The organism is Phytobacter sp. SCO41, assembly GCF_003073275.1.
Taxonomy (GTDB): domain Bacteria; phylum Pseudomonadota; class Gammaproteobacteria; order Enterobacterales; family Enterobacteriaceae; genus Phytobacter; species Phytobacter diazotrophicus.
Genome location: NZ_CP027225.1, coordinates 3,966,209 through 4,023,879, shown reverse-complemented (window position 1 = coordinate 4,023,879; position 57,671 = coordinate 3,966,209). Strand labels below are relative to the sequence as shown.

At 53.5% G+C, this 57,671-nt stretch carries 52 protein-coding genes and 7 tRNA genes (3 of these 59 only partly in view); 21 read left to right on the top strand and 38 right to left on the bottom strand.

From position 1 onward, the window contains the following. Positions 1–19, top strand: partial view of a threonine-phosphate decarboxylase CobD gene (cobD, locus tag C5523_RS19695; protein WP_108701807.1) — the 3' portion only. 1,073 nt of this gene lie to the left of the window's left edge; 19 of the gene's 1,092 nt are visible here — the last part of the coding sequence; the start codon falls outside the window, past its left edge; the stop codon is at positions 17–19. Here cobD and nadD read toward each other — a convergent pair. The 4 genes in view from nadD to leuS are tightly spaced (at most 14 nt apart) and all read right to left on the bottom strand, a layout consistent with a single transcriptional unit that may run on beyond the window. Then, on the bottom strand, positions 1–635 hold the 5' portion of the coding sequence (gene nadD / locus C5523_RS19690; protein ID WP_108702361.1) for a nicotinate-nucleotide adenylyltransferase. It extends 7 nt beyond the left edge of the window; the window shows 635 of its 642 coding nt (coding positions 1–635); the start codon lies at positions 633–635; its stop codon lies off the left edge, out of view. The two genes, cobD and nadD, sit on opposite strands and share 26 nt — an antisense overlap. 1 nt (position 636) lies before the next feature. Next, entirely contained in the window at positions 637–1,668 is a 1,032-nt protein-coding gene (gene holA, locus C5523_RS19685; RefSeq protein ID WP_041852131.1) for a DNA polymerase III subunit delta, read from the bottom strand. Further along, positions 1,668–2,216: an LPS assembly lipoprotein LptE gene (lptE, locus tag C5523_RS19680; RefSeq protein ID WP_108701806.1), complete on the bottom strand. Its 549-nt coding sequence runs from the start codon at positions 2,214–2,216 to the stop codon at positions 1,668–1,670. The genes holA and lptE overlap by 1 nt, the downstream gene beginning before the upstream one ends. Before the next feature lie 14 nt (positions 2,217–2,230). Further along, entirely contained in the window at positions 2,231–4,813 is a 2,583-nt protein-coding gene (gene leuS / locus C5523_RS19675) for a leucine--tRNA ligase (RefSeq protein WP_103245816.1), read from the bottom strand. Positions 4,814–5,041: 228 nt separating this feature from the next. On the opposite strand from leuS, the gene C5523_RS19670 reads away from it, so the two are divergent. Continuing rightward, the gene (locus C5523_RS19670) at positions 5,042–5,524 is read left to right on the top strand and encodes a zinc ribbon-containing protein (protein ID WP_041852128.1); all 483 of its coding nucleotides are present in this window, start codon (positions 5,042–5,044) and stop codon (positions 5,522–5,524) included. 63 nt (positions 5,525–5,587) lie between these two features. Here C5523_RS19670 and rihA read toward each other — a convergent pair whose 3' ends face one another. From rihA to miaB, 10 genes are all read right to left on the bottom strand, one after another. Continuing rightward, entirely contained in the window at positions 5,588–6,529 is a 942-nt protein-coding gene (gene rihA, locus C5523_RS19665; RefSeq protein WP_108701805.1) for a pyrimidine-specific ribonucleoside hydrolase RihA, read from the bottom strand. Positions 6,530–6,647: 118 nt separating this feature from the next. Beyond that, the gene (locus C5523_RS19660) at positions 6,648–7,373 is read right to left on the bottom strand and encodes an amino acid ABC transporter ATP-binding protein (RefSeq protein WP_041852126.1); all 726 of its coding nucleotides are present in this window, start codon (positions 7,371–7,373) and stop codon (positions 6,648–6,650) included. Then, complete coding sequence (gene gltK, locus C5523_RS19655; protein WP_041852125.1) at positions 7,373–8,047, bottom strand: glutamate/aspartate ABC transporter permease GltK; 675 nt, start codon at positions 8,045–8,047, stop codon at positions 7,373–7,375. Before gltK ends, C5523_RS19660 begins: the two co-directional genes overlap by 1 nt. After that, complete coding sequence (locus C5523_RS19650) at positions 8,047–8,787, bottom strand: amino acid ABC transporter permease (RefSeq protein WP_041852124.1); 741 nt, start codon at positions 8,785–8,787, stop codon at positions 8,047–8,049. The genes gltK and C5523_RS19650 overlap by 1 nt, the downstream gene beginning before the upstream one ends. 284 nt (positions 8,788–9,071) lie before the next feature. Next, on the bottom strand, positions 9,072–10,010 hold the full coding sequence (locus C5523_RS19645; RefSeq protein ID WP_108701804.1) for an amino acid ABC transporter substrate-binding protein: 939 nt from the start codon (positions 10,008–10,010) through the stop codon (positions 9,072–9,074). A 365-nt stretch (positions 10,011–10,375) separates the two neighbouring features. After that, positions 10,376–11,914 (bottom strand): apolipoprotein N-acyltransferase, encoded by a 1,539-nt coding sequence (gene lnt / locus C5523_RS19640; protein WP_041852122.1) that lies wholly within the window; start codon positions 11,912–11,914, stop codon positions 10,376–10,378. Positions 11,915–11,919: 5 nt separating this feature from the next. Beyond that, complete coding sequence (gene corC, locus C5523_RS19635; RefSeq protein WP_041852121.1) at positions 11,920–12,795, bottom strand: CNNM family magnesium/cobalt transport protein CorC; 876 nt, start codon at positions 12,793–12,795, stop codon at positions 11,920–11,922. 102 nt (positions 12,796–12,897) lie between these two features. Further along, entirely contained in the window at positions 12,898–13,365 is a 468-nt protein-coding gene (gene ybeY, locus C5523_RS19630) for an rRNA maturation RNase YbeY (RefSeq protein WP_041852120.1), read from the bottom strand. Beyond that, positions 13,362–14,408 carry a PhoH family protein gene (locus C5523_RS19625; RefSeq protein ID WP_041852119.1) on the bottom strand — a complete coding sequence of 349 codons (1,047 nt, stop codon included), beginning with the start codon at positions 14,406–14,408 and terminating at the stop codon, positions 13,362–13,364. Before C5523_RS19625 ends, ybeY begins: the two co-directional genes overlap by 4 nt. A gap of 267 nt (positions 14,409–14,675) precedes the next feature. After that, the gene (gene miaB / locus C5523_RS19620) at positions 14,676–16,100 is read right to left on the bottom strand and encodes a tRNA (N6-isopentenyl adenosine(37)-C2)-methylthiotransferase MiaB (RefSeq protein ID WP_041852118.1); all 1,425 of its coding nucleotides are present in this window, start codon (positions 16,098–16,100) and stop codon (positions 14,676–14,678) included. A 146-nt stretch (positions 16,101–16,246) separates the two neighbouring features. Here miaB and ubiF point away from each other — a divergent pair, with 146 nt between their 5' ends. Further along, positions 16,247–17,422: a 3-demethoxyubiquinol 3-hydroxylase gene (ubiF, locus tag C5523_RS19615; RefSeq protein WP_108701803.1), complete on the top strand. Its 1,176-nt coding sequence runs from the start codon at positions 16,247–16,249 to the stop codon at positions 17,420–17,422. A 5-nt stretch (positions 17,423–17,427) separates the two neighbouring features. Here the strand turns inward: ubiF and C5523_RS19610 are convergent, their stop codons facing one another. The 13 genes from C5523_RS19610 to nagB all read right to left on the bottom strand — a co-directional run bounded on the left by C5523_RS19610 (position 17,428) and on the right by nagB (position 25,245). Then, the gene (locus tag C5523_RS19610; RefSeq protein WP_108701802.1) at positions 17,428–18,003 is read right to left on the bottom strand and encodes a hypothetical protein; all 576 of its coding nucleotides are present in this window, start codon (positions 18,001–18,003) and stop codon (positions 17,428–17,430) included. A 148-nt stretch (positions 18,004–18,151) separates the two neighbouring features. After that, positions 18,152–18,225: transfer RNA gene (locus C5523_RS19605), tRNA-Gln, on the bottom strand. 77 nt (positions 18,226–18,302) lie between these two features. Further along, positions 18,303–18,377 (bottom strand) — tRNA-Gln (locus tag C5523_RS19600). 49 nt (positions 18,378–18,426) lie between these two features. Further along, positions 18,427–18,503 (bottom strand) — tRNA-Met (locus tag C5523_RS19595). Between the two features lie 27 nt (positions 18,504–18,530). After that, positions 18,531–18,605 (bottom strand) — tRNA-Gln (locus C5523_RS19590). A gap of 34 nt (positions 18,606–18,639) precedes the next feature. Continuing rightward, positions 18,640–18,714 (bottom strand) — tRNA-Gln (locus C5523_RS19585). A gap of 23 nt (positions 18,715–18,737) precedes the next feature. Continuing rightward, positions 18,738–18,822: transfer RNA gene (locus tag C5523_RS19580), tRNA-Leu, on the bottom strand. 9 nt (positions 18,823–18,831) lie between these two features. Continuing rightward, positions 18,832–18,908: transfer RNA gene (locus C5523_RS19575), tRNA-Met, on the bottom strand. 228 nt (positions 18,909–19,136) lie between these two features. Further along, a complete protein-coding gene (asnB, locus tag C5523_RS19570; protein WP_108701801.1) occupies positions 19,137–20,801 on the bottom strand; it encodes an asparagine synthase B in 1,665 nt (554 codons plus the stop codon). Positions 20,802–21,086: 285 nt separating this feature from the next. Next, the gene (locus C5523_RS19565; RefSeq protein WP_071193860.1) at positions 21,087–21,839 is read right to left on the bottom strand and encodes an HAD-IIA family hydrolase; all 753 of its coding nucleotides are present in this window, start codon (positions 21,837–21,839) and stop codon (positions 21,087–21,089) included. A gap of 168 nt (positions 21,840–22,007) precedes the next feature. Further along, positions 22,008–23,228, bottom strand: a complete 1,221-nt coding sequence (locus C5523_RS19555) for an N-acetylglucosamine repressor (RefSeq protein ID WP_041852110.1) — start codon at positions 23,226–23,228, stop codon at positions 22,008–22,010. A 9-nt stretch (positions 23,229–23,237) separates the two neighbouring features. After that, positions 23,238–24,386: an N-acetylglucosamine-6-phosphate deacetylase gene (gene nagA / locus C5523_RS19550; RefSeq protein ID WP_079498373.1), complete on the bottom strand. Its 1,149-nt coding sequence runs from the start codon at positions 24,384–24,386 to the stop codon at positions 23,238–23,240. Between the two features lie 58 nt (positions 24,387–24,444). Further along, positions 24,445–25,245: a glucosamine-6-phosphate deaminase gene (nagB, locus tag C5523_RS19545; RefSeq protein WP_108701800.1), complete on the bottom strand. Its 801-nt coding sequence runs from the start codon at positions 25,243–25,245 to the stop codon at positions 24,445–24,447. 318 nt (positions 25,246–25,563) lie between these two features. Between nagB and nagE the strand changes: the two genes are divergently transcribed. From nagE to chiQ, 4 genes are all read left to right on the top strand, one after another. Beyond that, the gene (gene nagE, locus C5523_RS19540) at positions 25,564–27,582 is read left to right on the top strand and encodes an N-acetylglucosamine-specific PTS transporter subunit IIBC (RefSeq protein ID WP_079498372.1); all 2,019 of its coding nucleotides are present in this window, start codon (positions 25,564–25,566) and stop codon (positions 27,580–27,582) included. A gap of 177 nt (positions 27,583–27,759) precedes the next feature. Then, positions 27,760–29,427, top strand: coding sequence for a glutamine--tRNA ligase (glnS, locus tag C5523_RS19535; protein ID WP_108701799.1), 1,668 nt, complete (start codon positions 27,760–27,762; stop codon positions 29,425–29,427). Between the two features lie 393 nt (positions 29,428–29,820). Beyond that, positions 29,821–31,221 carry an OprD family outer membrane porin gene (locus tag C5523_RS19530; protein ID WP_071193857.1) on the top strand — a complete coding sequence of 467 codons (1,401 nt, stop codon included), beginning with the start codon at positions 29,821–29,823 and terminating at the stop codon, positions 31,219–31,221. Positions 31,222–31,238: 17 nt separating this feature from the next. After that, positions 31,239–31,574: a ChiQ/YbfN family lipoprotein gene (gene chiQ / locus C5523_RS19525; RefSeq protein WP_071193988.1), complete on the top strand. Its 336-nt coding sequence runs from the start codon at positions 31,239–31,241 to the stop codon at positions 31,572–31,574. Between the two features lie 97 nt (positions 31,575–31,671). Here chiQ and fur read toward each other — a convergent pair whose 3' ends face one another. The 4 genes from fur to ybfF form a co-directional block, all read right to left on the bottom strand. Then, positions 31,672–32,124: a ferric iron uptake transcriptional regulator gene (gene fur, locus C5523_RS19520; protein WP_041852104.1), complete on the bottom strand. Its 453-nt coding sequence runs from the start codon at positions 32,122–32,124 to the stop codon at positions 31,672–31,674. Between the two features lie 289 nt (positions 32,125–32,413). Continuing rightward, positions 32,414–32,944, bottom strand: a complete 531-nt coding sequence (gene fldA / locus C5523_RS19510) for a flavodoxin FldA (protein ID WP_071193856.1) — start codon at positions 32,942–32,944, stop codon at positions 32,414–32,416. 149 nt (positions 32,945–33,093) lie between these two features. Next, positions 33,094–33,387, bottom strand: a complete 294-nt coding sequence (ybfE, locus tag C5523_RS19505) for a LexA regulated protein (RefSeq protein WP_041852102.1) — start codon at positions 33,385–33,387, stop codon at positions 33,094–33,096. A 131-nt stretch (positions 33,388–33,518) separates the two neighbouring features. Beyond that, positions 33,519–34,292: an esterase gene (gene ybfF, locus C5523_RS19500; protein ID WP_071193855.1), complete on the bottom strand. Its 774-nt coding sequence runs from the start codon at positions 34,290–34,292 to the stop codon at positions 33,519–33,521. Between the two features lie 182 nt (positions 34,293–34,474). On the opposite strand from ybfF, the gene seqA reads away from it, so the two are divergent. Continuing rightward, positions 34,475–35,023, top strand: a complete 549-nt coding sequence (gene seqA / locus C5523_RS19495) for a replication initiation negative regulator SeqA (RefSeq protein WP_071193854.1) — start codon at positions 34,475–34,477, stop codon at positions 35,021–35,023. Between the two features lie 24 nt (positions 35,024–35,047). Then, a complete protein-coding gene (gene pgm, locus C5523_RS19490; protein ID WP_041852099.1) occupies positions 35,048–36,688 on the top strand; it encodes a phosphoglucomutase (alpha-D-glucose-1,6-bisphosphate-dependent) in 1,641 nt (546 codons plus the stop codon). Positions 36,689–36,723: 35 nt separating this feature from the next. Here the strand turns inward: pgm and kdpE are convergent, their stop codons facing one another. The 6 genes from kdpE to kdpF are packed head-to-tail and all read right to left on the bottom strand — an operon-like array spanning position 36,724 to position 44,515. Beyond that, positions 36,724–37,401, bottom strand: a complete 678-nt coding sequence (gene kdpE / locus C5523_RS19485) for a two-component system response regulator KdpE (RefSeq protein ID WP_108701798.1) — start codon at positions 37,399–37,401, stop codon at positions 36,724–36,726. Next, on the bottom strand, positions 37,398–40,085 hold the full coding sequence (gene kdpD, locus C5523_RS19480; RefSeq protein ID WP_108701797.1) for a two-component system sensor histidine kinase KdpD: 2,688 nt from the start codon (positions 40,083–40,085) through the stop codon (positions 37,398–37,400). The genes kdpE and kdpD overlap by 4 nt, the downstream gene beginning before the upstream one ends. Positions 40,086–40,088: 3 nt before the next feature. Next, the gene (kdpC, locus tag C5523_RS19475) at positions 40,089–40,667 is read right to left on the bottom strand and encodes a potassium-transporting ATPase subunit KdpC (protein ID WP_108701796.1); all 579 of its coding nucleotides are present in this window, start codon (positions 40,665–40,667) and stop codon (positions 40,089–40,091) included. Positions 40,668–40,680: 13 nt separating this feature from the next. Further along, complete coding sequence (gene kdpB, locus C5523_RS19470; protein ID WP_108701795.1) at positions 40,681–42,729, bottom strand: potassium-transporting ATPase subunit KdpB; 2,049 nt, start codon at positions 42,727–42,729, stop codon at positions 40,681–40,683. A gap of 17 nt (positions 42,730–42,746) precedes the next feature. Next, on the bottom strand, positions 42,747–44,426 hold the full coding sequence (gene kdpA, locus C5523_RS19465) for a potassium-transporting ATPase subunit KdpA (protein WP_108701794.1): 1,680 nt from the start codon (positions 44,424–44,426) through the stop codon (positions 42,747–42,749). Beyond that, on the bottom strand, positions 44,426–44,515 hold the full coding sequence (gene kdpF, locus C5523_RS19460) for a K(+)-transporting ATPase subunit F (protein ID WP_041852093.1): 90 nt from the start codon (positions 44,513–44,515) through the stop codon (positions 44,426–44,428). Before kdpF ends, kdpA begins: the two co-directional genes overlap by 1 nt. 344 nt (positions 44,516–44,859) lie before the next feature. On the opposite strand from kdpF, the gene C5523_RS19455 reads away from it, so the two are divergent. From C5523_RS19455 to nei, 7 genes are all read left to right on the top strand, one after another. Further along, complete coding sequence (locus C5523_RS19455) at positions 44,860–45,066, top strand: YbfA family protein (RefSeq protein WP_041852092.1); 207 nt, start codon at positions 44,860–44,862, stop codon at positions 45,064–45,066. Positions 45,067–45,348: 282 nt separating this feature from the next. Next, positions 45,349–46,767 (top strand): deoxyribodipyrimidine photo-lyase, encoded by a 1,419-nt coding sequence (gene phrB, locus C5523_RS19450; protein ID WP_103245810.1) that lies wholly within the window; start codon positions 45,349–45,351, stop codon positions 46,765–46,767. An 11-nt stretch (positions 46,768–46,778) separates the two neighbouring features. Further along, positions 46,779–47,528 carry a type 2 GTP cyclohydrolase I gene (locus tag C5523_RS19445; protein WP_071193848.1) on the top strand — a complete coding sequence of 250 codons (750 nt, stop codon included), beginning with the start codon at positions 46,779–46,781 and terminating at the stop codon, positions 47,526–47,528. 11 nt (positions 47,529–47,539) lie between these two features. Next, positions 47,540–48,196: a 5-oxoprolinase subunit PxpB gene (gene pxpB / locus C5523_RS19440; protein WP_108701793.1), complete on the top strand. Its 657-nt coding sequence runs from the start codon at positions 47,540–47,542 to the stop codon at positions 48,194–48,196. Continuing rightward, a complete protein-coding gene (pxpC, locus tag C5523_RS19435) occupies positions 48,190–49,122 on the top strand; it encodes a 5-oxoprolinase subunit PxpC (protein ID WP_108701792.1) in 933 nt (310 codons plus the stop codon). The genes pxpB and pxpC overlap by 7 nt, the downstream gene beginning before the upstream one ends. Beyond that, entirely contained in the window at positions 49,112–49,852 is a 741-nt protein-coding gene (gene pxpA, locus C5523_RS19430; RefSeq protein ID WP_108701791.1) for a 5-oxoprolinase subunit PxpA, read from the top strand. Before pxpC ends, pxpA begins: the two co-directional genes overlap by 11 nt. A gap of 12 nt (positions 49,853–49,864) precedes the next feature. Next, positions 49,865–50,656, top strand: a complete 792-nt coding sequence (nei, locus tag C5523_RS19425) for an endonuclease VIII (protein ID WP_108701790.1) — start codon at positions 49,865–49,867, stop codon at positions 50,654–50,656. Positions 50,657–50,754: 98 nt separating this feature from the next. On the opposite strand, the gene C5523_RS19420 is transcribed toward nei, so the two are convergent. Continuing rightward, on the bottom strand, positions 50,755–52,041 hold the full coding sequence (locus C5523_RS19420) for a citrate synthase (RefSeq protein WP_041852084.1): 1,287 nt from the start codon (positions 52,039–52,041) through the stop codon (positions 50,755–50,757). 637 nt (positions 52,042–52,678) lie between these two features. Here C5523_RS19420 and sdhC point away from each other — a divergent pair. The 5 genes from sdhC to sucA form a co-directional block, all read left to right on the top strand. Next, positions 52,679–53,083, top strand: a complete 405-nt coding sequence (sdhC, locus tag C5523_RS19410; RefSeq protein ID WP_047371241.1) for a succinate dehydrogenase cytochrome b556 subunit — start codon at positions 52,679–52,681, stop codon at positions 53,081–53,083. Then, positions 53,077–53,424, top strand: coding sequence for a succinate dehydrogenase membrane anchor subunit (sdhD, locus tag C5523_RS19405; RefSeq protein ID WP_041852082.1), 348 nt, complete (start codon positions 53,077–53,079; stop codon positions 53,422–53,424). Before sdhC ends, sdhD begins: the two co-directional genes overlap by 7 nt. After that, positions 53,424–55,190 carry a succinate dehydrogenase flavoprotein subunit gene (sdhA, locus tag C5523_RS19400; protein WP_041852081.1) on the top strand — a complete coding sequence of 589 codons (1,767 nt, stop codon included), beginning with the start codon at positions 53,424–53,426 and terminating at the stop codon, positions 55,188–55,190. Before sdhD ends, sdhA begins: the two co-directional genes overlap by 1 nt. A 15-nt stretch (positions 55,191–55,205) precedes the next feature. Then, positions 55,206–55,922, top strand: coding sequence for a succinate dehydrogenase iron-sulfur subunit SdhB (sdhB, locus tag C5523_RS19395; protein WP_041852080.1), 717 nt, complete (start codon positions 55,206–55,208; stop codon positions 55,920–55,922). Positions 55,923–56,195: 273 nt separating this feature from the next. After that, a protein-coding gene (gene sucA, locus C5523_RS19390; protein WP_041852079.1) for a 2-oxoglutarate dehydrogenase E1 component crosses the window boundary here: on the top strand, positions 56,196–57,671 show its 5' portion. The gene runs 1,332 nt beyond the window's last position; the window shows 1,476 of its 2,808 coding nt (coding positions 1–1,476); its start codon is at positions 56,196–56,198; its stop codon lies beyond the right edge, outside the window.

Here is a 57,671-nt window from a genome sequence, read left to right as displayed (position 1 = left end):
TAGAGGCCATGCTGATTGATATAATTGAGTACCGTGGCGGGAAGCAGGTCATCGCAATTCTCGCCTCTTTCCAGCCTTTCGCGGATGAGTGTGGCGGAAATGTTGAACCATGGCGTTTCCGCTAAATAGATTTTCCCGGCAGGCAGGGTATGCAAATCATCCGCGTTATGTGTCAGATGGTCTTCCAGCCACTGCTGATCGGCCTCATTCTCCATGGCTAACGGGTAACCGGGGCGGCGGCAGACAATCAAATGGCTGTTGTTCAGAATAGTTTCATAGTGATGCCATGTCGGAAACGTTAACAGCGAGTCCTGACCAATAATGAAGGCCAGTGAGCGCTTTGGCCCCTGTTCTTCTCGCCACGCCTGCAAAGTTTGCGCCGTGTACGAGGGGCTCTCCCGCCGCAGTTCGCGCTCATCAAGGGCAAAAAGCGGTTTGTCGCTGATAGCCAGTTCCACCATTGCTTTACGCTGTACGCTTGTCGCCTCAGGCTGTGGGCGATGGGGAGGGACGTTATTGGGCATGATAATGACGCGTGACAGCCCAATCTGGTTTGCCAGTGCTTCGACCGGTTTCAGGTGCCCGTAGTGAATAGGATCAAATGTACCGCCAAAAAGTGCCTGCAACTGATTCATATCAACCATCAATAAAAACGTCTGCCAGTGCCTTATGACAGAGTAGCAGAGAAAGTCCTTCCAGCTCTGCCCATACCGACTGACCAAAATCCTGTTTCACAATCAATTCAATACGCGTAAGCAGATGAACAGCCTGGCGCAGTTGCTCATTGCTCAGACGTTGTAGCGCTTCACCGATAAGGCCGCGCCGATTTTGCCAGACCCGGTGTTTATCAAACAGCGAACGCAGCGGCGTATGGGCAGACTGCCGTTTTAGCGTCACCAGTAACGTCAGCTCACGCTGGATAGTACGCAGCAGGATAATCGGTTCGCTGGCTTCGAGTTTAAGCTGATGCAGTATATGAAGCGCACGTTTGCTTTTCCCTGCCAGCAGGGCGTCTACCCAGTGAAATGGCGTAAAGTGAGCGGCATCGTTAACGGCCTGTTCCACGCGCGGTAGCGTCAGCTTACCGTCCGGGAAGAGCAGCGCCAGCCTTTCTAGCGCCTGCGCGGCGGCCAATAGATTCCCTTCGTAGCAATAGCAAAGCAACTGATTGGCGGCGTCGTCCAGTTGCAGGTTGTTCTGCTTCGCACGTGCGGCAACCCAACGGGGTAGATTGGCCTGCTCCGGGGTCTGACAACTGACCGAAACGCTGCGATTGGCCAGAGCAGTATACCAGGCGGCATTTTCCTGGGCCTTCGTCAGCTTATTGCCACGCACAATCAATATCAGATCATCATGAAGCAGGCCCACCAGCATGGCGAGGCGTTCATTAAGCGCGGCGTTAGGGCCATTTTCCGGCAACTGTAATGACAGTATCTGGCGGCTGGCAAACAGGCTGAGCGCCTGGCAGATCGCGTAGATAGCATCCCAGTCCGTGCTGGCATCAATGGTGAAAGCGTGATGTTCGGTGAAGTCTTGTGCGAAGGCCGCCTGACGTACGGCGTCATGGCTTTCCTGCAATAAAAGAGGGTCATTACCGAGCAGTAAATACGCCGCGCGCAGCCCTTCATTGAGCTGCGCGCGGAGTTGTTCCGGATACAACTTAAGCATTAGCTACCCGGTTTTGCCGCAGGACGCGCGGAAGGCGGGTTTTTTTCGTTATCTGCCGCTTGTACGCTAGACAGTTTGCGAATCAGTTGTTCTGCCGCCTTGTCGTACATTTCCTGCAGGATGATGTCCTGTTCGGCATCTTTCGCCAGCGCCGTCTGCGGGTTATCAAAGAACGAACGATACACACTGGTAGTGATCGGGTAGATGTCATGGCCCGGAATCAGTACGCTGGCGTTAACGGTCATCACCAACTGATACTCAGCAGTGCGTCCATCCTGGAAAATAGACGCAGTATCACGTGAGAGAGACATGACACCAAGGCGAAGGGAAGGCACATCCTTACGCAATGAGCCTTTCTCCACCAGTTCCACGCCATTCAGCCGCAACTGATTACGTACAGCACGGCTAAGAGGACCGTTCGGATCTGCTGAATCAAAGATTATTGTGTTCATATTGCCCGGCACCTGCGTCGTATTACGCAAGTGCCAGCCGCATCCGGCGGTGAGAAGCACCGCCAGAGATAACAACCATGTTGCCAGATATCGCACGCTTCCTCCCGCGCTTAGCCAACGACCAGATTAAGCAGTTTACCCGGTACGTAAATCACTTTACGTACGGTAACGCCATCAAGATATTTTGCGACCAGCGGTTCCTGACCTGCACGTTCACGGACCTGTTCTTCGGTCGCGTCAACGGCAACGGTGATTTTACCGCGCACTTTACCGTTAACCTGCACGACAACCAGCGTGGTGTTTTCAACCATCGCCGCGTCGTCTGCAACCGGCCACGGCGCGTTGTCGATATCGCCTTCGCCGCCCAGTTCTTTCCACAGGGTAAAGCTCGCATGTGGCGTGAACGGGTTAAGCATACGGACAACCGCCAGCAGCGCTTCCTGCAGCAGAGCACGATCTTGCTCGCCTTCGGTCGGTGCTTTCGCCAGTTTGTTCATCAGCTCCATAATCGCCGCAATCGCGGTGTTGAAGGTCTGACGACGACCAATATCATCCGTGACTTTAGCGATAGTTTTGTGAACGTCGCGGCGCAGCGCCTGCTGGTCTTCGTTCAGTGCGCTGATATCCAGTGCTACAACCGGGCCGAGCGCTTTATGTTCATAAGCCAGTTTCCAGACGCGTTTCAGGAAGCGGTTTGCCCCTTCCACGCCGGACTCCTGCCATTCCAGCGTCATGTCAGCCGGCGAAGCGAACATCATAAACAGACGCACGGTGTCCGCGCCATAGCGCTCAACCATTTCCTGCGGGTCGATACCGTTGTTTTTCGACTTGGACATTTTGCTCATGCCGGTGTACACCAGCTCATGGCCTGCGGCGTCTTTCGCCTTCACGATACGGCCTTTCTCGTCGCGCTCAACGATGGCTTCTTTCGGTGAAACCCAGTTACGCTCGCCGTTTTCGCCAACGTAGTAGAACGCGTCTGCCAGCACCATGCCCTGACACAGCAACTGTTTTGCCGGTTCGTCAGAGTTCACCATGCCTGCGTCGCGCATCAGCTTATGGAAGAAGCGGAAGTAGAGCAGGTGCATGATGGCGTGTTCGATACCACCAATGTAGATATCAACCGGCAGCCAGTAGTTAGCCGCTTTCGGATCCAGCATACCTTCTTTGTACTGCGGGCAGGTGTAACGCGCGTAGTACCAGGAGGACTCCATAAAGGTGTCGAAAGTATCGGTTTCACGCAGCGCGGGCTGGCCGTTGACGGTGGTTTTCGCCCACTCAGGATCGGCTTTGATCGGGCTGGTGATGCCGTCCATGACCACATCTTCTGGCAGAATCACCGGGATCTGATCTTCTGGCGTTGGGATCACCGTACCGTCTTCCAGCGTCACCATCGGAATTGGCGCGCCCCAGTAACGCTGACGGGAAACGCCCCAGTCGCGCAGACGATAGTTGATTTTGCGCTCGCCAACGCCTTTGGCCGCCAGTTTGTCGGCAATAGCATTGAAACCTTCTTCAAAGCTCAGGCCGCTAAATTCGCCGGAGTTGAAGAGGGTGCCTTTTTCGGTCAGCGCTTGTTCTGACAGATCGGGTTCAGAACCGTCTGCTGCCAGAATGACCGCTTTGATCGGCAGATTGTATTTGCTGGCAAATTCATAGTCGCGCTGGTCATGACCCGGAACGGCCATCACGGCACCGGTACCGTACTCCATCAGCACGAAGTTTGCCGCCCAAACCGGAATCTCTTCGCCGGTTAATGGATGAACGGCTTTAAAGCCGGTATCGACGCCTTTTTTCTCCATGGTCGCCATATCTGCTTCGGCCACTTTGGTAGTACGGCATTCGTCGATAAAGGCTGCCAGCTCAGCATTGGTTGCCGCCGCTTTCTGCGCCAACGGGTGACCAGCCGCCACCGCCAGATAAGTGGCACCCATAAAGGTGTCCGGGCGGGTTGTGTAAACGGTCAGCGTTTTGTCATAGCCGTTAACGTTAAAGGTGATTTCCACGCCTTCGGAACGACCAATCCAGTTGCGCTGCATGGTTTTCACCGTGTCAGGCCACTGATCCATATGATCCAGGTCGTTGAGCAGTTCTTCGGCATAGGCGGTGATTTTGATAAACCACTGCGGGATCTCTTTACGCTCAACTTTGGTGTCGCAGCGCCAGCAGCAGCCGTCGATAACCTGTTCGTTCGCCAGCACGGTCTGGTCATTCGGGCACCAGTTCACTGCGGACGTTTTCTTATACACCAGGCCTTTTTTATACAGTTCAGTGAAGAACTTCTGTTCCCAGCGATAGTATTCCGGGGTACAAGTGGCCAGCTCGCGGCTCCAGTCATAGCCGAAGCCCAGCATTTTGAGCTGGTTTTTCATGTACGCGATATTGTCGTACGTCCACGGTGCCGGGGCCGTGTTGTTTTTCACCGCCGCACCTTCGGCTGGCAGACCGAACGCATCCCAGCCAATCGGCTGCAGCACGTTCTTGCCCAGCATGCGCTGGTAACGGGAAATCACATCACCGATGGTGTAGTTACGCACGTGGCCCATGTGTAGTCGGCCAGAAGGATAGGGAAGCATCGACAGGCAGTAATATTTTTCTTTGCTCTCGTCTTCAGTTACTTCGAAGGTACGCTTCTCTTCCCAGTGAAGCTGGACTTTGGATTCTATCTCTTCCGGGCGGTATTGCTCTTGCATGGCAGCCAGTGGTCCTGTATTTGCGATACAGCTACAAATGTAGCGTTTTACGTGGTTTTTCAGATCCGCATAGCATAGCCCAAACGACTTCGTCACAACAGCCTTTCGCACATTTAGCCTGCGAAAAGCCCCCGACGAGAATTTACGCACTCTGTGGGGTAATTGACAAAGCCAACGGTAAATAACGTCTATTATTAGAACAGGTTAACTGCCCGGGAGAGGAAAACAATGAACAAGGTTGCTCAATATTATCGCGAACTGGTTGCATCATTGACCGAGCGGCTACGCAATGGCGAAAGGGATGTTGATGCGCTGGTAGCCCAGGCGCGTCAACGAGTAAGCCAGACCGGGGAGCTAACGCGTACTGAAATCGAAGAGTTAACGCGCGCGGTGCGCCGCGACCTGGAAGAGTTCGCTCGCAGTTATGAGGAAAGCCAGGACGATGTCACCGATAGCGTGTTTATGCGGGTTATCAAAGAGAGCTTATGGCAGGAACTGGCGGATATCACCGATAAAACGCAACTGGAGTGGCGCGAAGTTTTTCAGGACCTTAATCATCACGGGGTTTACCACAGCGGCGAAGTCGTGGGGCTTGGCAACCTGGTGTGCGAGAAATGTCACTTCCATCTGGCTATTTATACGCCGGATGTGCTGCCGCTGTGTCCGAAATGCGGACATGACCAGTTCCAGAGAAGGCCCTTTGAGCCCTAAGTAAATGCACAACGTTTTAATGTTTGCACCCTCTCCAGATCGGAGAGGGTTGGGGGGAGCGCATCAGGTCGCACTGTAGAATGTCAGACGTTCTGCCAGTAAATCCACAAACCCTTCGCGGTCGACATCAACCATCACGGTGGCATTCGGTTTATTTCCTGTCAGGAAGTAGTAATCCACCACCGTCATCCCTTGGGTATATTTGCCCTGCGTTTCTACCCCCACCCAGCGTTCTACGGTGGTGAAGAGGTCCGGTTTCAGCAGCCAGGCGATAGTACAGGGGTCATGCAATGGCGCGCCAACAAATCCCCATTTTTCCTGTTTGTGGTACTCCATAAAAAAGTCGAGCAGTTCGGCCACAATGGTAGAAATAGGGTTGTCGATGGCACGAAAACGCGCAATGTCATCCGCATGGATTTGCGCCTGATGCGTGACATCCAGACCTGCCATCACCACCGGAATGCCCGACTGGAAGACAATTTCGGCGGCTTCCGGGTCGACATAGATATTAAATTCCGCCGCAGGGGTCCAGTTCCCAAGCGACATCGCGCCGCCCATGATCACGATGCGATTGATTTTGCTGTGCAGCTCCGGATGACTGTTTAGCAGCAGGGCTACGTTGGTTTGGGGGCCGGTGGAGACAATAGTGACCGGAACAGGGCTGTCACGTAGCACGGTCGCCATCAGTTCTACGGCGGTACACGACTGGGGTGCAAAAGAGGGCTCCGGCAGGGCCGGGCCGTCCAGACCGCTTTCGCCATGCACGTTGTCCGCGATAATAAGCTCACGCATAAGGGGCTTAATGGCGCCACCCGCCACCGGGATATCGCTACGATTGAGCAGGGTGAGCATGCGCAGCACATTACGCAGAGTCTTCTCCGGTGTCTGATTTCCCGCAGAGGAGGTGATGGCTTTTACGTCGAGTTCGGGTGAGGCGAGAGCAAGAACAATTGCGATTGCGTCATCATGACCAGGATCGCAATCAAGAATGATGGGCTGAACCATAGCAACTCCTTGTTAGCATTACTGTGCGACAAGGTTAAAACGTTGCTGTAAATCAGACGAGAAGTGAAACAGTAAAGCGTGATGAGACGCGCATTCTGGTGAATGCGCGTCGGAACGATTAATGCAGGATTTTGGCGAGGAAGTCTTTTGCGCGTTCAGATTTCGGATTGGCGAAGAACTCTTCTTTCGCTGAATCTTCAACGATTTTCCCTTCATCCATAAAGATAACCCGGTGCGCCACCTTGCGGGCAAAACCCATTTCGTGAGTGACCACCATCATGGTCATCCCCTCATTGGCCAGTTCAACCATAACGTCCAGCACCTCGTTGATCATTTCCGGATCAAGGGCTGATGTAGGTTCATCAAACAGCATCGCGACCGGATCCATACACAGCGCGCGGGCAATCGCCACGCGCTGCTGCTGACCACCGGAAAGCTGCGCCGGAAATTTGTTGGCATGGGCAGACAAGCCAACGCGCTCTAGCAGTTTCAGTCCTTTCTCGCGCGCAGCGGTTTTATCGCGTTTAAGCACTTTGACCTGTGCCAGCGTCAGGTTCTCAATGATCGACAGATGCGGGAACAGTTCGAAATGCTGGAACACCATCCCGACATGAGAACGTAGTTTAGCCAGGTTGGTTTTTTTATCGTTCACGGTGGTGCCGTTGACGATAATTTCCCCTTTCTGCACGGGCTCAAGGCCGTTCACCGTTTTGATCAGGGTAGATTTGCCTGAACCGGATGGACCGCAAACGACCACCACTTCGCCTTTTTTCACTTCCGTGGAGCAGTCGGTCAGCACCTGAAAGTGACCATACCATTTAGAAACATTTTTCAGGGTAATCATTAAACTGTCCTTTTCTTCAAATAGCTGACCAACAACGATGCACTCAAGCTAATAGCAAAATAGACGGCACCGGCGAACAGGATCATTTCAACTTGCGTCCCGTCGCGTTCGCCAATGGTGGAGGCGGTACGGAAGAAATCCGCGAGGCTCAATACGTAGACCAGCGAGGTATCCTGGAACAGGACAATCCCCTGGGTCAGAAGCAGTGGGACCATCGCCCGGAATGCCTGCGGCAGGATGATCAATTTCATCGACTGCCAGTGGGTCATGCCCAGCGCCAGCGCTGCACTTGACTGCCCGCGAGAGATACTCTGTATACCGGCACGGATGATCTCAGAATAGTAGGCGGCCTCGAACATGGAGAATGCCACCATTGCTGATATCAGGCGGATATCCGATTTTGGCGACAGGCCCAGCACGTTTTGCAGCAGTCCCGGCACAATCAGATAGAACCACAGCAGCACCATAACCAGTGGAATGGAGCGGAAGACATTCACATAGGCCTTCGCAAACCAGGCGATGGGGGCAAAGCTGGACAGGCGCATTACCGCCAGCAACGTCCCCCAGACAATCCCGACGATAATGGCCGTCACGGTAATTTTTAAGGTAATCACCAGTCCCGCCAGCAGATAAGGGATGGACGGGATGATTGAACTCCAGTCAAATTCGTACATTATTTGCCCCCCATATTGCCCGGCAGGCGAATTTTGCGTTCTACCAGATTCATCACCAACATAATGAAGGCGTTAATTAATACATACGCGACAGTAATCGCGGTGAAAGACTCCCAGGCGTGTGCGGAATAATCCAGCAGCTTACCGGCCTGTGCCGCCATATCCACCAGCCCGATAGTGGATGCGATGGCCGAGTTTTTTACGAGGTTCATCATCTCCGAGGTCATCGGTGGGACGATGACGCGATAGGCATTCGGCAGCAGGACATAGCGGTACGTTTGCGGCAGCGTCAGCCCCATGGCGAGACCCGCGTTTTTCTGCCCGCGTGGTAACGACTGAATCGCCGCACGGACCTGCTCGCAGACGCGTGCCGCGGTGAACAAGCCAAGGCAGACCATCGAAGAGACAAAGAACTGAATGTTGGGATCCAGTTCGGATTTGAACCACATGCCAATGTTTTCCGGCAGCAGTTCCGGTACCACCAGATACCAGGTAAAGAATTGCACGATCAGCGGGACGTTACGGAACAGCTCCACGTAGCAAGTACCGATACCGGACAGGATACGATTGGGAACGGTTCGCAGAATACCAAACAGAGAGCCTACCAGGAACGCGATGATCCAGGCAGTGATCGACAGCGCGATCGTGACCTGAAAACCGCTCCACAGCCAGCCGAGATAGGTTGTGTTGCCGAACGGGGCTTGTTGCAGGAAAATTCCCCAGTTCCAGTCTATGGACATAAATCTACTCCGGAAAAAAAAGGGTAGCAGCGCTACCCTCGAAGATTGTGCGAAGAGCTTGTGTTCGCGTCGAATGGGGAACGACCATTCAACGTATAGTCTGTCCGTGCTACTTCAACAATCGAGAGGGCTGGTTATCCCGCCCCTGACTACACTTCATCCACGATGCCGCTTTGTACGGGCTGCTTTGACCTACCCCGACCATAATATTTGGGGGCCTTTGGGGATCCGTTCAATCGCAGCCCGGATACAGCATCAGTAAATGTGTGTATTCTTTTTGTTAATTAGTTCAGAGCCTTATCATTCGGTTCTTTGAACAGCGCTTTCATCTCGTCAGAGAGTGCGAAATTGAGGTTCAGGTTTTTTGGCGGAATAGGGTTTTTGAACCATTTATCAAACCATTTTTCCGCTTCACCGGAGGTCTGCGCCTTAGCGATGGTGTCATCCATCAGCTTTTTGAACTCAGTATCGCCTTTACGCAGCATGCAGCCGTAAGCTTCCTGTGATTGCGGTTTGCCCACGATATCCCAGTTATCCGCTTTCTTCGCTTTCGCACGTTCACCCGCCAGCAGGGCGTCATCCATCATAAAGGCCACTGCACGACCGCTTTCCAGAGTACGGAAAGAGTCGCCATGGTCTTTGGCGCTGATAATGCGCATGTCCATTTTCTGTTCGTCATTCAGCTTGTGCAGCAGGATCTCAGACGTTGTACCGGAGGTCACAACCACCGCTTTGCCTTTCAGATCCGGGAAGTCTTTAATGTCGCCGCCTTTTTTGACCAGAAGACGAGTACCGACCACAAAAATAGTGTCAGAGAATGCGGCCTGCTTCTGACGTTCCAGATTGTTGGTGGTCGAACCGCATTCGAAATCAAAGGTGCCGTTTTGCAGCAGCGGAATACGGTTTTGCGAGGTGATTGGAATCAATTTAACTTGCAGGTCAGGCTTGTTGAGCTTTTTCTTCACAGCTTCAACGATAGCGTTGGAGTAGTCCTGAGAGTAACCCACAACTTTTTGCTCGTTGTCGTAATAGGAGAACGGTACGGAAGATTCACGGTGTCCGACCACGATAACGCCGTTTTTGGCAATTTTTTCCAGCGTAGGCTGTTGCGCCTCAGTCGGGGCGGCTGCCGCGTCGGCAGGTTTCGCCTCATCGGCGGCATGCGCCAGACCCGCAGACATTCCCATAACCAGCATTGCTGTGGCCAGTTTACGTAATTGCATATCCAACTCCTTTATCGTCGCGCCAGAGACGCATTGATACCCATTGTGAGTGTTGTGTTTGTTATATCCTGCTGCAAATGCGTGCAGTGTTGTATGCGTTTGTTAGCATTTAGTTTGGCTTAATGTAAAGATTTTGCTGCGGTATTGTTTGTTTTTGCGAAGTGTACCGCACCGTTTGAAGGCAAAAATCTCCCATTGCACCACTTTAGTGCTGTATGCGATCCGTCATAGTGCGTGCTATCCGCACATCGGGGAAAATCGCCGTTACATGGATTTATTTTGCAATTGATGTGCCAGAAATGGCATTTGAGGAAAAGAGGGTGAAAGCGCCCTCTCTGGTCAGATAGAGGGCGCGGAAGGGGTAATTACTTGCGGCGTTGCCGCAGGCTCATGATCAGCGCGCCAAAACCGAGGAGCGCGGTCAGAACCCACAGAGGCCAGTTACCCATGCGGGCATAAGGGGTCAGGCCGGAGGTCGGAGTGACTTTGGTGGTCAGGACCTGCCGGGTGAACTGCGGGAGCATCGCCTGGATCTCACCGGTTGGCCCAATCACTGCCGTAATGCCGTTATTCGTGCTGCGCAGCAACGGACGCGCCAGTTCCAGCGAGCGCATCCGCGCCATCTGGAAGTGTTGCCACGGGCCGATCGATTTACCAAACCACGCATCATTCGAGATGGTCAGCAGGAAATCAGTATCCGGGCGGAAATTATCTCGCACCTGCTCACCGAGGATAATTTCGTAGCAGATGGCCGGCGTCAGCTTATAACCGTGGGCAGACAGCGGAGGCTGAATGTATGGCCCGCGACTGAATGATGACATGGGTAGATCAAAAAACGGAGCCAACGGGCGCAGGATAGATTCCAGCGGGACAAACTCACCAAAAGGTACCAGGTGATTTTTGTTATAGCGGTCGGTAGAGCTGTAGCTATAGGCGCTGTCTTTTCCAAGAGTGATGACGGTGTTGTAGGTGTCGTAACGGTTCTGCTGATTAAGACGCGCGTCCACAATCCCGGTGATAAGCGAACTGTCATTCTTGCGCATCAAATCATCCATCATGCCCAGGAAGCGCTGTTGGTTGATTTCGAGATCAGAAATGGCAGATTCCGGCCAGATGATGAGCTGTGATTTGCCCAATTCCGGCTGGCTGGCATTGAGGTAGATTTTCAGCGTATCCAGCAACTGACCTTCATCCCACTTGAGCGCCTGCGGGATATTGCCTTGTACCAGCGATACCTGCGTCGTTCTTTCCGGCAGCAACTGATACCACTGGATATAGCGCAGCGGGAAGGGCAGAGCAAAGAGCACCAGCGCCACGATGAAAGGGCGCCAGCAGCGTGTCGCCGCCGCGAGGACCAGTAAACCGCTTACTGACATCAACAGGAAGGTAATGGCATCAACGCCTAATATCGGCGCCAGCCCTTTCAGTGGCCCGTCAATCTGGCTGTAGCCAAACTGTAGCCAGGGAAAGCCCGTCAGCACCCAGCCGCGCAAAAACTCACTCAGTTGCCAGATGACCGGGGCCGCTACCGCGACGCGCAGCCAGGTTGTTTTGGGCCACAACCGGGAAAGCACGCCTGCGAACAGCCCGGTATAGAGCGAAAGGTAGGCGGCAAGCAGTACTACCAGAAAGACGTTTACCGGCCCTGGCATCCCACCGAATTGTGCGATGCTGACATAAACCCAGTGAATACCGGAGCCAAACAAACCGAGTCCCCAGAAATAACCTACCCAGGCGGCTTGCGCCGGACGGCGGTTAAGCGTGAGCGCTTGCAATCCCATCAGGGAAACAATTGCGGCAGGCCAGATATCATAAGGAGAAAAAGCCAGCGTTCCGCTGGCTCCGAAGAGTAGCGCCAGCAGCAAACGTACGCGCTGGCGTTCAAACAGTGGGGCAAATGCCATTTACATTACTCATCCAATTTCGGAACGGGGGAATCGTCCGGCATTCTTACATGAACCTGAATAATACGTCGACTGTCCGCCATGGCGACTTTAAATTGGTAACCATCAATATCAATGGATTCCCCACGCGCAGGCAGATGCCCGAAGGCCTGCATAACCAGACCACCAATAGTATCGACTTCGTCATCGCTAAAGTGGGTGCCGAAGGTTTCGTTGAAATCTTCGATAGACGCAAGGGCGCGCACGGTCCAGGTATGGCGGCTGAGCTGGCGGAAATCGATATCTTCTTCGTCGTCATATTCGTCTTCGATTTCGCCGACGATAAGTTCGAGAATATCTTCGATAGTGACAAGGCCCGAGACGCCGCCGAACTCGTCAATCACAATAGCCATGTGGTAACGCTGGGAGCGAAACTCTTTAAGCATCCGGTCAACCCGTTTGCTTTCCGGCACCACCACGGCCTGACGTAACACTTTTTCCATGCTGAAGGCTTCGGCATCGCTGCGCATAAACGGCAGCAAGTCTTTGGCCATCAAAATCCCTTCAATGTGATCCTTATCTTCGCTGATCACCGGAAAACGCGAGTGTGCAGACTCAATGATAACGTCGAGACATTCATCAAGGCTTTGGTTGCGTTTCAGGGTAATCATTTGCGAGCGGGGGATCATGATGTCGCGAACGCGCTGGTCGGCGATGTCCATTACCCCTTCGAGCATTTCGCGCGTATCCTGATCGATAAGCTCGTTCTGCCCGGAATCACGGATCAGCTCCAGTAACTCATCACGGTTTTTGGGTTCGCCGTGAAAAAGTTGGCTGAGTAAAAGGGAGAAGAATCCCTTCTTGTTGTTAATGTCGCTACTGTGTGAATTGTCGTCGCTCATGGCGTCGTTTGGGTTCTCATGTTAGTGGTTCTGTCGCCAGGACGCGCAAACTCAGCGCCTGGCAGCATTTTCTGTCAGCACGGCAATAGGTTGCCGCACAGACTACTCCTTCTCGGAAATGTACGGATCCTCATACCCCAGAGCAAGCATTATCTCTGTTTCGAGTCCTTCCATCTCTTCGGCTTCGTCATCTTCAATATGGTCGTAGCCCAGCAGATGCAGGCTACCGTGAATCACCATATGCGCCCAGTGCGCATCAAGCGGTTTATCCTGTTCTTTGGCTTCCTGCTCAACCACCTGGCGGCAAATGATCAGATCGCCCAGCAGCGGCATTTCGATGCCCGGCGGCGCTTCAAACGGGAAAGAGAGCACATTTGTCGGCTTGTCTTTCCCACGGTAAGTCAGGTTTAACTCATGACTTTCCGCCTCATCCACCAGACGGATGGTGACTTCCGCTTCTTCCTGGAATTGCGGAATGACCGCGTCCAGCCAGCGCTGAAACTGTGCTTCTTCCGGCAAACCGCCGGTCTCTTCACATGCCAGCTGTAAATCGAGGATCACCTGACTCATTTTTGCTCCTGCTCCTGGGCTTCGCGTTTGCGCTCGGCCGCCTGTTCCGCCCGGCGTTTTTGATCCGCCTCTTCCCAGGCTTCGTAAGCATTCACGATGCGTGCGACAACAGGATGACGGACAACGTCTTCGCTATGGAAAAAGTTAAAACTGATTTCTTCGACTTCCGCCAGTACTTCAATGGCGTGGCGCAAGCCGGATTTAACATTGCGTGGCAGGTCAATCTGCGTCACGTCACCGGTGATGACCGCTTTGGAGTTAAAGCCAATACGGGTCAGGAACATCTTCATCTGTTCGATGGTGGTGTTCTGGCTTTCATCAAGAATGATAAAAGCGTCATTCAGCGTGCGACCACGCATATAGGCCAACGGCGCAACTTCAATGACATTACGCTCAATCAGCTTCTCAACTTTCTCAAAGCCGAGCATCTCGAACAGCGCGTCGTAGAGCGGTCGCAGGTAGGGGTCCACTTTCTGGCTTAAATCACCCGGCAGGAAGCCCAGTTTTTCCCCGGCTTCCACGGCTGGACGGGTCAGCAGAATACGGCGAACGTCCTGACGTTCCAGCGCATCCACCGCTGCGGCAACCGCCAGATACGTTTTACCTGTACCCGCCGGCCCCACGCCAAAAGTGATGTCATGATCAAGAATATTGGCGATGTACTGCGCCTGATTTGGCGTACGGGGTTTAATCACGCCGCGTTTAGTTTTGATATTGACCGCTTTTCCATACTCCGGCACGCTCTCCGCGCTCTGTTCAAGCACGCGGGCTTCTTTGATAGCCAGATGGATCTGTTCCGGTTCGATATCCTGAGTTTGCCCACGCATGGGGGCCGTATCGACATAGAGGCTGAGCAAAATATCTGCAGCAGCGTTCACGCAAAGGGTACGTCCGGTGAGTTTGAAGTGATTATCGCGACGGTTAATCTCGATGCCCAGTCGCCGTTCCAACTGTTTGATATTGTCATCAAACGGTCCGCACAGGCTCAGCAGGCGAGCATTGTCAGCGGGTGTCAGGGTAATTTCACGGGTATCTATGTTCAAACTGTTCCTCTTATTCAGATAGTGCCGAATGGAGCCTGGCTAACACAGCCTGAGGCCGTCAGCCTTATAGAGAATTATTCACGCCATGGAATAAAGGCGCAAGCATTGCGATGGATATAAGGGCGGGAAGGGGAAATGCAAGGGCTGCTCAGTCATACTCAGCCGCAGATTCGTGGTTTTGCACGCGCTCCGGTCGCATCATCATCTCTGCGACCGGGCACTTGCCTGCTGTCTTTCTGCAACGTTGAGCAGCCAGAACCGTGAAGATTAAGGTTGGTAGAGACCAACGCCGATATCATTCTCTTTACGGGTACGGGCGATGACCGATTCTGGCGACTGCGCTATGCGCAGGCCCATTTCGTCTTCGGTACGCACCACTTTACCGCGCAGGGAGTTTGTCCAGACGTCGGTGATTTCCACGTCAACGAATTTCCCGATCATCTCCGGTCTGCCTTCGAAGTTCACCACGCGGTTATTTTCGGTACGGCCTGACAGCTCCATGATGCTCTTACGGGACGTTCCTTCCACCAGGATACGCTGAGTCGTGCCGATCATCCGGCGGCTCCAGGCCATTGCCTGCTGGTTGATACGTTCCTGCAGAATATACAGGCGCTGCTTTTTATCCTCTTCCGGTACGTCATCTACCATATCGGCCGCAGGCGTTCCCGGACGGGCGGAGAAAATAAAGCTGTAACTCATATCGAAATTCACATCGGCAATCAGCTTCATGGTCTGCTCGAAGTCCTGGGTCGTTTCGCCAGGGAAGCCAACGATAAAGTCAGAGCTGATCTGAATGTCCGGACGTGCGGCACGCAGTTTGCGGATGATCGCTTTGTATTCTAGCGCGGTATGGGTACGGCCCATCAGGTTCAGTACGCGGTCAGAACCACTTTGTACCGGCAGATGCAGGAAACTCACCAGCTCCGGCGTATCGCGGTAGACATCAATAATATCGTCGGTGAATTCGATCGGGTGGCTGGTGGTAAAACGAATACGGTCAATACCGTCAATCGCCGCCACCAGACGCAGCAGATCGGCGAAGGAACCGGTGCTTCCGTCGTAATTCTCACCGCGCCAGGCGTTGACGTTTTGGCCCAGCAGGTTAACTTCACGTACGCCTTGTGCCGCCAGTTGCGCGATTTCAAACAGGATATCGTCACACGGACGGCTCACCTCTTCGCCACGGGTGTAGGGCACGACACAGTAAGTGCAGTACTTATTGCAGCCTTCCATGATGGAGACAAAGGCAGTCGGGCCTTCGGCTTTCGGTTCCGGCAGGCGGTCGAATTTTTCTATTTCCGGGAAGCTGATATCTACCACCGGGCTGCGATTGCCGCGCACGGAGTTGATCATTTCCGGCAGACGGTGCAGCGTTTGCGGTCCAAAAATAATGTCAACATAGTGGGCACGCTGGCGAATATGGTCGCCTTCCTGAGATGCGACGCAACCGCCGACACCAATGATCAGGTCTGGATTTTTTTCCTTTAATAATTTCCAGCGCCCCAACTGGTGGAAGACTTTCTCTTGCGCCTTCTCGCGGATTGAGCAGGTATTAAGCAGCAGCACATCTGCTTCTTCGGCCACTTCGGTGAGTTGATACCCGTGAGTGGCATCCAGCAGATCGGCCATCTTCGATGAATCGTACTCGTTCATCTGACAGCCCCAGGTTTTGATGTGGAGTTTTTTTGTCATCGACTTGCTCATGCTTTGTTTAATGGCCCAATGCAGGGCGCGTATTGTAATGCTTTGGTCGCGCGCTGACCAGTATGACGCTTGTCAGACTCAAGATGTAAAAAATCCGGTAAACTTAGGAAATTCTCGTTTAAGGATAATGGGCCATGATAAATCAATCTACTGAGGTCGCGGTTGTCGGCGGCGGAATGGTCGGCGGGGCGCTGGCGTTGGGTTTAGCGCAGCAGGGTTTTAGTGTCACGGTCATTGAACAACATGCGCCGCCTGCCTTTGACGCGACGGCACAACCGGATGTGCGTATTTCGGCGATTAGCGCCTCCTCCGTAACGCTGCTCCAGACGCTGGGCGTCTGGGATGCGGTTCAGGCGATGCGTTGTCACCCATGGGAGCGGCTGGAGACCTGGGAGTGGGAAAACGCGCATGTCGTCTTCGACGCGCGTGAGTTAAAACTGCCGTTGCTTGGCTATATGGTCGAAAACAATGTCTTGCAGCGCGCGCTGTGGGAAGCGTTGGAACGCCATCCACTGGTAACGCTGCGCGTACCTGCGGCGCTCAGTACGATGCGACAGAACGATGAGTATCACGAGCTGACATTTGAAGATGGCGAAACGCTTTCGGCGAAGCTGGTGATTGGTGCTGATGGGGGGAACTCCCGGGTGCGCCAGTGTGCCGGTATTGGCATTCACGCCTGGCAATATCAGCAATCCTGCATGCTGATCACCGTAGAGTGTGAGCGCGCGCCCGGGGAGAGTACCTGGCAGCACTTTACCCCCAACGGTCCGCATGCTTTCCTGCCGTTATTTGACTACTGGGCATCGCTGGTCTGGTACGACACACCTGCCCGTATTCGGCAGTTGCAATCGTTAAATATGGTGCAGTTACAAAAAGAGATCGCGGCACATTTTCCATCCCGCCTGGGGCATGTTATGCCCGTCGCTGCTGGAGCGTTCCCGCTCACGCGCCGCCACGCACTGCAATATGTACGTCCAGGGCTCGCGCTGGTGGGGGATGCAGCGCATACTATCCATCCGCTGGCGGGGCAGGGGGTAAACCTCGGCTATCGCGATGTAGACTGCCTGTTAGACGTGCTGACAAGGGCGCGCAGCCACGGTGAAGACTGGGCAAGCCTTTCGGTGCTCAAACGCTATCAGACACGCCGTATGGCGGATAATTTTATTATGCAAAGTGGCATGGACTTGTTCCATGCCGGGTTCAGTAACGATCTGGGCCCGGTACGCGTGCTGCGTAATATCGGTTTGATGGCGGCGGAACGGGCTGGGGTACTTAAACGCCAGGCGCTGAAATATGCGTTAGGACTGTAAAGCTATCATTTGACCGTTATCAGAATACTAAGCCCTGGTTTGCCCTTAAAAGTGGCTTCATACCAGGGCGAGTCTGCTGATTGCAATCGCACCTCATACCGGCGGGTAAAAACAGTAACCAAAGAGGCTATCGTGGAATAAGCGGTTTTAACCAGGATGGCGAATATCAGGAAGATGACCAGCAATGTCCCCCCGGCGTAATCGTTGTAGGCAATGTCGAGATACAGAACGTAAAAAATCAACGCATGCAGAATGAGCTTAAAGATCAGTGAGCGTAAATAGAATCGGTGCAAAGCCTCAGGGCTCTTAAAGGCGATTTCTTCCAGGTTGTGGCGTGTCTCCTGTACCGGAATGCCAGGAAGATAAACAATCCACTCAGAAACGCGCTCTCTTAGCCTAAGCCTGTTGTTGCCGCTCAGGATGTGTATCCTCATACACAGCGCAACCGGGTAGCCTATGCCAAAAATGAGAAGATAGACTGCCCCGGCACTCACACCCACAAAGACGGATGAGGAGATAAGCAGTGCCGTAAAAAATGTCAAAGGTTTGAGGAATGCATACCAGCAAAATTGGTAGTTCATAGAACTGCGCCTTGATAAGTCTTTATTTGACAATAGCTTATCTGTTTTTGGCCATGAATGAAGGCCGCAGGCAATTTTTCAGAATTGATAAAAGCCGTGGGGGAGAAAAGCAAAAAGCCCGCCGAAGCGAGCTTTTTGCTTTTTTATGTGGCTGGGGTACAAGGATTCGAACCTCGGATGGCGGAATCAGAATCCGCTGCCTTACCGCTTGGCGATACCCCAATAGGCGTGAAATTTTACGCATTAACGATAAAACTTCAACCTTTGCGTCTACCCGAAAGCAAACGACTTTTTGAAATTGGCTGGGGTACGAGGATTCGAACCTCGGAATGGTGGAATCAGAATCCACTGCCTTACCGCTTGGCGATACCCCAACAATTTTTTACTCAGGTTAATGTTCTTATGAACATCAGCCTTTGAATATGGTGGCTACTACGGGAATCGAACCTGTGACCCCAGCATTATGAGTGCTGTGCTCTAACCAGCTGAGCTAAGTAGCCAAATTTTACTGCAAACCAGTCACCGACTGGCTGGGGTACCTGGATTCGAACCAGGGAATGCCGGTATCAAAAACCGGTGCCTTACCGCTTGGCGATACCCCAATACCGTCGCGGTGAACCGCAAACATCAAAAATATGGCTGGGGTACCTGGATTCGAACCAGGGAATGCCGGTATCAAAAACCGGTGCCTTACCGCTTGGCGATACCCCATCCGTGCAACGCTTATTGGTGAATGGTGCGGGAGGCGAGACTTGAACTCGCACACCTTGCGGCGCCAGAACCTAAATCTGGTGCGTCTACCAATTTCGCCACTCCCGCAAAAAAAGATGGTGGCTACTACGGGAATCGAACCTGTGACCCCAGCATTATGAGTGCTGTGCTCTAACCAGCTGAGCTAAGTAGCCATCTTTTTTTCGCGTTACCTTATCGGCGTTGCGGGGCGCATTATGCGTATTGGGCCTGACAGCGTCAATACCTTTTTCATCGAAAATTGCCGGAATGTGACTGTTTGGTTAGGTTGCGAACAGCGTGACGCATAATTCGGCAATTATTGGTTATTTATCGTTTTTGTATAGCAAAACATATGCAGAAATAAAAAAAGGCCCCGCAGGGCCTTTAACGATAACAATCGCTTATTTGTAAGCGGACTGGTGTACGCCAACCGCACGACCTGATGGATCGTTCATGGATTTGAATGATTCATCCCACTCGATTGCTTTTGCAGAGGAGCAAGCCACAGACGGGCCGCCAGGAACACATTCAGCGGCGCTGGGTACCGGGAACAGCTCTTCAAAGATTTCACGGTACAGATACGCTTCTTTCGAGCTCGGCGTGTTGTACGGGAAACGGTAGCTGGCTGTCGCCAGTTGCTGATCGCTAACCTGCTGTGCCGCTACTTCTTTGAGTGTATCGATCCAACTGTAACCTACGCCGTCAGAGAACTGCTCTTTCTGACGCCATGCAACGCTCGCCGGCAGATAGGATTCGAAACATTCGCGCAGGACGTGTTTTTCCATTTTGCCGTTGCCGCACATTTTATCCTGCGGGTTGATGCGCATCGCTACATCGAGGAATTTCTTATCCAGGAACGGCACACGCGCTTCTACGCCCCAGGCGGACATCGCTTTGTTAGCACGCGCGCAGTCGAACATATGCAGCGCCTGCAGCTTACGTACGGTCTCTTCATGCAACTCTTTGGCATTCGGCGCTTTATGGAAATAGAGGTAGCCGCCGAACACTTCGTCAGAACCTTCGCCAGACAGTACCATCTTGATGCCCATCGCTTTGATTTTACGGGACATCAGATACATCGGCGTAGAGGCGCGAATGGTGGTCACATCGTAGGTTTCGATGTGATAAATCACGTCGCGAATCGCGTCCAGACCTTCCTGCACGGTGAAGTGGATTTCGTGGTGAACCGTACCCAGATGGTTTGCCACTTCCTGCGCAGCTTTCAGGTCCGGAGCCCCTTTCAGGCCCACAGCAAAGGAGTGCAACTGCGGCCACCAGGCCTCAGAGCGTTCCTGATCTTCCACACGGCGTGCGGCGAATTTTTTGGTAATAGCGGAAATGACAGAAGAGTCCAGACCGCCCGAGAGCAGAACGCCATACGGCACATCTGACATCAGGTGACTTTTCACAGATTCTTCAAGCGCCTGACGCAGTTCGTTTTTGTCAGTGACGTTATCTTTCACTGCCTCATAGTCGAACCAGTCACGCTGATAGTAAGAACGGATTTCACCGTCTTTGCTCCACAGATAGCTGCCCGCCGGGAACTCTTTGATGGTACGGCACACAGGGACCAGCGCTTTCATTTCGGAAGCGACATAAAAGTTACCGTGCTCATCATGGCCCATATACAGCGGGATAATGCCGATGTGGTCACGACCAATCAGATAAGCGTCTTTTTCGCTGTCATACAGGGCGAAAGCGAACATACCTTGCAGATCGTCGAGGAATTCTGGGCCTTTTTCCTGATACAGCGCGAGGATAACTTCACAGTCAGAACCGGTCTGGAACTGGTAGCGATCGCCATATTCCGCACGCAGAGCCTGGTGGTTGTAGATTTCGCCGTTAACGGCCAGCGCATGTGTTTTTTTCTCGTTGTACAGCGGCTGGGCACCCGCATTGACGTCAACAATAGACAGACGCTCATGGGCAAGAATCGCTTTATCGCTGGCATAAACGCCAGACCAGTCCGGGCCGCGGTGGCGCATCAGGCGGGATAATTCGAGCGCTTTTTTACGCAGCTCAACCGCGTCGGTTTTAATATCCAGTACGCCAAAAATAGAACACATAGACTTCTCCGTTACTTTAAGGCAATGCAGTGTTGTGTGAGTGCAGACGCCGCGTCATCGCGTTGTCTTATTGCTTGTTTAAGAAAATGCCGCAAAGGTGTGACGCGCGCAAGCGTTTTACAGCCTGGAAAGTAAAAAGCGCAATGGCGATTGCCGAATGCTGAAAAAAGAACATGAATTGAGCTGAGCTATTGATGAATTCTCAGTTTTCAGCGCATTTTATTAAACGGTCTGTTTTTTATTGGTGCGGAAAATGAAAAACCACGTCCGGGGACGTGGTTTCGTTTAAAAAATGTCGATTTCAGCAACCGAAGGGTAAATCCATGAAGGACGGAACGGCATGCTGTCGATATCATCCAGCGTTGATACGCCAGAGAGTACCAGGATAGTCTCCAGACCCGCCTGGAAGCCCGCAAGAATGTCGGTACGCAAATTGTCGCCGACAATCACCGTCTGCTCTGAATGCGCCTGCATAGTATTGAGCGCGGCGCGGATAATCCACGGACTCGGCTTGCCGACGTAGAAAGGCTCGCGGCCGGAGATTTTTTCAATACCGGCGCACAGCGCGCCGCAGCCAGGGTAGTAACCGCGTCCGTGGGTGTCCGGGTTGGTGGCAATAAAGCGCGCACCGTTGGCGACGAAAAAGGCCGCCTTATGCATCATTTCCCAGTTGTAGGAACGCGTTTCGCCCACGATAACGAAATCCGGGTTGATATCCGTAATGGTAAACCCGGCTTTATAGAGTTCGTGAATCAATGCGCCTTCACCGACTACGTAAGCTTTTTTCCCTTCCTGACGTTTAAGGAAGTCAGCCGTCGCCATCGCAGAGGTATAAAAGACACTGGCTGGTGCATCTATACCGGCAGAGGCAAAGCGGTTAGCCAAATCCTGCCCCGTCTGGGAAGGATAGTTGGTGAGCAGCACCAGCGGCATCCCTTTTTCCAGGATTCGATGAATAAACTCCGCTGCGCCCGGCACGGCGACATTATCGTGCATCAACACGCCGTCAATATCACAGATTACGTTCTGAATGGTCATGGACTACCCGGTAAAAAAAGAGAAGCAATAACTATAACCGTCATACTTCAACTTGCCTATGCGTTGGTGACGTTTGCGCGGCCCGGTCACTTATCTCAGTAAGTTCCTGAGCACTTATGCGCTTGCCGCCTTTATGCAATTCGAGTTATTGAGGATATCTAAACCCTGTCAGCTTTCCAGCAAGCGTTGCAGCAGCATGCCGTTCAGCATGGCGCGTTTCACCAGGGCAAAAGCGCCTATCGCCGAGCGATGGTCAAGGGTGGATCGCACCACCGGAAGATTTTTACGGAATGCTTTGAGCGACTGGGTGTTAATGCAACCTTCAATAGCAGGCAGCAACACTTTCTCCGCTTCAACAATCTCCCCGGCGATGACCACTTTTTGCGGATTGAAGAGGTTAATGGCAATGGCGATGGTTTTACCCAGATGGCGACCGACGTACTCAATCACTTCACACGCCAGCGCGTCGCCTTTATTTGCGGCCTTACAGATATTTTTTATCGTGCAGTCATCCAGCGTTACGCGGCTTTGGTAGCCCTGTTCCAGCAGATGCCTTACGCGTTGTTCAATGGCGGCATTGGCGGCGATGGTTTCCAGACAGCCAAAGTTACCGCAATGACATCGCTCGCCGAGGGGTTCTACCTGGATGTGACCAATTTCACCTACATTACCGTTGCGACCGATAAAAATGCGCCCGTTAGAGATGATTCCTGCCCCGGTTCCGCGATGAACACGCACCAGAATGGAATCCTCACAGTCCTGACTTGCCCCAAAATAGTGCTCTGCAAGGGCCAGACTGCGGATATCGTGACCGACGAAACAGGTTAATTTGAAACGTTTTTCCAGGGCGTCCACCAGCCCCCAGTTCTCAACCTGAATATGCGGCATATAGCGAATGACGCCGCTTTCCGGGTCGACAAGGCCTGGTAAAATGACCGAGATGGCGATCAATTCGCGGATCTTACGCTGATTGCTTTCGATAAAGGCGCTGATGGTGTTCAGCAACGCGTGCTCCAGCGTTTCCTGCGTCCGCTCCGGCAGAGGATAATGCTCTTCCGCCAGCACTTTGCTGCTCAGATCATAAAGGGTGAGGGTGGTATCGGACCGTCCAAGACGCACACCAATAGCCTGAAAATTGCGGGTTTCGGTAATGATAGAGATAGCGCGGCGGCCCCCGGTGGAGGCCTGCTGATCAACCTCTTTGATCAGGCCGCGTTCAATAAGCTGACGCGTGATTTTTGTCACGCTGGCGGGCGCAAGCTGGCTCTGCTCGGCAATTTGAATACGCGAAATAGGGCCTAGTTGATCAATCAGGCGGTAAACCGCCGCACTGTTAAGTTGTTTAACGAGATCAACGTTACCAATCTGAGCTTGTCCGCCTGCTGTCATACCTTTTATTTACTCGATGACGACCTCGTTACCATTAACGATAGTCTTGATTATTTTATAATCGTGCGTGAAGGCGGTCAGGTTCGCGACCTTACCCGGGGCAATGCTGCCGAGCTGCCCGTCGACGCCTATCGCGCGAGCCGGGTACAAGGTTGCCATGCGCAGTACTTCATCCAGCGCAATACCCACATGCTCGACCAGGTTCCGAACCCCTTCAATCATTGTCAGGGAGGAGCCGCTCAGCGTACCGTTTTCATCCACACACAGTCCATTACGGTAGTATATTGTTTTACCAGCAAAAATGAACTGGTCAATATCTGCCCCTGCAGGCGCCGTTGCATCTGTAACTAAACAGAGTTTGTCGCCTTTCAGGCGTTTCGCATTACGGACATTAACGTAATCGACATGCAGCCCATCTGCAATGATCCCGCAATAAACATCGGCATCATCCAGTACCGCGCCCGCCAGACCCGGTTCACGTCCGGTGATGTACGGCATCGCATTGTATAGATGCGTCGCAAATGTGATGCCTGCGCGGAAACCCGCTTTCGCTTCTTTTAATGTCGCGTTCGAGTGGCCTGCTGACACCACAATACCCGCCGCAGCCAGCTTGCTAATAACCTCATTACCGGCCATTTCCGGCGCCAGCGTCACTTTGGTGATGACGTCAGCATTGGCGCAGAGATAATCCACCAGTTCGGCATCCGGTTTGCGGACAAATTTCGGGTTATGGGTGCCTTTTTTTACGATATTGAGCCACGGCCCTTCGAGGTGCAAGCCAAGCGCCTGATGTGCATGTTTCGCCAGATAATCACGCATCACCTGAATGCCTTGTTTCATCAGGTCATCGCTGGTGGTGATAAGCGTCGGCAGAAAACTTGTGCAGCCTGATTTTTCATTGGCGCGCTGCATGATTTCCAGCGTTTCAATGCTGACGGCTTCGGGGGTGTCGTTGAACTGCACACCACCGCAACCATTCAGTTGTACATCAATAAAACCGGGGGCCAGCGTTGCGCCATTGAGATCACGCTGCTCGATAGTGGGCGGCAGCTCAGCCAAAGGGCAGAGACGATCAATCAGGCCATCGGCGACAATCAGCGCGTGGTCATCCAAAATTTCATGGCCGGTGAAAATCCGGCAATGGGTTAAAGCATACATAACGACCCCCGGTTAACAAATGGGTGTCGTCCCGCTGGGTTTGCGGAACGAGACACAATTACAGACCTTTAATATTTTCCGCTTCTAATTCATTGAAATATTTCAATGTTTTAACTTTCAGTTCCATCGTAGACGGCTCGTCACACACCATCACTGCTTTCGGGTGCAGTTGCAGGCAGCTAATGGTCCACATATGGTTCACGTTACCTTCTACGGCCGCCTGTAGAGCCTGCGCTTTCTGGCTTCCCAGCACCAGAATCATCACTTCTTCTGCATCCAGCAGCGTACCTACGCCCACGGTCAGTGCGTATTTCGGCACCTGATTAACGTCGCCGTCGAAGAAACGGGAATTGGCCACGCGGGTGTCATGGGTCAGCGTTTTAATACGGGTACGAGAAGCCAGCGAAGATGCGGGCTCGTTGAAGGCGATGTGACCATCGTTGCCAACGCCGCCCATAAACAGGTGAATTTTGCCATAGGAACGGATTTTTTCTTCGTATTGGCGGCATTCTGCGTCAATATCCGGCGCATTGCCATCCAGGAGGTTAATATTTTCCGCCGGAATATCAATGTGATCGAAAAAGTTACGGTGCATAAAGCTGTGATAGCTTTCCGGGTGCTCCTTCGGCAGGCCGACATATTCGTCCATATTGAACGTGACAACATGTTTAAAACTAACCTGGCCCGCTTTGTGCATTTCAACTAATGCTTTGTAGGCGGTAAGAGGCGTGCCACCGGTTGGCAGGCCAAGCAGGAACGGACGATCCGCTGTAGGTTTAAATGCATTGATGCGATTGACGATATGGCGGGCCGCCCATTTACCGACTTGTTCAGCTGTTGCCAGAGGAATCAGTCTCATTATTCACCTCTAAGTTGATTAAAGTTAGCGGATTGCGTTCCAGTGCAGTGTAAAGCGTAACTCAGTTTCGCTCCCTATGGGGGCAATCCGTCTTGATTTTTTGAATGATAAAATAAGTTTTGCTGGTTAGCCAGCAAAGAGGAGGTCAAATAACGATATTTGGTGATTAAAATCACAAAAAAGGTGCTTTTAATTTGCGAGACGAATTAATTTTCAACACACTCTCAATGTAATGAAAAATGGCCGTGTTTTCAGGGTTAGTCAGACAATAAAAAGACTGTTTCTAAGGGCTCCGGTGGGGTTCAAAGGGGGAATAACGTGAATCTTTTAGGTTACTTGCAAAAGGTTGGCCGCGCGCTCATGGTGCCGGTCGCCACGCTGCCTGCCGCAGCGATTCTGATGGGGGTCGGTTACTGGATCGACCCGGTAGGCTGGGGTGGATCTAACGCGCTGGCGGCGTTCTTCATTCAATCTGGTTCTGCCATTATCGATAACATGGGCGTGCTATTCGCCGTGGGTGTTGCTTATGGTATGTCCAAAGACAAAGACGGTGCTGCTGCACTGGCCGGCTTTGTGGGTTTCCTTGTATTGACGACGCTGTGCTCGCCAGCCGCTGTCGCTATGATCCAGAAAATCCCAGCCGATCAAGTTCCTGCCGCGTTTGGCAAGATCAAAAACCAGTTCGTTGGGATCATGGTCGGTATCATTGCCGCGGAACTGTATAACCGCTTTAGCAGCGTCGAGCTGCCGAAAGCGCTCTCCTTCTTTAGCGGCCGTCGTCTGGTGCCGATCCTGACTTCTTTTGTCATGATCGCTGTCGCGTTCATCATGATGTTTATCTGGCCGGTAGTCTTCAGTGGTCTGGTTGGCTTCGGTGAGCATATCCAGAAACTGGGCTCTGTCGGTGCGGGCATCTACGCCTTCTTCAACCGTCTGTTGATTCCGGTGGGGCTGCACCATGCGCTGAACTCCGTATTCTGGTTTGATGTTGCCGGTATTAACGATATTCCTAACTTCCTGGGCGCCGCGCAGTCTATTGAAGCGGGCAAAGCGGTTGTTGGGGTTACGGGGCGTTACCAGGCGGGCTTCTTCCCGATCATGATGTTTGGTCTGCCAGGTGCCGCGCTGGCGATTTACCACTGCGCGCGTCCGGAAAATAAAGCCAAAGTCCTTGGTATTATGATGGCAGGCGCCTTTGCTGCCTTCTTTACTGGTATCACTGAACCGCTGGAATTCTCCTTCATGTTCGTGGCACCGGTGCTGTACTTCATTCACGCTGTGCTGACCGGGGTTTCTGTCTTTATCGCCGCGACTATGCAGTGGATTGCCGGCTTCGGCTTTAGCGCCGGTCTGGTGGATATGGTGCTCTCGTCCCGTAACCCGCTGGCCGTACACTGGTACATGCTGATTCTGCAAGGCCTGGTGTTCTTTGTTATCTACTACGTGGTGTTCCGTTTCACTATCCTCAAATTCAACCTGTTGACCCCGGGTCGTGAACTGGCGGTTGCTGGTGACGAAGCAGATGGCCAGGATGTGAATGTCAGCACGGCTTCCGAGCAGGATGTGACCGGTCTGGCGCGTCAGTATATTGCCGCTGTCGGGGGTTCCGCGAACCTGACCGGTATTGATGCCTGCATCACACGTCTGCGTCTGAGCGTGAAAGACTCTTCCCTGGTTAACGAAGCGCTGGCTAAACGTCTGGGTGCGAGCGGGGTTATTCGTTTGAATAAAACCGGCGTACAGGTGATTGTGGGTTTTGCGGCCGAAAAAATTGCTAATGCGATGAAAACGGCGGGCGACGTTCCGGCGGCAGGCGCAGCGGCTCCGGCAGCCGCCAGCGCGCCTAAACCGCAGGCAGTGCCGAACGTTAGCGCGGCGGTGATTGCGGAACTGGTCTCTCCGGTGACCGGGCAGGTCGTTTCTCTGGATGAAGTGCCGGATGAAGCGTTTGCCAGCAAAGCCGTTGGCGATGGCATAGCGGTAAAACCGACAGAGAAAACGGTTGTTGCACCGGCAGCGGGTACCATCGTGAAAATCTTCAATACCAACCACGCGTTCTGCCTGGAAACTGAAAAAGGCGCGGAAATCGTTGTTCATATGGGCATCGACACCGTTGCGCTGGGTGGCCAGGGCTTCACGCGTCTGGTCGAAGAGGGGGCAACCGTTACGGCAGGTCAGCCAATCCTGGAAATGGATCTGGAATATCTGAACGCCAATGCCCGTTCTATGATTAGCCCGGTGGTATGTAGCAATATTGATGATTTCTCTGGTCTGGTTATCAAAGCACAAGGTTCCGTTGTAGCAGGGCAAACACCGCTGTACGACATCAAAGGCTAATGATGTAATCTGAACCAGAAATAGCCATAAGCGGCAGGGGATCTTCCTCTGCCGCTTTTTTTGCATGAATTAAAGTATTCCGTTTTGTATCTATTTTCCGTAACTAAAGGTTGTCTCTGAGGGCGGCTTATAAGATCATGTGCCGTTATATGTTGTTTACGCCTTGAGGAATCTACGATGAGTGAGGCTGAAGCCCGCCCGACTAACTTTATTCGTCAGATCATTGATGAAGATCTGGCTACTGGAAAGCACTCTACTATTTGCACCCGTTTTCCGCCTGAGCCGAATGGCTATCTGCATATCGGTCATGCGAAATCCATCTGCCTGAACTTTGGTATCGCGCAAGATTATCAAGGGCAATGTAACCTGCGTTTTGATGACACCAACCCGGTAAAAGAAGATATCGAGTATGTTGAGTCCATCAAGAATGACGTGCAGTGGTTAGGTTTCCACTGGTCAGGCGATGTGCGCTATTCCTCTGATTATTTCGATCAACTGCACAACTATGCCGTAGAGTTAATCAGCAAAGGTCTGGCCTATGTTGACGAGCTGTCCGCTGACGAAATCCGTGAATATCGCGGCACGCTGACAGCTCCGGGTAAAAATAGCCCGTATCGCGATCGTACGGTTGAAGAGAACCTCGCTCTGTTTGAAAAAATGCGCGCGGGTGGTTTTGAAGAAGGTAAGGCGTGCCTGCGTGCGAAGATTGATATGGCGTCGCCGTTCATCGTGATGCGCGATCCGGTGCTGTACCGTATTAAATTTGCTGAACACCATCAGACGGGCAACAAGTGGTGCATCTACCCGATGTATGACTTTACCCACTGCATCAGTGATGCGCTGGAGGGGATCACTCACTCTCTGTGTACGCTGGAGTTCCAGGATAACCGTCGTCTGTATGACTGGGTGCTGGACAACATCACCATTCCGGTTCACCCGCGTCAGTACGAGTTCTCCCGACTGAACCTGGAATACACCGTCATGTCCAAGCGTAAGCTGAACCTGCTGGTGACTGACAAGCATGTTGAAGGCTGGGACGACCCGCGTATGCCGACCATTTCTGGCCTGCGTCGTCGTGGTTACACATCCGCCTCCATCCGTGAGTTCTGTAAACGTATTGGTATCACCAAACAGGACAACACCATTGAGATGGCGTCACTGGAATCCTGCATCCGTGAAGATCTCAATGAAAACGCACCGCGCGCGATGGCTGTTATCGATCCGGTTAAGCTGGTTATCGAGAACTATCCGCAGGGCGCCAGTGAAATGGTTTCGATGCCGAACCATCCGAACAAACCGGAAATGGGCAGCCGTGATGTCCCATTCAGCGGTGAAATCTGGATTGATCGTGCCGATTTCCGTGAGGAAGCCAACAAGCAGTACAAACGACTGGTGCTGGGCAAAGAAGTCCGCCTGCGTAACGCGTATGTGATTAAAGCGGAACGTGTTGAGAAAGACGCGGAAGGTAATATCACCACGATTTTCTGTACCTTTGATGCCGATACGCTGAGCAAAGACCCGGCAGATGGCCGTAAAGTGAAGGGCGTTATTCACTGGGTTAGCGCGGCACACGCACTGCCGGTTGAAATTCGTCTGTATGACCGCCTGTTCAGCGTGCCAAATCCGGGTGCAGCGGAAGACTTCCTGACAGTCCTGAACCCGGAATCGCTGGTCATTAAGCAGGGCTTTGCTGAGCCGAGCCTTAAGGCCGCTGAGGTAGCGAAAGCGTATCAGTTTGAGCGTGAAGGTTACTTCTGCCTCGACAGCCGCCATGCTACGGCGGACAAACTGGTCTTCAATCGCACTGTGGGTCTTCGCGATACCTGGGCGAAAATCGGCGAGTAATCCCGTCTTGCCAGGATGCTAAAAACGCTGCCTCGTGCAGCGTTTTTTATTTCTCGACTGAAAATAAGTTACTGCACACCTTCTTTTTTTCTAAAATATTGTTTTAATTTTATCCAATCCTCTTTTCAGTTATTTATCGATTACGCAGACTCTGTCGCTCTGAAAGCCTTGCTGTGCCAGCTGTAAGCCAATAAGCTACAAATCTGTGTGGTGCGTCATAATCCCCGTATTCCCTTCCTGCAATTACTTGATAATTCGCGTCGCGAAAAATATGCTTACAAACGACAGAAATAGAAACATTTTCTATAACTGTCAGTAATATTTCATTTTTTTACTTTATTGCTGTTTGCCTTTGCGCAGCACTTTTTATTTTTTCGTCAAAGAGGAACACTCATGAACGCGTTTAACGCTAAACGTAAGGCGTTAGCGTTGGCTATTGCCTGCGCCACCGCATTACCCGGTTTAACTTTCACCCCTTCCGCCAGCGCCACTGGTTTTGTTGATGATGCCACGCTCACCGGCGGGATTTACTACTGGCAGCGCCAGCGCGATCGTAAAGATGTCACCGATGGCGATAAATACAAAACTAACTTGTCGCACTCCACCTGGAATACCAATCTCGATTTCCAGTCAGGTTATGCTGCCGATATGTTCGGTATTGATGTCGCGGTCTTTGCGGCGATTGAGATGGCTGAATCCTCTGAAAGCGCGCACCCGAATGAAATCGCATTTTCCAATAGCCACAAGGTGTATGACGAAGACTGGTCCGGCGATCGCAGCGGGGCAAGCCTCTATAAAGCCGCCGCGAAATTTAAATATGGCCCGGTGTGGGCGAGGGCAGGGTACATCCAGCCGACGGGGCAAACGCTGCTGGCCTCAAACTGGAGCTTTATGCCGGGCACCTATCAGGGTGCAGAAGCCGGTGCAAAACTGGATTTCGATGATCGCGGCGCGCTGAGCTTCTCATACATGTGGGCCAATGAATACAAAGCGCCGTGGTATAACGAAACGGATAATTTCTACCAGAACGATGGCGTGAGCAAAATTGATTATGTCCACTCTGTGGGCGCATCGTACGACTTTAAAAACGATCTGATCCTCGAAGCCGCGTTTGGCCAGGCACAGGGCTATGTTGATCAATATTTTGCCAAAGCCAGCTATAAGTTTGACGTCGCGGGTAACCCGCTTTCCACCAGTTATCAGTTCTATGGCTCGCGCGACAAGGCCGATAACAACACCATTAATGATATTTATGACGGTACCGCGTGGCTACAGGCGCTCACTTTTGGCTATACGATCGGCCCGGTAGATTTACGCCTGGAAGGGACCTGGGTCAAAGCGGATGGCCGTCAGGGCTATTTCAACTCACGTATGACGCCGCGGTATGGATCTTCCAACGGTCGCCTGGATATCTGGTGGGATAACCGCTCCGACTTTAATGCCCATAATGAGAAATCCGTCTTTGCTGGCGCTATGTATGACCTGAAAGGCTGGAATCTGCCGGGTTGGGCGGTCGGTGCATCGTATGTATATGGCTGGGATGCCAAACCGTCCAACGTCTCCTCTGGCGACAAATATTACGATGCGGGAAATTCCATTAAAGAGTCGGCCTACAGCCTTGACCTGCTTTATACGGTGCAGGAAGGGATGGCAAAAGGCACCTTATTCAAGCTGCATTTCACCCAATATGATAACCATTCCAATATCCCGAGTTGGGGCGGTGGATATAACAACATCTTCCAGGACGAACGTGACGTGAAGTTTATCGTCATTGCGCCCCTGAATATTTTCTAATGCGAGGGAATGCCATGATGACGAAACCGCTATTGCTTGCCCTGATGACGCTGGGGCTTGCCGCCTGTGTGCAACAGCCGCAGGCACCAAAGGAAGATGCGCGATTAAAAGAGGCTTATAGCGCCTGTATTACTACGGCAGAAGGTTCTCCGGAGAAAACGGCGGCGTGCAGAAGTGTGCTGGATGTCCTGCGCAAAGAGAAAGCGCACCAGCAATTTGCGCAGGAGGAGAGCGTGCGCACCCTGGATTATCAGCAGTGTCTTGAAGCGACGCATACCGGAAATGGGCAGGCGGTACAATCACGCTGTGACCAGATCTGGCAGGAGATACGCCACCATAACACGGTGAATTAACCGTCTGAAAAGGCCCGCTTCGGCGGGCTTTTTCGTGTGGTGAAAGCAGAAAATAAAAAAGCCAACCCGGAGGTTGGCTTTATAACGATGCGGAAAATTATTTATCAGCCGCTTCGTGCGCGTTTTCGTCAGTACGGCAGTCACCTTCAGCGCAGTGGCCATACAGGTAGAGACTGTGGTTCGTCAGACGAATACCATGCTTAGATGCGATTTCACGCTGACGCGCTTCAATAGAGTCATCGCTGAACTCGATCACTTTGCCGCAATCCAGGCAAATTAAGTGGTCGTGGTGATGCTGCTGCGTCAGTTCAAAGACGGATTTACCGCCTTCAAAATTATGGCGGGTCACAATCCCGGCATCGTCGAACTGGTTAAGTACACGGTACACCGTGGCCAGCCCAATCTCTTCGCCCATGTCGATCAGGCGCTTATATAGATCTTCCGCACTGACATGATGGTTCTCCGGCTCCTGAAGCACTTCCAGGATTTTTAACCGAGGAAGCGTGACTTTCAGGCCGGCCTTCTTTAATGCGGTATTGTTGTCAGTCATGCGGAATCTGTCCTGTTGCTAAACGATTCACTTCCCGTTGGGAAGCTACAAGGAATGCACCTGGGATAATGCGTCTCATTATAGAACTGCCATGCCTGAATGAAAACTGCAAGTCCTCAAGTAAAGTAAGCTTATAAAACGTGGTAGCGTCTACAAAGTCCTTTGGGCTACCCGTTTTAATCAGGGGCCATTGTACAGCGCTGGAGAAAAAAGTTAAAAAATTGTAGCAATTATTTCCATCGCTTTTATCTATTAATCCGGCGCAACCAGCAGGTTGCGCCAAACATCATCAGGCATTGAGGATGTCGTTCAGATGAAGTTCTTCAGAAATCTGTTTTACCCATTTGTCGACGCGGCCAGCGGTCAGTTCAGGCTGACGGTCTTCGTCAATGGCAAGGCCAACGAAATGGTTGTCGTCTACCAGACCTTTTGACGCTTCAAAATGGTAACCTTCGGTCGGCCAGTGGCCTACAATAGTGGCGCCACGCGGTTCAATGATGTCGCGAATGGTGCCCAGCGCGTCACAGAAGTACTCTGCATAGTCTTCCTGATCGCCACAGCCAAACAGAGCGACCAGTTTGCCGTTAAAATCGATATCTTCCAGCGTCGGGAAAAAGTCATCCCAGTCACACTGTGCTTCACCATAATACCAGGTCGGAATGCCAAGCAGCAGGATGTCGTAACCTTCCAGATCCTCTTTGCTGCTTTTAGCAATGTCATGCACATCGGCAACATCTTTACCAAGTTGAGCCTGGATCATCTTTGCGATGTTTTCGGTATTACCGGTATCGCTGCCGAAAAAAATGCCTGTGATTGCCATGAGTAAAATAACCTCTTGAAACTTAATGATATGGTGGTGGCGATTGGCCCACGGATAAGGGCAATCATAGCAGATCAGAGAAGCACGCGGAAACTGCAATCACGCAAGACTGCACTCTGTGCAACATGAAAGTGAATTTTTGCGATAATTCAGAGGATTTCCTGGTCGTTCAGCGCGTTAAGCTGAGCCAGTAACATCTCTTCAATCAATTCGCTCCGGCTCATTTCCCGCGCATCCGCCAGCGCGTTTAGCGCGTCGACAGCCTCGGCGTTGAGTTTTAATTCGACGCGTTTAAGCCCACGAACCTTGTCGCGTTTAAGCTGATTGCGCTTATTGATGCGCAATTGCTCGTCGCGAGAGAGCGGATTGGTTTTAGGACGTCCCGGGCGACGTTCATTCGCGAACAGATCTAATGTCGTGCGGTCCGTTTGTTCTTTAGCCATGATTTAAGAATACTACGGGAAGTACAAGCAATCGGGTCATAGCCCGGGCTGATTAGCGCGCCATCATACATCAGCGATGCGGACACGCCAACGACCGGGCGCTTTCAGGCAACCGGTCGCCGGGTTTTTAATCAGTTTGTCTTTTCAGCGAGATAACGGCGGATGGCGCGCAGAACCGCTTCTGGCTTTTCTGCATGTACCCAGTGCCCGGCACCGGCAATGACATGCGCGCGTGCCTGTGGGAACTGTTGCAGCAGTTCGTCACGATACTGTTCGGTAACATAGGGCGAGTTGCCGCCAGGGATAAAGAGAGCAGGGTGGTTCCAGGCAGGCACAGTTTCCCAGCCCACTATATGGGGGTACTGATCCCACAACGCGGGCACATTGAAACGCCACTTGCCATCGACAAACGACTTAAGCAGAAACTGTATCACCCCTTCTTCATTTATATGCTCACGCATAACGGCGGCGGCCTGCTGGCGTGTCGTGACGCCGGCGTCGGTCACCGCATTGATGGCGGCAAAGATCTCATCGTGACGGCGTACATGGTAATTGACCGGGGCAATATCGATAGCGACCAGCTTGTCGATGCGTTCCGGCGCCAGTGCGGTAAAGGCCATCACCGCTTTCCCCCCCATGGAGTGACCAACGAAAGTCGCGCGCTCAATACCGTGAGCATCAAGGGTATCCTGTAAGTCCTGTGCCATCGCCGGATAATTCATCTCTGGTGAGCGTTCGGAAAGGCCATGATTGCGCATATCAACCTGAATAATATCATGGTCATTGACGAGGTCGCGGGCAAGCACGCCAAGGTTGTCCAGGCTACCAAATAAACCGTGAACCAGCACGATGGGGGAATTGTTGTGCGATTGTTGTGCAGATTGCGCTCGGGTATTCAATTTCATGGCAAAGTTCTTTTTTTCGCTCTTTCGGATTAAGGTATTATGTTGAACATTCTGCCGTCCGGCTGCAAGGTTTTGACACACTCTGACTTTGCCGCCATCCTGGTTTGACGCTATCCGCTGTTGGGATTTGACTTTATAATCTCAATAACTTGTATTCAGAATAGACACTGCACTGGATTAAGATGAAAACGATCGAAGTTGATGATGAGCTCTACAGTTATATTGCCAGCCATACAAAGCACATTGGCGAGAGCGCATCCGACATTTTACGGCGCATGTTGAAGTTTTCCGCCGCTTCGCAGCCAGCTGCCGCTGTTCAACTCGCGAAAGAAACCCCTGCACCTGTTACGGTTGAAGAAGTGAAACCGGCTAATACGGCAAAAGATAAAGTCCGCGCGGTGCGTGAACTGCTGCTCTCTGACGAGTATGCAGAGCAGAAAAAGGCCGTTAATCGCTTTATGCTGGTGCTGTCTACACTTTACTCATTAGATAAAAAAGCTTTTGCAGAATCCACTGAGTCTCTGCATGGGCGCACCCGCGTATACTTTGCAGCGGATGAACATACCCTGTTGCAAAACGGCAATCAGACGAAGCCAAAACAGGTGCCTGATACCCCGTACTGGGTTATCACTAACACGAATACGGGTCGTAAATGCAGCATGGTGGAGCACATCATGCAATCAATGCAATTCCCGGCGGAATTGATTGAAAAGGTTTGCGGCACAATTTAATCCTTGCATAAAAAGGACCAGGCAATGGCTAACCACGAACGTGCGGGGCAACCTGCGCAACAGAGCGATTTGATTAACGTCGCCCAGCTTACTGCGCAGTACTATGTGCTGAAACCAGAAATCGGCAATGCTGAGCACGCGGTAAAATTTGGTACGTCAGGTCACCGCGGCAGCGCGGGGCGTCACAGTTTTAACGAACAACACATTCTGGCAATTGCTCAGGCTATCGCCGAAGAGCGCGCCAAAAACGGTATTACCGGTCCGTGCTATGTCGGTAAAGACACGCACGCCCTGTCTGAACCTGCCTTTATCTCTGTACTGGAAGTGCTGGCGGCGAACGGCGTTGATGTGATCGTGCAGGAAAACAATGGCTTCACGCCTACCCCCGCGGTGTCCAACGCTATTCTGGTGCACAATAAAAAAGGTGGCGCGCAGGCTGACGGTATCGTCATTACCCCGTCACATAACCCACCGGAAGATGGCGGTATCAAATACAATCCGCCAAACGGTGGCCCGGCTGATACTAACGTGACCAAAGTGGTTGAAGATCGCGCGAACGCGCTGCTGGCTGATGGCCTGAAAGGTGTGAAACGCATTACGCTGGATGCAGCACTGGCATCCGGTCACGTGAAAGAGCAGGATCTGGTGCAGCCGTTTATCGAAGGGCTGGCCGATATCGTCGATATGGCGGCTATCCAAAAAGCGGGCCTGAAACTGGGCGTTGATCCGCTGGGCGGTTCCGGTATCGAATACTGGAAACGTATTGCGGCGTTCTACAAGCTTGACCTGACTATCGTTAACGATCAGGTTGATCAAACCTTCCGCTTTATGCACCTCGATAAAGACGGCGTGATCCGCATGGACTGCTCCTCTGAGTGTGCTATGGCGGGTTTGCTGGCGCTGCGTGACAAGTTCGACCTGGCCTTTGCCAACGACCCTGACTATGACCGTCACGGTATCGTGACGCCAGCCGGGCTGATGAATCCGAACCACTACCTGGCGGTCGCGATTAACTACCTGTTCCAGCATCGTCCGCAGTGGGGCAAAGATGTCGCCGTGGGTAAAACCCTGGTCTCTTCTGCCATGATTGACCGCGTGGTGAATGACCTGGGTCGTAAGCTGGTGGAAGTGCCGGTCGGCTTTAAATGGTTTGTTGACGGTCTGTTTGACGGCAGTTTCGGCTTCGGCGGCGAAGAGAGCGCAGGGGCCTCCTTCCTGCGTTTCGACGGCACGCCGTGGTCTACCGATAAAGACGGTATCATCATGTGCCTGCTGGCGGCGGAAATCACCGCGGTTACGGGTAAAAACCCGCAGCAACATTACGATGAGCTGGCCGCACGTTTCGGCGCGCCGAGCTACAACCGTCTGGGTGCCAGCGCAACCTCCGCACAGAAAGCGGCATTGTCCAAACTCTCTCCGGAAATGGTCAGTGCCAGCACGCTGGCGGGGGATCCCATCACCGCACGTCTGACGGCAGCACCGGGTAACGGCGCGTCTATCGGTGGTCTGAAAGTGATGACTGACAACGGCTGGTTCGCAGCCCGTCCGTCAGGTACAGAAGACGCCTACAAAATTTACTGCGAAAGCTTCCTCGGTGAAGAACACCGTAAGCTGATTGAGAAAGAAGCGGTAGAAATTGTCAGTGAAGTGCTGAAAAACGCGTAATCCTCATCAGGCCCTGTTCAGGGCCTGATTCTTTTCTACAGCATAAATCGATAGCCAATGCCGGTTTCTGTCAATAAATGGCGGGGACGTGCAGGATCGGCTTCCAGCTTCTGACGAAGATGGCCCATATAGATGCGTAAATAGTGACTATGCTCAACGGCGTTTGGTCCCCAGACCTGGCTTAACAACTGGCGTTGGGTCAACACCTTACCGTGGTTATTGAGTAACACGGCCAGCAGACGAAACTCGATAGGAGTAAGATGCAGCTCTTCACCCGCCCGCATAATACGGCGGTTGGCGAGATCAACCTGAATATCTGAAAAGCTCACCAGGGGATCGCTTTGTTGCATACCCGCATTGCGGCGCAGCGCTACGCGCAGGCGCGCCTGCAATTCCCCGATACCAAAGGGTTTACTCAGATAATCGTCAGCCCCGGCATCCAGCGCGGCAATCTTGTCGCTCTCTTCGGTTCGCGCGGATAGCACGATAACCGGAATCTGGCTCCACTGACGCAGATCGCGGATGAAATCAATGCCATTACCGTCCGGCAGGCCTAAATCGAGGATCACAAGGTCCGGCTTGCGCGTTGCGGCTTCGATAAGGCCGCGTTGCAGTGTTTCGGCTTCCCAGACGCGCAACCCCTCGGCTTCCAGCGCAGCACGCAGAAAACGACGTATGGCCTGTTCATCTTCAACGATGAGAACGTTAATCACAAATCCTCGGCTAATTCATCCAGTTGCGGTGGCGGTTCCAGCGGCAGTGTAACATAAAAACTGGCGCCCCCTTCCGGGCGGTTGGCGGCAGAAATCGTCCCGCCATGCACCTCGACAATCGCCTCGCAGATGGCCAGCCCTAAGCCCACGCCGGGAATTGCCGACTCTTTGCTGCCGCGTGCAAATTTAGCAAAAATCGCCTCTTCCTGCCCGGCGGGAATACCCGGCCCGTTATCCCACACTTCAAGTGTCAGCCGCGAATCATCATGTCGGGCATCGATACCGATATTCGCATTATGCCCGGCGTATTTAACGGCATTTTCCAGCAAATTAATCAGTACGCGTTCAAACAACGGCCCATCGACGTGTACCAGCATCAGCGGGTCGGGGAGGTTCAGCGCAATATGGCGCTCGCCGAGACCGGGTTCGAGGGTTTTCAGCGCGCTTCCCACCACTTCTTCCAGCGTCAGCCACTCTTTTTTAAGATTAAAACCGCCGGACTGAATGCGCGCCATATCCAGCAGATTGTTCACAAGCCGGGTGGTATTGAGCACATGCTGACGAATTTCGCTGGCCTGAGGCGCGTGTTTTGACCCTTCGCTGGCAAGGTCCAGGGTCAGGATTTCAGCCTGGCCAAACAGCACGGTAAGCGGCGTGCGCAGATCGTGAGAGAGTGCCGCCAGCAGGGAGTTGCGTATGCTTTCCCGTTCACTGGCAAGGCGTGCCTGCTCTTCGCTGGTGGCGAGCGCCTGGCGCTCCAGCGCGCTGGCCACCAGCAAGGTAAAGGTTTCCAGCAGGCGCTGCTGTTCGGGGATCATCAGCAGGCGCAAGTTTGCCGGTTCCACAATCAGTAAACCGTGTGTTTTCTGTGCGCTTTTTAATGGCAAAATCTGATAGGGCACGCCGGGGAGAGTATCGGTACCGGCACCCGCCGGCTGCCCCTTATCAAAACTCCAGCGAGCGATAGCATCATCCCACGGGCTGATGCCCTGTGTCTGGGTAACGGCGACCAGTTTTCCCGAATGATCGGGCAGCAAGACCTGACTGCGGGCATCAAATGTTGAGCGAATAAACGCCTCGCTGGTTGTGGCAATATCGGCTTCACTGCGCCCGGTAGCCAGCGCTTTCGACATCTCATACAGATGGCGCGTACGCTGTTCACGGTAGCGGGCGACGCGCGCCTGATAGCGCACACCGGCGGTGAGGTTGCCGATCACCAGGCCAACCGTCAGCATCACGCCAAACGTCAGCAGATATTGCACATCGGAAACGGCCAGTGTACCGCGCGGCGCAATAAAAAAGAGATCAAAGCTGACGACATTGATCACTGTGGCAAATGCTGACGGCCAGCGGCCATACAGCAGCGCGACCACCACCACGCCAAGCAGATAGACCATCACGAGGTTGGCGGCATCAAAGGCTATCAGCCACTGCATCGCAATCAGTGTAATGGCAGCGCACAGAGCCACGGCCACCAGACAACCTTTTAACTGGACGCGCCATTTTTCCATAAACGGACGGCTGTCGCCGGGGCGGGATGGCAGTGTGACGGGGGCGTCATCCGGCGCAATGATCACCAGATCGAGATCCGGCGCGCGGCGCGCCAGCCGGTCCGCAAAGGATTCAGCGCCAAACCAGCGTCGTTTATTGCGTCTGCCAATAAGGATTTTGCCGAGGTTATGCTCACGCGCGTAGCGCAATATGGCTTTATCTTCTGCCGGATCGGAGAGGGTTGCGGTCTCCGCGCCCAGCTCCTGCGCCAGGTGTAATGAGGCGAGGATCGCCCGACGCTGTTGTTCGGGCAAACGGTGCAGGGCAGGGGTTTCCACATACACCGCGTGCCAGACACTGCCCAGTTTTGCCGCCAGACGGGCAGCGGTGCGGATCAGCTTCTCATTCCCCGTCCCGTGACCGACACAAAGCAGGATCGCGTCGCGCGTATGCCAGACTTTTTCATCCCCAAGACGGTCGCGCCAGGCGCGCATCTGGTCGTCAACGCGGTCGGCTGTACGGCGCAGGGCCAGTTCACGCAAGGCGATGAGGTTGCCTTTGCGAAAGAAATGCTCGATAGCGCGTTCGGCCTGACCGCCAATATAGACTTTGCCTTCGTGCAGGCGCTGGCGTAAATCGTCTGGCGGAAGGTCGACCAGCACAATTTCGTCCGCAGCGTCAAAGAAGGGGTCGGGTACTGTTTCGCGCACCTGTACGCCGGTGACGCCACTGACCACATCATTCAGACTTTCCAGATGTTGCACATTCACGGTGGTCAGCACATCGATGCCCGCTTCCAGCAGTTCTTCCACATCCTGCCAGCGTTTCGGGTGACGGGAGCCAGGCGCGTTGCTGTGCGCCAGCTCGTCCATCAGTATCAATGCCGGACGCCGCGCAAGGGCGGCGTCAAGGTCAAACTCCTGAATCAGGCGAGCGCGATGGGCAATACGCCTTGGCGGCAGTACCGCCAGCCCATTGAGCAGGGCGGCGGTCTCCTTGCGCCCGTGGGTTTCCACCACGCCCACCAGAATATCCAGCCCCTGTGCCCGTAGCCGCTGTGCTTCCTGCAACATGGCAAACGTCTTCCCTACGCCAGCACAGGCACCGAAGAAGATTTTCAGTTTGCCACGATGATCCGTCGCCGCATGTTCCAGCAGTCTGTCGGGGTCCGGGCGCAAAGGCTCGTCTGTCATGACTTATTTATCCTTGAGCGCATCCAGCGCCAGATTCAGTTCAACGATATTCACCACCGGCTGGCCAATAAAATCGAAAAGCGGGTGAGTGGTGTTTTGTTCTACTAACCGGGCAACGGTCTGTGCGGGCAGATTGCGTGCCTGGGCAACACGCGGGATTTGCCATTCCACAGCCTGCGGCGTCAGATTGTTGTCCAGACCGCTGGCCGATGTTGTTATCAGTTCCACCGGCACACGGGCGTCAGCCTGTGGGTTTTCCTGACGCAACTGGGCAACGCGCGCAGCCACTTCTTTATCCAGCTCCGGGTTACTGGCCGCCAGATTACTCCCACCGGACGCCATCGGATTATAAGGCGCATCGGCGGTGGCGGAAGGGCGGCCATGAAAATATCCCGCTGCGGTGAAATTCTGCCCAATCAGGCGCGAGCCGCGAACCCCATTGTCTCCCTCACGAATAAGCGAACCGTTGGCCTGTGTCTGAAATAACCACTGCCCCAGCGCCGTAGTAACCAGCGGGTAAAGCCCGCCGGTAATCAACGTCAGTACAATTAAGAGTACAAATGCCGGACGAATCAAAGCCATTTTTTTATCCCTCTTACACCAGGCTGAACAGGGTCAGCAGCAGGTCAATAATCTTGATGCCGATAAACGGCACCACCAGTCCGCCCAACCCATAAACCCACAGATTGCGGCGCAGCATGGCGGAGGCGGTCAACGGCTTGTAGCTCACCCCTTTCAACGCCAGCGGGATCAAAAAGACAATGATCAGGGCATTGAAAATAACCGCACTCAGAATGGCCGATGCCGGGGAGTGCAGGTGCATCACATTCAGCGCATTGAGCTGCGGGTAGGTGGCGGCAAAGGCCGCGGGGATGATGGCAAAATATTTCGCCACGTCGTTGGCGATGCTGAATGTGGTCAACGAACCACGGGTCATCAGCATCTGCTTGCCGATATGCACCACCTCAATCAGCTTGGTGGGGTTAGAGTCCAGATCCACCATGTTGCCGGCCTCTTTCGCGGCCTGGGTCCCGGAGTTCATAGCAACCGCAACATCCGCCTGCGCCAGTGCCGGGGCGTCGTTAGTGCCATCCCCGGTCATCGCCACCAGACGGCCTTCTGACTGATACTGGCGAATCAGCGCCAGTTTTGCTTCCGGGGTTGCTTCGGCCAGGAAATCATCCACCCCGGCTTCGGCGGCGATAGCGGCGGCAGTAAGACGGTTATCCCCGGTGATCATGACGGTCTTGATGCCCATTTTCCGCAGTTGGGCGAAACGCTCTTTGATGCCGCCTTTGACGATATCCTTGAGTGAAATCACCCCCAGGACACGAGCCCCTTCCGCCACCACCAGCGGTGTGGCCCCGAGACGTGCCACCTGTTCCACACGCTGCTCGACATCAGCCGGGAACTGGCCGTTGTTAGCCTCAATATGGCGACGAATAGCATCCACTGAGCCTTTGCGGATCATGCGCCCTTGCACGTTAATGCCACTCATGCGGGTCTGCGCGGTAAAGGGGACAAACGTCGCCTGCAGACTTTGTACATCCCGTTCACGCAGGTTAAAGCGCTGCTTTGCCAGTATCACAATGCTGCGGCCTTCCGGCGTTTCATCCGCTAGCGAAGAGAGTTGCGCAGCATCGGCCAGGGTTTTTTCATCCACACCGTTTGCAGGCAGGAACTCGGAGGCCTGGCGGTTACCGAGTGTGATGGTGCCGGTTTTATCCAGCAGCAGTACGTCGACATCACCTGCGGCTTCTACGGCGCGCCCGCTGGTGGCAATCACATTGGCGCCGAGCATACGGCTCATCCCGGCGACGCCGATGGCCGAAAGCAAACCGCCGATGGTAGTCGGGATCAGGCAGACCAGCAGGGCCACAAGAACGGTGATGCTGACCGGCGTGCCGCCGTAGACCGAGAATGGCCACAGGGTGGCGGTTGCCAGCAGGAAGACAATGGTCAGTGCCACCAGCAGAATGGTCAGCGCGATCTCATTGGGCGTCTTACGGCGCTGGGCGCCTTCCACCATGGCAATCATCCGGTCAAGGAAGGTTTCGCCAGGGTTAACGCTACACTGAATCACCAGCCAGTCGGAGAGAATGCGCGTACCGCCCGTCACGGAGGCGAAATCGCCGCCGGACTCGCGGATAACCGGCGCGGACTCCCCGGTAATGGCGCTTTCATCCACCGACGCGCCGCCCTCAATGACTTCCCCGTCGCAGGGAATAATATCGCCCGCTTCCACCAGCACCACGTCACCTTTACGCAAATCAGCGGCGGGAATGTGGTCGATTTGTGCATCATGCTGCGGTGCGCGTAATTTGCGGGCGAAGGCCGTTTTCTTCACTCCTTTCAGGCTGTTGGCCTGCGCTTTACTGCGACCTTCCGCCAGCGCTTCTGCGAAGTTGGCGAACAGTACGGTAAACCACAGCCACAGACTGACCGCGCCGGTAAACCAGGCGCTGCCGTCGAGATACCCGCTCGCCATCGCAATCGCCAGCAGCGTAGTCAGCACGCTGCCAATCCAGACGATAAACATAACCGGATTGCGCCACTGGATATGCGGGCTCAGTTTGGTAATGGAATCAATCAGCGCCTGACGCACCAGCGTCGGTTCGAGCAGGGCCATTTGTTTGCGACTCATGACAAATACTCCGCAAATCAGCGTAAAGAGAGGTATTCCGCCACCGGACCCAGGGCCAGTGCAGGAATAAAGGTCAGGGCACCAACCAGCAGTACGGTACCGATCAGCAGGCCGATAAACAGCGCGCCGTGCGTCGGAAGCGTCCCGGTACTGGCGGGCTGGATTTTCTTGTTGACCAGTGACCCGGCAATTGCCATGACCGGCACAATGATGCCGAAGCGACCAATGAACATGCAGAACGCCAGCAGGCAGTTCCAGAACGGCGTATTCGCGCTCAGGCCAGCAAAGGCACTGCCGTTGTTATTCGCAGCAGAGGAGACGGCATACAGCACTTCGCTAAAACCGTGGATACCCGGGTTGAGCATGCCGCTGCGTCCCGCCTCGGTCATCATTGCCAGCGCGGTGCCAATCAACACAAGGGCAGGGGTGACGAGGATCGCCAGCGCGGTCATTTTCATTTCGCGCACATCGATCTTTTTGCCGAGGTATTCCGGGGTACGGCCAATCATCAGCCCGGCAATAAACACCGCCAGCAATACAAACAACAACATGCCGTATAAACCAGAGCCCACGCCGCCAAACACCACCTCGCCGATTTGCATCAGCCACATGGGCACCATCCCGCCCAGCGCGGTAAAGGAGTCATGCATGGCGTTAACGGCACCGCAGGAGGCGGATGTGGTGATGACCGCAAAGAGGCTACTGGCAAGAATGCCGAAGCGGCTCTCTTTCCCTTCCATATTGATGGCGCTGTCACCGCCTAATGTCAGGAAGTGCGGATTACCCTGCCATTCGGCCCACATGACCACGGCAACGCAAATGACGAAGATTATCGACATCGCCCACAAAATGGCGTGTCCCTGGCGGCGATCGCTGACAGCATCACCAAAGGCGAAGCACAGCGCCGCCGGGATTAAAAAGATTGCCAGCATCTGCAGGAAGTTGGTTAACGCCGTAGGGTTTTCAAACGGGTGCGAGGAGTTGGCATTAAAGAAGCCGCCGCCGTTGGTTCCCAGCATTTTAATGGCTTCCTGCGAGGCAACAGGCCCCATCGGTAATAGCTGTTTTGCCCCTTCAATGGAGGTAAATGGCTGATAGGGCAGGACGTTTTGCAGAGCGCCTTGTTGAATAAAGATCAGCGCAAGGACCAGCGACAGTGGCAGCAGCACCCACAGGGTAATGCGGGTTAAATCGACCCAGGCATTTCCGAGCGTCGTCACGCTATGGCGAGAAAATGCGCGGATCAGGGCGAAAATGACCGCAATACCGGTAGCGGCGGAGAGGAAGTTTTGTACCGTGAGCCCCACCATCTGGCTGAAATAACTCAGAGTGGTTTCACCCGAATAGGATTGCCAGTTGGTGTTGGTCACGAAACTCACGGCGGTGTTCAGCGCCAGATGCCATGACAAGCCAGGGAACTGTTGCGGGTTAAAAGGCAGGATGCCCTGCAACATCAGCATGACGAACAGCAGTACCAGCCCGAAAATGTTGAGCCACAATATCGCCATCAGATACTGGAACCAGCCCATTTCGCGGGAATCAATCCCCATCATCCGCCATAGCCCGGTTTCCAGAGTGGATACGCCAGGAAGGGAAGCGCCGACGATCATCTTCGCCAGTAACGTCCCGAGCGGGCGAGCAAGAATAAACAGGACCAGTAAAAAGCTGGCAATCAGTAAAAACGCCTGGGCTGCCATCAGAAAGCCTCCGCGTTAATCAGGGCATAGACCAGATAGCCCAACAACAGGAAAACCAGCACGATGCCGGTTACGACGCCTGCACTCACAATCCACCTCCAGGTGTTTTAGGGATTGCAGTGAGGGTAGGATTTTGCGTGCAAAGATTTCGCAAAAATCAGACGGGCGGGTGTAAAAAAAATATAAAAATGAATAAAACCATATTTTAACTAATGGTTAGTATTAATTTAACTTTTATGTAACTTAATTACGGCGTGAATGTAAATAACGCCAGAAATGGCAAAAAAAAGTGGTCGGATGAGTAGTAAAATTACAAACAAAACGGTACTATTTTAACCAGATTCAGATGCGCCCCACAGGATCCGTCAAGGATCTCTGTCATGGGGGAACATTTTTCCGGTGAATGTTACCGGCCAACAAAGGGGAGAGAATTATGACCGTATATAAAACATTTCCAGTTCATATCGTCCTGATGCGTCGCATTTTCGCCGTGCTGGCTGGCGTACTGGCATTGCCGGTAATGATGTTCTGGAAAGACCGCGCACGTTTTTACAGCTATCTGCATCGCGTCTGGGCTAAAACCAGCGATAAACCGGTTTGGATGGCTCAGGCCGAAAAAGTAACCTGCGATTTTTATTGATCAATTGATTACACTCAGCAATAAAAAAACCGCTACGTTTTTGACGTAGCGGTTTTTTTTACCTTTACAGGAGCCGCAACCCATCGGTGAAAGTCGTGAATCCTGTGCAGGGCGATGCATGTTCATTCGTCAGATTATGTGCGTCATCCTGCTGGCGCGTTACATTCACCCGCTACACTTAACCCACGCTGTTGTTTTGAGGCGTAAGCTCTGCTTGCACTCGCAACCTTCCTTTAACACACTATCGACATTTTCTGACGGATATCTGTTACCTGGAGAGTTATGACCACCCATCTGGTCTGGTTTCGCGCGGATTTGCGCGTACATGATAATTATGCCCTCGCTGCCGCCTGTAATCATCGCGACGCCAGTGTCAAAGCCCTGTTTATTGCCACGCCGGGACAGTGGAAAAAACATGCGATGGCCCCACGGCAGGCTGCATTTCTCGCCACTCACCTCAACGCGCTCCAGCAGGCACTGGCGGAGAGAGGCATTCCGTTAATTTACCGGGAAGTGGACGATTTTGCCGCCAGTGTTGATACCGTGGCGGCGGTGTGCGCTGAAGAAAAGGTCAGCCATCTTTTCTATAACTACCAGTACGAAGTGAACGAACGCCAGCGTGACGCGGCGGTGGAAAAGGCGCTTGTCGATGTCGCCTGCCAGGGATTTGATGACAGCGTAATGCTGGCGCCAGGCAGCGTTGTGACCGGCAATCATGAAATGTACAAAGTCTTTACACCCTATAAAAACGCCTTTTTGCGGCGGCTGAAAGATGAGCTACCCGCATGCGTTGGCGCACCAGATGTTCGGACAGGGGGCGCATTAGACGGGCCGCTTGCGACATTGACGTTCGATTATCCGCAAGAAGAATTTGATTCAACCCTGTTTGCGGTGGATGAAAAAACGGCAATTCAACGCCTGCGCGCTTTTTGCCAGCAGCACGCCGCCGCTTACGAGCAACAGCGGGATTTTCCTGCAATTGAAGGCACCAGCCGCCTTTCTGCCTGCCTGGCGTTAGGGGTTCTTTCGCCGCGACAATGTTTGCGTCGTCTGCTGGCCGAGCAGCCCGATGCCTTGAACGGCGGCGCTGGATCCGCATGGTTAAACGAGCTGATCTGGCGGGAGTTTTATCGCCATTTGATGACTTATCATCCTGATTTATGTAAGCATCGTCCTTTCATTTCGTGGACGGATAAGGTGCAATGGAAAGACCATCCGGAGCAGCTTCGCGCCTGGGAGGAGGGGAGAACGGGTTATCCGATTGTGGATGCGGCCATGCGGCAGTTGAAGAGCACTGGCTGGATGCATAACCGCTTGCGGATGATCGTTGCCAGCTTTCTGGTCAAAGATCTCTTGCTCGACTGGCGTTTGGGCGAGCGTTATTTTATGACGCAACTTGTCGATGGTGACCTGGCTGCGAATAACGGCGGCTGGCAGTGGGCGGCGTCGACAGGGACAGATGCCGCACCTTATTTCCGTATTTTTAACCCTACGACTCAGGGGGAACGGTTTGATAGCGATGGCGAATTTATTCGGCGGTGGATCCCTGAACTTGCTGCTGTGCCGGGTAAGGCGATTCACGACCCCTGGACATGGGCGGATAAAAGAGGCATTTCTCTCAATTATCCGCGCCCGATAGTGGAACACAAACAGGCACGGGCTGCGACGCTTGCGGCCTATGAAGCCGCCCGTAAACCGTAAAGAGAGTGACGATGAAAAATACCGAACTGGAAAAACTGATCAACGAAAAACTCAACAGTGCGGCGTTCAGCGATTACGGTCCGAATGGCCTACAGGTTGAGGGACGCGAAACCGTTAAAAAAATCATCACCGGTGTAACGGCAAGCCAGGCATTGCTTGATGAAGCGGTACGCCAGGAAGCCGACGCGGTGATTGTGCACCATGGTTATTTCTGGAAAAACGAACCGGCGATCGTTCGTGGCATGAAGCGCAATCGCCTGAAAACGCTGCTGGCGAATGATATCAACCTCTACGGCTGGCATCTGCCGCTGGATGCGCACCCGGAGCTGGGCAATAACGTCCAGTTGGCCTCGCTGCTGGGGATCACGGTGATGGGCACCGTTGACGGTGATGCGCTGCTGCCGTGGGGCGAACTGGCAATGCCGGTACCGGGGCTGGAACTGGCATCCTGGATTGAAGCGCGTCTTGGGCGCAGGCCGCTGTGGAGCGGTGATACCGGGCCCGAGCTGATTAAGCGCGTCGCCTGGTGCACCGGCGGTGGTCAAGGCTTTATCGATAACGCTGCCCGTTTTGGCGTTGACGCGTTTATTACCGGAGAAGTCTCTGAGCAAACCATTCACTCGGCGCGTGAGCAGAACCTGCATTTTTACGCGGCAGGTCATCATGCCACCGAGCGCGGCGGTATTCGTGCACTGAGCGAATGGCTGACGGAGAATACCGATCTGGACGTGACATTTATTGATATTCCGAATCCGGCATAAGGAGCGGGACAGTGCAGAGAGCACGTTGTTATCTGTTAGGTGAAACGGCGGTGGTGCTGGAGCTGGAGCCTCCCGTCACATTGGCGACGCAAAAACGTATCTGGCGCTTAACGCAGCGTCTGGCGGATGTGCCCGATGTGGTTGAAGCTATTCCTGGAATGAATAACATCACTGTGGTATTGCGCGATCCGCAAACCCTGGCGCTGGATGCCATTGAGCGTTTACAGCGCTGGTGGGAAGAGAGCGAAGCGCTGGAGCCTGAATCGCGCACAATCGATATCCCGGTCATTTATGGCGGCGAAGCCGGGCCGGATCTGCCTGATGTGGCGCGCCATACCGGGCTGACGCAGAAACAGGTCGTTGAGTTGCACTCTTCCATTGATTATGTGGTGTGGTTTTTAGGATTCCAGCCGGGCTTCCCGTATCTGGGCGGTCTGCCCGAAAACCTCGCCACGCCGCGTCGCGCCGAACCTCGCGTGCGTGTGCCTGTCGGATCTGTTGCCATTGGCGGGGCGCAAACGGGGATCTATCCGCTCGAAACGCCGGGCGGCTGGAACCTGATTGGCCGCACCGAACTGCCGCTGTTTAACCCGTCGCTTTCAGAACCTGTATTGCTTCGCCCCGGTGACACACTGCGGTTTATCCCGCGTAAGGAGGGCATATGCTAAAAATTCTTCGTGCGGGTATCTACACCACAATCCAGGCAGGTAAACGTGTGGGGCTGCGGCAATCCGGCGTCAGCTATTGTGGCGCGCTGGATGGCCCGGCGCTGCACATCGCCAACGCGCTGGTCGGTAACGACGGCGATGCCCCGGGCCTTGAGATAACGCTCGGTCAGTGTGAAGTGCAGTTTAACGAAGCGACGTGGTTTGCGCTGACGGGCGCGGGTTGTGAAGCCAAACTCGACGGCAAAGCTGTCTGGACGGGCTGGCGCTACCCGGCCCAGGCTGGGCAAAAGCTGGTACTGAAACGGCCGCAGCACGGCATGCGCAGTTATCTGGCCGTAGCCGGTGGACTGAACGTGCCGGAAGTCCTGGGCTCCTGCAGTACGGATTTAAAAACCGGGCTAGGTGGGCTGGAAGGCCGCTTACTGCGTGATGGCGACGAAATCCCGTTGCGGGCTGTTACGCAGAACTTTAAGGGGCCACAAGGGGTGAAGCAGTTGCTTTGGGGCAACCGCATTCGCGCACTGCCAGGGCCGGAGTATCGGGAGTTTGATCAGCACTCGCAGGAGGCCTTCTGGCGCGTGCCATGGCATCTCGACCCGCAAAGTAACCGTATGGGATACCGTTTGCAGGGCCATAAGTTAATACGTGCCACCGATCGCGAGCTGGTGTCGCACGGGCTTTTACCCGGCGTGGTACAGGTGCCGCCGAATGGGCAACCCATCGTGTTAATGAATGATGCTCAGACAACGGGCGGTTACCCACGGATCGCCTGCATTATCGAGGCCGACATGTACCATCTGGCGCAGATCCCTCTTGGGCATCCTATCCATTTTGTTCCCTGTACGCTGGAAGAGGCGCTGGCGGCGCGCCAGGATCAGCAACGTTACCTGGAACAACTGTCGTGGCGGCTGCGTAATGAAAATTGATTTAAACGCCGATCTGGGGGAAGGGTGCGGCAATGATGCCGCGCTCCTGCAACTGGTCTCCTCAGCGAATATCGCCTGTGGCTTTCATGCGGGCGATGCGCAAACCATGCGCGAATGTGTGCAGGAGGCGTTGAAAAATGGCGTGGCGGTGGGGGCACACCCGAGCTTTCCTGACCGGGAGAATTTTGGCCGCACGGCGATGCAATTACCCCCACAGACCGTCTACGCGCAGACGCTTTACCAGTGCGGCGCGCTGGCGGCGATTGTGCGTGCCGAAGGGGGGCGTATGGTTCATGTCAAACCGCACGGCATGCTGTATAACCAGGCCGCCGTCGATCCCATGCTGGCGGAAGCTATCGCCCGCGCGGTGCGCGACTGTGACCCGGCGTTGATTCTGGTCGGTCTTGCGGGCAGTGAGCTTATTCGCGCCGCAAAACACCTTCAACTTACCACGCGCGAGGAAGTGTTTGCCGATCGCGGTTATCTGGACGATGGCACGCTGGTGCCACGTTCACAGCCGGGGGCACTGATTACCGATGACGAGGCCGCGCTGACGCAAACGCTGGGGATGGTCTTATCCGGTAATGTTAAAAGCATCAACGGGCGTGATGTTGCGCTGCGTGCGCAAACCGTCTGCCTGCATGGCGACGGTGAACATGCGCTGGCATTTGCCCGTCGCCTGCGTGAAGCATTCGAGCAGTATGGTGTTGTTGTGAGTGCAGAAAATTAAAAGGATGTTGTAATGCCAGAAGGTCCTGAAATTCGCCGTGCAGCAGACAGTCTTGAAGTGGCCATCAAAGGTAAACCGCTCACGGATGTCTGGTTTGCCTTTCCCCATCTTCACTCTTTCGCGCCGACGCTGGTTGGCGAGTGCGTTGAACGCATTGAAACCCGGGGTAAAGCGTTGCTGACCCACTTTTCCAATGGCATGACGATGTACAGCCACAACCAGTTGTACGGCGTCTGGCGGGTGGTTGAAGTGGGAGAGGTGACAGAAACCAACCGCGTGCTGCGTGTACGGCTGGCGGCGAAAGACAAAGCCATTTTGCTCTATAGTGCCTCTGACATCGAGATACTGACCGCCGACGAACTGGCCGTTCATCCTTTTTTACAGCGCGTAGGACCGGATGTGCTGGATATGTCACTGACCGTCGAACAGGTCAAATCGCGGTTATTATCTCCCCGGTTTTGTCGTCGCCAGTTTTCCGGTTTGCTGCTTGATCAGGCGTTTCTCGCCGGACTGGGGAACTACTTGCGCGTGGAAATCCTGTGGCATGCCGCCCTTGCGCCGCAGCATAAAGCGATTGATCTCAATGAGGCCCAGCTCGACACGCTGGCCCAGGCGCTGCTCGACATTCCGCGCCTTTCCTACCAGACGCGCGGCAGGGTGGATGAAAACCACCATCACGGGGCGCTATTTCGCTTTAACGTTTTTCACCGGGCCGGGCAGGTCTGCGAGCGCTGCGGGGGGATAATCGAAAAATCGACGCTCTCTTCGCGTCCGTTTTATGGGTGTCCGGGGTGTCAGAAGTAATTCTGCTTAGCCGGGCCACTGGTTTTGGCGTTAATTCTTTGCCGCCAGACGGCAGCCAATAAAAAACCCGCCGCAGCGGGTTTTTTACTATCAGCAACTTAGTGCTTTTCGAGATCGGTTTTGAAATCGCGTTTTTCATAACCGGTGTACAACTGACGCGGACGGGCAATTTTAATGCCGTCGTCGTGCATTTCGTTCCAGTGTGCAATCCAGCCCACGGTACGCGCCATCGCGAAGATAACGGTAAACATGGAAGACGGAATGCCCATCGCTTTAAGGATGATACCGGAGTAGAAGTCCACGTTCGGGTACAGCTTACGCTCGATGAAGTACGGGTCGTTGAGCGCGATATGCTCAAGTTCCATTGCCACTTCCAGCAGATCGTCTTTGGTACCCAGCTCACGCAATACTTCGTGGCAGGTTTCACGCATAACGGTCGCGCGCGGGTCATAGTTCTTGTAGACACGGTGACCGAAGCCCATCAGACGGAACGAATCGTTCTTATCTTTGGCGCGACGCAGGAATTCCGGAATGTGTTTAACGGTGCTGATCTCTTCGAGCATTTTCAGCGCGGCTTCGTTCGCGCCGCCGTGCGCCGGCCCCCACAGGGAAGCAATACCCGCGGCGATACAGGCAAACGGGTTCGCACCCGAGGAGCCTGCGGTACGGACGGTGGAAGTCGAGGCGTTCTGCTCATGGTCAGCGTGCAGGATCAGGATGCGGTCCATTGCACGTTCCAGCACCGGGTTCACTTCATAGCTTTCGCACGGAGTGGCGAACATCATATGCAGGAAGTTACCAGCGTAGGAGAGGTCGTTACGCGGATAAACGAAAGGCTGACCGATAGAATATTTGTAACACATCGCTGCCACAGTTGGCATTTTGGACAGCAGGCGGAAGGCTGCAATCTCACGGTGACGCGGATTGTTCACATCCAGAGAGTCATGGTAGAACGCCGCCAGCGCGCCGGTGACGCCGCACAGAACCGCCATCGGATGAGAGTCACGACGGAAGCCATGGAACAGACGGGTAATCTGCTCGTGAATCATTGTGTGGCGAGTGACGGTGAGTTTGAACTCATCGTATTGCTCCTGCGTCGGTTTTTCGCCGTACAGCAGGATATAACAGACTTCGAGATAGTTGGAATCGGTGGCCAGTTGGTCGATCGGGAAACCACGATGCAACAGGATACCTTCGTCGCCATCAATGAAGGTGATTTTGGATTCGCATGATGCGGTAGAGGTGAAACCTGGGTCAAAAGTGAATACACCTTTTGAACCGAGACTACGGATATCAATAACATCCTGACCGAGCGTGCCCTTTAGCACATCCAGTTCAATAGCAGCGTCACCATTATAGGTGATGTTTGCTTTTTTATCAGCCATTTACGGTCTCCTTAGCGCCTTATTGCTTAAGACTACCTGTTACCGGATTTGCATTCAAACTGCCTTTTAACGCTACCAGATTATTATTTGGCTCGCTGCTCTGATGAGAGGAAAAACCAGGGTACAGAGCGATGGGCGCTAGCAGGTACACATTGAAAGTACAGTCAAAACAGCAACAAATCAGGTTCTTAGCAGTCGGATTTTGTCAAACCTGCTATCACTAATAACTGTCCTGATTAATTCGGTCAACTTCATCACACTGTTGCATAACTTATTTGCAGGTGAAAGATAGACCCCATAACTTTTGCGAATTATATCTCTCTTCTGATGAAGTTTGTAACAAGAATGTTTAACTTTTGTCAAATCAGATGATTAAATTTTAAAATAATGTTGTTATCGTGACCATGATCACTGTTCAGCATAAAACCCGACAAACTATATGTAGGATAATTGTAATGATTTTGTGAACGACCTATACTGCCGCCAGGTCTCCGGAATACCCTGCAATCCCGAGCCACCCAGCGTTGTAACCTGTCGTTTCGCATCTGGAAGCTGAAATTTTGCATTACGCGCAGTTATAGAAAAGGACGCTGTCTGACCCGCAAGCAGACCGGAGGAAGGAAACTATAAGAACAGCATGTGGGCGTTATTCATGATAAAAAATGTGAAAAAACAAAGACCTGTTAATCTGGATCTCGCAACGATCCGGTTTCCTGTTACGGCAATAGCGTCCATTCTTCACCGCGTTTCCGGCGTCATCACCTTTGTGGCGGTCGGCATCCTGCTGTGGTTACTGGGCCTGTCGCTGTCATCCGAAGAAGGCTTCCAGTCTGCCTCCGCTATTATGAGTGGTTTTTTTGTTAAATTCATTTTGTGGGGCATTCTGACTGCACTGGCTTACCATGCGGTTGGCGGTATTCGCCACATGCTGATGGATTTTGGCTGGCTGGAAGAAACTTTTGAGGCAGGAAAACGTTCCGCCAACGTGTCATTTGCAATTACTGTCGTGCTTTCACTTCTCGCAGGAGTCCTCGTATGGTAAGCAACGCCTCCGCATTAGGACGCAACGGCGTACATGACTTCATTCTGGTCCGTGCTACCGCAATCGTCCTGACGCTCTATATCATCTATATGGTCGGTTTTTTCGCTATCACTGGCGATATTACCTGGCAAGTCTGGACAGGCTTCTTCTCATCCGCCTTCACGAAAGTCTTCACCCTGCTGGCACTGTTCTCCATTTTGATTCATGCCTGGATTGGCATGTGGCAGGTGTTGACCGACTACGTTAAACCGCTGGCTGTGCGCCTGATTCTGCAACTGGCTATTGTCGTTGCACTCGCGGCTTACGTTATTTATGGATTCGTTGTGGTGTGGGGTGTGTGATGAAACTGCCAGTCAGAGAATTTGATGCTGTCGTTATTGGCGCAGGCGGCGCAGGTATGCGCGCGGCGTTACAAATTTCCCAAAGCGGCCAGACCTGTGCGCTGCTTTCTAAAGTTTTTCCAACCCGTTCTCACACTGTATCCGCTCAGGGCGGCATTACGGTAGCGCTGGGCAATACCCACGAAGATAACTGGGAATGGCACATGTACGATACGGTAAAAGGTTCCGATTACATCGGCGACCAGGATGCCATTGAATATATGTGTAAAACCGGTCCGGAAGCCATTCTGGAACTGGAACATATGGGCCTGCCGTTTTCGCGTCTCGATGACGGCCGCATCTACCAGCGTCCGTTCGGCGGCCAGTCAAAAAATTTCGGTGGCGAGCAGGCTGCACGTACCGCAGCGGCGGCTGACCGTACCGGTCACGCGTTATTGCATACGCTTTATCAGCAAAACCTTAAAAACCACACTACTATTTTTTCCGAGTGGTACGCGCTGGATCTGGTGAAAAACCAGGATGGTGCAGTCGTCGGTTGTACCGCGCTGTGCATTGAAACCGGTGAAGTGGTTTACTTCAAAGCCCGTGCGACTGTACTGGCAACGGGCGGCGCGGGTCGTATTTACCAGTCCACCACCAACGCGCACATCAATACCGGCGACGGTGTCGGGATGGCGCTGCGTGCCGGTGTGCCGGTGCAGGATATGGAAATGTGGCAGTTCCACCCGACCGGTATCGCCGGGGCGGGGGTGCTGGTCACCGAAGGTTGCCGCGGTGAAGGCGGCTATCTCTTAAACAAACATGGTGAGCGTTTCATGGAGCGCTATGCGCCGAACGCAAAAGACCTGGCGGGTCGTGATGTGGTGGCACGTTCCATCATGATCGAAATCCGTGAAGGTCGTGGCTGTGACGGTCCGTGGGGACCACACGCCAAACTGAAACTCGACCACCTCGGTAAAGAGGTGCTGGAGTCGCGTTTGCCTGGCATTCTGGAGCTGTCCCGTACTTTTGCGCACGTCGATCCTGTAAAAGAGCCGATCCCGGTGATCCCAACTTGTCACTATATGATGGGCGGGATCCCGACCAAAGTGACCGGTCAGGCGCTGACGGTGAACGCACAGGGCGAAGATGTGGTGATCCCAGGCCTGTTCGCAGTGGGCGAAATTGCCTGCGTATCGGTGCACGGTGCCAACCGTCTGGGCGGCAACTCTCTGCTTGACCTTGTGGTCTTTGGTCGTGCGGCAGGTCTGCATCTGCAAGAGTCTATCGCTGAGCAGGGCGTACTGCGCGATGCGAGTGAATCTGACATTGAAGGTTCGCTGGAGCGTCTCAACCGTTGGAACAACAACCGTTCAGGTGAAGATCCGGTGACCATTCGTAAAGCGTTGCAGGAATGTATGCAACATAACTTCTCGGTCTTCCGTGAAGGCGACGCGATGGCGAAAGGCCTTGAGCAACTGAAAGTCATTCGCGAACGCCTGAAAAATGCCCGTCTGGATGACACCTCCAGTGAATTTAACACCCAGCGTGTTGAGTGCCTGGAGCTGGATAACCTGATGGAGACCGCGTACGCGACGGCGGTATCTGCCAACTTCCGTACCGAGAGCCGTGGCGCGCATAGCCGCTTCGACTTCCCGGAGCGTGATGATGAAAACTGGCTGTGCCATTCCCTGTATCTGCCAGAGACGGAATCCATGACGCGCCGTAGCGTCAACATGGAACCGAAACTGCGTCCGGCTTTCCCGCCGAAGATTCGTACTTACTAATGCGGAGACAGGAAAATGAAATTCGAGTTTTCAATTTATCGCTATAACCCGGATGTTGACGACGCTCCGCGCATGCAGGATTACACCCTGGAAGGGGAAGAAGGTCGTGACATGATGCTGCTCGATGCGTTGATGCAGCTAAAAGAAAAAGACCCGAGTCTCTCTTTCCGTCGCTCCTGTCGCGAAGGGGTATGCGGTTCAGACGGCCTCAACATGAACGGGAAAAACGGTCTGGCGTGTATTACGCCGCTGTCGGCGCTGGGCAACGGTAAGCAGAAGATTGTGATTCGCCCACTGCCGGGGCTGCCGGTAATCCGTGATTTGGTTGTGGACATGGGGCAATTCTATGCCCAATATGAGAAGATTAAGCCTTACTTATTGAATAATGGGCAAAATCCACCTGCGCGTGAGCATCTGCAGATGCCCGAACAGCGTGAAAAACTCGATGGGCTGTACGAATGTATCCTTTGTGCATGCTGCTCCACGTCCTGTCCGTCGTTCTGGTGGAATCCGGATAAGTTTATCGGCCCAGCCGGTCTGCTGGCCGCGTATCGCTTCCTGATTGACAGTCGTGATACCGAGACCGATAACCGCCTGGAAGGGCTGAGTGATGCTTTCAGCGTATTCCGCTGCCATAGCATTATGAACTGCGTCAGTGTCTGTCCGAAGGGACTGAACCCGACGCGCGCCATCGGCCATATCAAGTCGATGTTGTTGCAACGTAGTGCGTAATTCAGAGGGGCGCTTTTCCCCTCACCCTAACCCTCTCCCCCAAGGGGAGAGGGAATAGATTGCAGGAGACCTTTAAAAACTGCCGCACGTTCTTCCCCCTCTCCCTCCGGGAGAGGGCAGGGGTGAGGGAAAATATTCAGACAGTTTTTAAAGGTTCCTTCGCGGGCCAACAAAGAGAAGAGCTCGCAAGTGAACCCCGGGACGTGTGCGCCCTGCCGCGCGCGTTGTAGTTATCCACGGCGAAGTAAGCATAACAATGCTTAAGGGATCACGATGCAGAACAGCGCTTTGAAAGCCTGGCTGGACTCTTCTTACCTCTCTGGTTCGAACCAGAGCTGGATAGAACAGCTCTATGAAGACTTCTTAACCGATCCTGACTCGGTAGATGCGACATGGCGTTCCATGTTTGAAGAGTTACCAGGCACCGGAGTGAAACCGGATCAATTCCATTCCAAAACACGTGATTATTTCCGTCGTCTGGCGAAGGATGCCTCACGTTACTCTTCCTCCATTTCTGACCCTGACACCAATGCGAAGCAGGTAAAAGTCCTGCAGCTCATTAACGCCTATCGTTTCCGCGGTCACCAGCAGGCCAATCTCGATCCGCTGGGACTGTGGCAACAAGAGCGCGTTGCAGACCTCGACCCGTCATTCCATGACCTGACCGAGGCAGACTTCCAGGAGACGTTCAACGTAGGTTCTTTTGCCATCGGCAAAGACACGATGCAGCTTGGCGATTTGATCGCAGCTCTGAAACAAACCTACTGCGGCTCCATCGGTGCTGAATATATGCACATTACCAGCACCGAAGAAAAACGCTGGATCCAACAGCGTATTGAATCCGTTGCTGGCAAAGCCTCCTTTACCGCTGATGAGAAAAAACGTTTCCTCAGCGAACTGACGGCGGCAGAAGGGATGGAGCGTTATCTGGGCGCGAAATTCCCCGGTGCGAAACGCTTCTCGCTGGAAGGCGGCGATGCACTGGTGCCGATGCTCAAAGAGATGATTCGCCATGCCGGTAAAAGCGGCACGCGCGAAGTGGTGCTGGGTATGGCGCACCGCGGTCGTCTGAACGTGCTCATTAACGTGCTGGGTAAAAAACCGCAGGATCTGTTTGACGAATTTGCGGGTAAACATAAAGAGCACCTCGGTACGGGTGACGTGAAATACCATATGGGTTTCTCGTCCGATATCGAAACCGAGGGGGGGCTTGTGCACCTGGCGCTGGCGTTTAACCCGTCGCACCTTGAAATCGTCAGCCCGGTAGTAATGGGGTCCGTGCGTGCACGTCTTGACCGCCTGGATGAGCCGAGCAGCAACAAAGTTCTGCCAATCACGATTCACGGTGACGCGGCCGTTACAGGTCAGGGCGTGGTTCAGGAAACCCTGAACATGTCCAAAGCGCGCGGTTATGAAGTGGGCGGTACCGTGCGTATCGTCATTAATAACCAGGTGGGCTTCACCACCTCTAACCCGCTTGATGCGCGCTCCACACCATACTGTACCGATATCGGTAAAATGGTGCAGGCGCCGATTTTCCACGTTAACGCGGATGACCCGGAAGCCGTCGCTTTCGTTACCCGTGTGGCGCTGGACTTCCGCAATACCTTCAAACGCGATGTGTTCATCGACCTGGTCTGCTATCGCCGTCATGGCCATAACGAAGCCGACGAGCCGAGCGCAACTCAGCCGCTGATGTACCAGAAAATCAAAAAGCATCCGACCCCGCGCAAAATCTATGCTGACAAG

Bases quoted from the DNA above. Each gene is read 5' to 3' on its own strand.
- gltK (WP_041852125.1), bottom strand. From the start codon at position 8,047: ATGTACGAATTTGACTGGAGTTCAATCATCCCGTCCATCCCTTATCTG.
- fldA (WP_071193856.1), bottom strand. From the start codon at position 32,944: ATGGCAATCACAGGCATTTTTTTCGGCAGCGATACCGGTAATACCGAA.
- pxpC (WP_108701792.1), top strand. From the start codon at position 48,190: ATGCTAAAAATTCTTCGTGCGGGTATCTACACCACAATCCAGGCAGGT.
- pgm (WP_041852099.1), top strand. From the start codon at position 35,048: ATGGCTAACCACGAACGTGCGGGGCAACCTGCGCAACAGAGCGATTTG.
- C5523_RS19455 (WP_041852092.1), top strand. From the start codon at position 44,860: ATGACCGTATATAAAACATTTCCAGTTCATATCGTCCTGATGCGTCGC.
- sdhB (WP_041852080.1), top strand. From the start codon at position 55,206: ATGAAATTCGAGTTTTCAATTTATCGCTATAACCCGGATGTTGACGAC.
- sdhA (WP_041852081.1), top strand. From the start codon at position 53,424: ATGAAACTGCCAGTCAGAGAATTTGATGCTGTCGTTATTGGCGCAGGC.
- nagA (WP_079498373.1), bottom strand. From the start codon at position 24,386: ATGTATGCTTTAACCCATTGCCGGATTTTCACCGGCCATGAAATTTTG.
- C5523_RS19565 (WP_071193860.1), bottom strand. From the start codon at position 21,839: ATGACCATTCAGAACGTAATCTGTGATATTGACGGCGTGTTGATGCAC.
- phrB (WP_103245810.1), top strand. From the start codon at position 45,349: ATGACCACCCATCTGGTCTGGTTTCGCGCGGATTTGCGCGTACATGAT.
- C5523_RS19660 (WP_041852126.1), bottom strand. From the start codon at position 7,373: ATGATTACCCTGAAAAATGTTTCTAAATGGTATGGTCACTTTCAGGTG.
- kdpA (WP_108701794.1), bottom strand. From the start codon at position 44,426: ATGGCAGCCCAGGCGTTTTTACTGATTGCCAGCTTTTTACTGGTCCTG.
- rihA (WP_108701805.1), bottom strand. From the start codon at position 6,529: ATGGTTCAGCCCATCATTCTTGATTGCGATCCTGGTCATGATGACGCA.
- C5523_RS19670 (WP_041852128.1), top strand. From the start codon at position 5,042: ATGAACAAGGTTGCTCAATATTATCGCGAACTGGTTGCATCATTGACC.
- corC (WP_041852121.1), bottom strand. From the start codon at position 12,795: ATGAGCGACGACAATTCACACAGTAGCGACATTAACAACAAGAAGGGA.
- holA (WP_041852131.1), bottom strand. From the start codon at position 1,668: ATGCTTAAGTTGTATCCGGAACAACTCCGCGCGCAGCTCAATGAAGGG.
- kdpB (WP_108701795.1), bottom strand. From the start codon at position 42,729: ATGAGTCGCAAACAAATGGCCCTGCTCGAACCGACGCTGGTGCGTCAG.
- ybfE (WP_041852102.1), bottom strand. From the start codon at position 33,387: ATGGCTAAAGAACAAACGGACCGCACGACATTAGATCTGTTCGCGAAT.
- seqA (WP_071193854.1), top strand. From the start codon at position 34,475: ATGAAAACGATCGAAGTTGATGATGAGCTCTACAGTTATATTGCCAGC.
- leuS (WP_103245816.1), bottom strand. From the start codon at position 4,813: ATGCAAGAGCAATACCGCCCGGAAGAGATAGAATCCAAAGTCCAGCTT.
- ybfF (WP_071193855.1), bottom strand. From the start codon at position 34,292: ATGAAATTGAATACCCGAGCGCAATCTGCACAACAATCGCACAACAAT.
- miaB (WP_041852118.1), bottom strand. From the start codon at position 16,100: ATGACAAAAAAACTCCACATCAAAACCTGGGGCTGTCAGATGAACGAG.
- C5523_RS19420 (WP_041852084.1), bottom strand. From the start codon at position 52,041: ATGGCTGATAAAAAAGCAAACATCACCTATAATGGTGACGCTGCTATT.
- fur (WP_041852104.1), bottom strand. From the start codon at position 32,124: ATGACTGACAACAATACCGCATTAAAGAAGGCCGGCCTGAAAGTCACG.
- C5523_RS19645 (WP_108701804.1), bottom strand. From the start codon at position 10,010: ATGCAATTACGTAAACTGGCCACAGCAATGCTGGTTATGGGAATGTCT.
- C5523_RS19445 (WP_071193848.1), top strand. From the start codon at position 46,779: ATGAAAAATACCGAACTGGAAAAACTGATCAACGAAAAACTCAACAGT.
- glnS (WP_108701799.1), top strand. From the start codon at position 27,760: ATGAGTGAGGCTGAAGCCCGCCCGACTAACTTTATTCGTCAGATCATT.
- ubiF (WP_108701803.1), top strand. From the start codon at position 16,247: ATGATAAATCAATCTACTGAGGTCGCGGTTGTCGGCGGCGGAATGGTC.
- nagB (WP_108701800.1), bottom strand. From the start codon at position 25,245: ATGAGACTGATTCCTCTGGCAACAGCTGAACAAGTCGGTAAATGGGCG.
- C5523_RS19610 (WP_108701802.1), bottom strand. From the start codon at position 18,003: ATGAACTACCAATTTTGCTGGTATGCATTCCTCAAACCTTTGACATTT.
- kdpD (WP_108701797.1), bottom strand. From the start codon at position 40,085: ATGACAGACGAGCCTTTGCGCCCGGACCCCGACAGACTGCTGGAACAT.
- C5523_RS19530 (WP_071193857.1), top strand. From the start codon at position 29,821: ATGAACGCGTTTAACGCTAAACGTAAGGCGTTAGCGTTGGCTATTGCC.
- ybeY (WP_041852120.1), bottom strand. From the start codon at position 13,365: ATGAGTCAGGTGATCCTCGATTTACAGCTGGCATGTGAAGAGACCGGC.
- chiQ (WP_071193988.1), top strand. From the start codon at position 31,239: ATGACGAAACCGCTATTGCTTGCCCTGATGACGCTGGGGCTTGCCGCC.
- nei (WP_108701790.1), top strand. From the start codon at position 49,865: ATGCCAGAAGGTCCTGAAATTCGCCGTGCAGCAGACAGTCTTGAAGTG.
- pxpA (WP_108701791.1), top strand. From the start codon at position 49,112: ATGAAAATTGATTTAAACGCCGATCTGGGGGAAGGGTGCGGCAATGAT.
- C5523_RS19555 (WP_041852110.1), bottom strand. From the start codon at position 23,228: ATGACAGCAGGCGGACAAGCTCAGATTGGTAACGTTGATCTCGTTAAA.
- kdpC (WP_108701796.1), bottom strand. From the start codon at position 40,667: ATGGCTTTGATTCGTCCGGCATTTGTACTCTTAATTGTACTGACGTTG.
- sdhD (WP_041852082.1), top strand. From the start codon at position 53,077: ATGGTAAGCAACGCCTCCGCATTAGGACGCAACGGCGTACATGACTTC.
- sdhC (WP_047371241.1), top strand. From the start codon at position 52,679: ATGTGGGCGTTATTCATGATAAAAAATGTGAAAAAACAAAGACCTGTT.
- lnt (WP_041852122.1), bottom strand. From the start codon at position 11,914: ATGGCATTTGCCCCACTGTTTGAACGCCAGCGCGTACGTTTGCTGCTG.
- C5523_RS19650 (WP_041852124.1), bottom strand. From the start codon at position 8,787: ATGTCCATAGACTGGAACTGGGGAATTTTCCTGCAACAAGCCCCGTTC.
- asnB (WP_108701801.1), bottom strand. From the start codon at position 20,801: ATGTGTTCTATTTTTGGCGTACTGGATATTAAAACCGACGCGGTTGAG.